A 55,156-nucleotide genomic window follows, 5' to 3' on the forward strand; every position below is an offset into this window, starting at 1 on the left:
GTCACCGTGAATGTCCGGTCAAATACATCAAGCGAGAATTGCTTGATCCCCGCCTGATTGATCATCGCGCCCTCTGATATGCCCAGATCGCGGGTCAGGTCGGCGCGGAATGCGGCCACGCTGTCAGGCGGCAACCGCAACCCGAATTGCAACGCATTCACGTCGGGATAGAGCGTGGCAAAGACGTCCTCGGACAAAATGGCCTGACCGATGGGATTGCCATAGTCGCCATAGATGCCCGCAACGGTGAATGTCGTATCCATGATGGGCACGGTGTCGCGCAGCGCTAACCCGGTGCGCCGCGCCAGTTGTTCATTTATCAAGATGCCACCGCCGTCCGCGACACGCTGCCAAGGCGCGTCGGTCGCAGTTAGAAACGTCCAGTTGTCGGTATATGTCGGTCCAATCCGTGCGCCGAAAACTTCTGTCGGCAGATCCCGCACCTGGGTGTCAGCGGACTGGATCGGCAGGATCGCGTCCACGCGGTCGGCTGCATAGGCCGTCAGAGCATCGGCCTGTGCTGCATCCTCTGCCGTGACGTACAGCTCTGACGCGAGCCGCTGGTCAAGAAATCCGACAAACGTCAGGCGAAAGCTGCTGACCATCGTGGACACGCCCACATTCGCCGCCATCGCCAGCAGCAAGGCCGCCAGTGCCAGCGACAGGCCGGGCAATTGCTGCCGCGTATCGGCCCAGAACCACTGTGCGCGGATGCCGCGTGACAGCCATGCCGCCAGTGCCAGCACCCGATCCAGGATCAGCGGAAGCGCCAGCGCAGCCCCGATCAGCAATGTTCCCAGCAGGGCAAAGCCGGTCACCATCCCGTCGGCGACCAAGGCAAGCCCCGCGGCGCAAATCAGCAGAATTGCGGCCAGCACGCCCTGGACCTGTGCCGTGCGTCCTGCGGCCATCGACAAGGCGCGGCGCGACCCTCCGGCCAGCAAGGGCATCTTTGCCAACCGCCAAAAGGCCGATGCCGCCGCCAGGGCCGTGCCGCCCAGTGCAATCGCCAATCCTGACAGCCACCAGACGGGGCGCAGTTGCAATGTGCCGGACACTGTCTGGCCGTAAAGACCTTGCAAGGTTGCAGCCACATCCGGCAGCAACAGAGACGCGATGACATAACCAAGCGCCACACCGATGGCACCAGCGACCAACGCCATGACCGCCAGCTCTGCCGCCATCAGGATCATCAGGCTGCGCAGCGGTACGCCCAGCGCGCGCAACGTCCGCACCACAGGCCGGCGCTGTTCGAACGCCAAACCGATGGCACCGTTCACGATGAAAATGCCGACCGCGAAACTCAACAGGCCAAAGGCTGTCAGGTTCAGGTGGAAGCTGTCTGTCAGCCGGCCAAGGTCATTGGTGCCCTGTGCGACCTGCCGTGTCAGATCAGGGGACACCTCTGCCAGTGACGGACGGCCCAGCGGTTGTTCCGGTACCACGATCAGCCGGGTGATCACGCCATCGCGGCCCAACAATTCTTGGGCAAGGCCGATATCGGTTAGCACGGTGCCGGGCGCCACGTCGGGCGCTGACACGGGTTGCGCCCCGATGTCCGGCAATCGGTCCAACATCTCTGCGCGACCAAACACCTGACCGCCGCCGGACAGAAACGTGTTGATCTCGACCCCGTCCGATACCGTGATGGGGCCCAACCCGCCCGGTGCGGTCAGCGGGTCGAGGCCGACGACCCGGACGCCGTTCAGCCGCCCTTCGACCACCGGTGACACCTGCCAGCCCGCACGGCGCAGTGCCACATAAGTCGCCTGCGGGATCGTGCCGCCGTCGCGCGCGGTCAGTTGATCAAATTGCCCCTCGCCCAGTGTTGCGGCCGCCGCGTCATAGCTTGCGGATGCCTCTGCGTTGATCGCCTGAACCCCCGACCAAAGTGCCGTTGCCAGCGCCAGTCCGGCCAGCAAGGTGAACAACTGCAATGGGTTGCGCCACCAGTGTGACAGCAGCGCATGAAGTGTTGCACGGGTCACGCGATGCGACCCTTGCGCAGGTGAATTTGCCGCTGCATCTGGCCTGCCAGTGCTTGCGAATGGGTGACCATCAGCAAACCCGCGCCTGTGTCGCGCACCAGGTCCAGCATCAACGCCAGCACCGTGGCGGCTGTTTCCTCGTCCAAGTTGCCGGTGGGTTCGTCCGCCAGCACGAGTTTCGGACGCGGGGCTAGCGTGCGGGCAAGTGCCACCCGCTGCTGTTGTCCGCCGGACAATTGTTCCGGGTATTTGTCCAGTTGCGCATCCAGTCCCATACGGTTGGCCAATTGTGCGCACCAAGCGGCATCATGCCTGTCTGCCAGCCGCGCCTGAAAACTGATGTTGTCGGCAACCTTGAGCGACGGGATCAGGTTGAACTGCTGGAACACCACGCCCACCGTACCACGGCGCAGGGCGGCACGGTCTGCATCGTTCAGCGCGGTCAGATCCACGCCGTCCAGCAGGATCTGGCCGCGGTAGGCACTGTCCAGCCCGCCGATCAGGTGCAACAGCGTGCTCTTGCCGGACCCGCTCTCTCCGGTCAGGGCCAGTGTTTCGCCCGCATTCAGCGACAGGCTCACACCGTCCAGCACCGTGATCTGGCCGTCGGCGCTGGCATAACCCTTGTGCAGATCGGTGACGGTCAACAGCATAGTGCACTCCTTTCGCAACAACATAAGGTGTCGTCGCGTTTTTCCACTCCTGCGGTTGCTTTGCCGCAGGGTTACGTTCCCCGGGGGCTGGTGCCGGGGCGCACCGCTTGTCATCCTGTCGCAAATCAAGGGGAGAGGGTTCTACATGTCAGAGATTGTCATTCTGGGGGGTGCCCGCACGGCCATCGGCACCTTTGGCGGTGCCTTGGCGGGTACGCCGCCCATCACACTGGGGGCGATTGCCTCCAGGGCGGCACTGGACAGGTCCGGTGTCACGGGCGACCAGATCGGTCACGTGGCGTTCGGCCATGTCATCAATACCGAACCGCGGGACATGTACCTGTCGCGGGTGGCCGCGATGGATGCGGGGGTGCCGGATACAACGCCAGCGATGAACGTGAACCGTCTGTGCGGATCCGGCGTGCAAGCCATCGTGTCCGTAGTTCAGTCGCTGGCGCTGGGGGATGCCGATTTCGGCCTTGCGGGTGGTGCTGAAAACATGTCGCGCAGCCCGTTCATCCTGTCGGATCAGCGCTGGGGTGCGAAAATGGGCGATGTCGTGACCCGTGACATGATGCTGGGGGCGCTGAATTGTCCCTTTGGCACGGGCCACATGGGGATCACGGCGGAAAACGTCAGCGCCGAACATGCTGTCAGCCGTGCGGATCAGGACGCCTTTGCACTGCTCAGCCAGCAACGCGCAGCGGCTGCGATGGCGGCGGGCTATTTCGACGATCAGATCGTTCCGGTCCCGGTCAAGGTCAAGCGCGAGATGGTGGATTTCGCCACGGACGAACACCCCAAGGCGACCACGGCAGAGGGACTGGCCAACCTGCGCCCGGCCTTTGCCAAGGACGGCAGCGTGACGGCTGGCAACGCCTCGGGCCTCAATGACGGGGCTGCGGCTATCGTTCTGGCGCGTGCGGATGCCGCGCAGGCGGCGGGCCTGACACCACGCTTCCGCGTGCTGGGCTACGCCCACGCCGGCGTCCGGCCAGAGGTCATGGGGATCGGCCCCGTGCCTGCGGTGCGCAAGCTGCTGGAAAAGACCGGCCTGACCGCTGCCGATTTCGACGTGATCGAAAGCAACGAGGCCTTTGCCGCACAGGCGCTTGCCGTCAGCAAGGAATTGGGTCTGGACCCCGCCCGTGTGAACCCCAATGGCGGTGCAATCGCTCTGGGCCATCCGGTGGGCGCTACGGGTGCCATCATCACGGTCAAGGCGATGTACGAGCTAGACCGCATCCAGGGTAAACGTGCGCTGATCACCATGTGTATCGGTGGCGGTCAGGGCATCGCACTGGCGATAGAGCGGATCTGACGTATCATCTTGCCGCAAATACTCACGCCGTAGGCATTGGTCGCCCCGCGCGGGGCGACCAAATCAATAGAACAAGGCCGCGTTGTTCAGCAGCACGATGCGGATGATCTCGATCCCGATCAGTGCCACGATGGGCGACAGGTCGATCCCGCCCAGGTTCGGCAGAACACTGCGCAGCGGGCCATAGATCGGTTCCAGAATACGTTGCAGCGTGTACCAGATCTGCCCGACCAGTGGCTGGCGCACGTTCAGCACGTCGAAACTGATCAGCCAGCTCATGATGAAATGGGCAAAGATGAAAAAGCGCGCCACGCCAAGCAGCAGCAGGATGATTTCAAAGATCGAGGTCATGGGCGTCACTTTCGTCTGATGATGCCCCGCAGGTAAGCGCAAGCCGGGGGCGCATCAAGTGTTTCGTGCCGCAGCGGCACGCATTGACCCGCGTGTCACCTGCTGGCACGGCCCTGCGCATGTATCCGTTTGTCCGTCTTGCCAAGGAATTCATTCTGCATCGCAACGCGGGCGATCTGCCTGTGCTGGGCGCGCATGTCAGTCATCATCGCTGCTGGCCGCAGGATCTGGATGTTTTCGTGGAAATGAACAACGGGCGTATCCTGACGATCCTCGATCTGGGCCGCACGATCCTGGCGCAGCGGGTCGGGTTGCTGCGGGCATTACGGCAGAACAAGTGGGGCCTGACGATGGCGGGGGCCAGTGTGCGCTATCGCCGCCGGATCAGAGCGTTCGAGCGTTTCCGCGTCGTCAGCCGCTGCGTAGGCTGGGACGCACGGTTTTTCTATCTCGATCAATCGATCTGGGTCGGAGACATCTGCGCGGCGCAGGCGCTGTACCGGTCCGCCGTGACGGACCGGAATGGCATTGTCGATCCTGCGCGCGTCTTTGCCGCCGCCGGTTTCGACGCAACCCCGCCCGCGCTGCCCGCCTGGACCCAAAGCTGGATCGAAGCAGATGCCACCCGGCCCTGGCCACCGGAACTGCCCGCAGGGACGTAAACGGGACTTGCCAGCGCGGGGCCTGCCGGGGTTAGGTTGTGCCTGGGCGACACGGGGCAGGTCATGGCAGTATCACGCAAACGCATCTGGGGCTGGATGGCCTTTGATTGGGCATCACAGCCGATGTACACGCTGGGGCTGACATTCGTTTTCGGCCCCTATTTTGCCAGCGTTGCCACCACCTATTTCATGGACAGCGGCCTGGATCGCGCCGCTGCCGGGGCCGAGGCACAGGGTCTGTGGTCGATGGGACAGGCTGTGGCTGGATTGCTGATCGCGGTCACCGCACCATTTCTGGGGGCATTCGCCGACAATTCCGGGCGCAAGATGCCGTGGATCGCAGGATTTTCGATCCTGTTCGTCATTGCCACGGCGATGCTGTGGAACCTGACGCCGGATGGCGCCTGGATCTACATGGCGCTGATCGTGTTCTATGCCGCTTTCTTTTGCGCTGAATCCGCGCTGAATTTCGTCAATGCGATCCTGCCCAGCCTTGGCAACCGCCAAGAGGTCGGGCGCATCTCCGGGTCGGGTGCTGCCTTTGGCTATTGGGGTGGCGTTGCGTCCTTGTTCATCATGTTGCTGCTGTTCGTCGAGGACCCCGACAGCGGCGTCACGCTGATCGGTCTGGCCCCCGCGCTAGGCCTTGATCCCGCCCAGATGGAAGGCACCCGCGCGGTCGGCCCATTCATTGCGGTGTGGTTCGCGCTCTTTATGGCGCCGTTTTTCCTGTATGTCCGGGACGACCCGTCGCTGGGCGGTCGGTCCACCCGCATCAGTGCGGTCTGGGCCGAGCTCAAGGACACGCTGCGCGGCGTTGTGCGCCGCAAGAGCCTGCTGAATTTCCTGCTGGGGTCGATGTTCTACCGCGACGGGTTGAACGCGCTCTATGCTTTTGGTGGTGTCTATGCGGCGATCGTGCTGGGATGGACGACCATCAACATCGGTATATTCGGGATCGTGGCAGCCATTGCGGCTGCAATCTTTACCTGGGTTGGTGGTCTGGCGGACGCGCGGTTCGGGCCGAAACCCGTGATCCGCGTCTGTGTCTGGTGCCTGATCGCCGTGAGTGTGGTGATCGTGGGCATGTCCCGCGAGTCGCTGTTCGGCGTGCCGCTGCCTGTGGGGTCCAGCCTGCCCGATACGATCTTTTTCGCGGCGGGGGTCATCATCGGCGGCGCAGGGGGGGCGACCTATGCCGCGTCACGGTCCATGATGGTGCGGCACACCGACCCCGACCGCCCGACCGAAGCCTTTGGGTTGTTCGCATTGACCGGCAAGGCGACAGCATTCCTTGCGCCGGCCAGTATCGCGGTGTTCACATATCTGACAGGTAACGTGCAGCTTGGGTTTTTGCCGGTCATCTTTTTGTTCCTGCTTGGCCTGTTTCTGCTAAGGTGGGTCAACAAAGACGGGGACCGAGCAGCATGATCCGCACCATCGCAGCACTGACACTATTGACGGCCCTAGCGGCCTGTCAGCCGGAAAAACCGACGGTTTCGCCCGTCGTTTCGACACAGAACACGAATGATACACGGATCGCGAAACGCGTCTTTGGCGCGATACCGGAACCATCTGCGCAGGCCCCGGCACCGCTGGGATTCTATTCGCGCGGTTGTCAGGCAGGGGGGCAGGCCCTGGCCGAAACCGGGCCGACCTGGCAGGCCATGCGCCTGTCGCGCAATCGCAATTGGGGTCAGCCCGAACTGATTGATTTCGTGCAGGACCTGTCGCGTGTTGCCGCAGCGCAACCAGGGTGGAACGGGCTGTATGTGGGCGACATCAGCCAGCCGCGTGGCGGGCCGATGCTGACCGGTCATGCCAGCCATCAGGTCGGTCTGGATGCCGACATATGGCTGAAACCTGCCACCTCGCTTTCACTGACGCGGACCGAACGCGAAAATATCTCGTCCGACCGGATGGACCGGCGCAGCGGCGCCTTCGTCAACAATAGCTGGACACCCCAGCATGAGGCGATCGTCAAGGCGGCTGCATCCGACCCGCGCGTGGCCCGGATCTTTATCTTTCCGGGGGCCAAGGTCGAGATGTGCAAGAACGCCACCGGCGACCGCAGCTGGCTGAACAAGGTGCGCCCCTGGTACGGGCACAATTACCATTTCCACGTGCGCCTGAACTGCCCGCGCGGTGCCGCGTACTGCGAGGATCAGCCCGCACCGCCCGCCGGTGACGGCTGTGCCGATGCGCAGGAATGGGTGAACAACATCATCAACCCGCCGCCGCCCCAGCCGCGCGACCCGAATGCCCCCGCGCCCCAGCCCAAGCGTGAACTGACGATGGCCCGCCTGCCCGCGCAATGCGCCGCTGTCGCCGCCAACTGATATGCGCGCCTTGATCGTTGCCGCCCTTGCCCTGCTGGTGGGGTGCCAGTCCGTTGGGGATGCGCAGGCCGAACCGACCGTGACCTACCTGGGCCGCTATGTCTGGACCGATAGCGACCCGGCGTTTGGCGGGCTGTCGGGGCTGGAACTGAACGCGGACGGCACGCGGATCTGGGCGCAAGGGGACCGTGGTGTTCTGTGGACCGGTGTGGTGACGCGCGACGGGGATCAGGTGACCGGCATCACGACGGACCCGCCACGCGTGTTGCGCATTTCGACCGGAGAGCCTGTTTCCGGTGCGACGGCCGATCCCGAGGGACTGGCCCTGTCTGCGGATGGCACGCTGTTCGTTTCATTCGAAGGGCTGGCCCGTGTCGCGGCCTACCCTGATCTGGACGGTCCTGCGGTACGTGTGCCGCGCCCTGACATGTTCAGGGGGCTACAAAACAATTCCGCGCTCGAAGCGCTTGCGATTGGCCCGGATGGTGCACTTTATACTTTGCCCGAGCGGTCGGGTGGCACGCATCGCCCTTTTCCGGTTTATCGCTATGCCGGCGGGGTCTGGACCACGGTATTCGACATCGCGCGCACCGATGCATTCTTGCCGGTCGGCGCGGATATCGGGCCTGATGGTCTGCTGTATCTGCTGGAACGGGATTTCACCGGATTCGGGTTTCGGTCGCGCGTGCGCAGGTTGCCGCTGGACGGCAGCGCATCGGAACTGCTGTTGCAGACGCGCACCGGGACGCATGACAACCTCGAAGGGATCAGCGTCTGGCGCGATGACGCAGGCGATATCCGCCTGACGATGGTGTCCGACGACAATTTCCGCTGGTTCCAGACGACCGAGATCTTGGAATACCGCGTCAGCGATTGACGCAAGTCGTCCGTGCGGCTAACCGGGCGCGTCCCCGCGACTTGCGGGGCCAAGTGCCGCACCCTTGCCAAAACGGAAAACCGCTATGACCCTTATTCTACCTGGCGTGATCGCCATGGCCGCCATCGTCGTGGCCTCGAACATCCTCGTGCAATTCCTGATCCTCGACGGGCTGCTGACCTGGGGTGCGTTCACCTATCCGCTGGCGTTCCTTGTGACTGACCTGATGAACCGCATCTACGGTGTGTCCGCCGCGCGCCGCGTCGTTTTCGTGGGCCTGATCGTGGGTATCATCTGTTCGCTGATCGGCAGCCAGATCCAGCTGGAATTCGGTCCCGCCGTGCCGATCCGGGTCGCCATTGCATCCGCCACCGCATTTGGCGTGGCGCAACTGCTGGATATCACCGTGTTCAACAAGCTGCGCCTGGGCGTGTGGTGGGTGGCCCCGCTGGGATCGACGCTGGTGTCGTCGGTCGTGGACACGGCCATCTTCTTTTCCATCGCGTTTGCAGCAGTGTTCAACCCGCTGTCAGCAGGGGCCGCGGACCAGATCATCTGGGCACAGGACGCTGTGCCGTTTCTGAACGCAGGGCCGCTGGTGCCGCTGTGGGTGTCGCTCGCCGTGGCCGATTGGGGGGTCAAGATCTCGGTCGCGCTTGTCGCGCTGATCCCGTTCCGCCTGATTGTTCGCCGAGTCACAGCCACGTCATAAATGCAGTATCTGGTGTGATTAGGGTTTGACAGCCGCGATATCTGCGGCAACCCTCAACACAGGCGAAACATTTGAAAGGAGGTGATCCAGTGCATCATGAAGTTCTGGAGAAGTGTGTCGGGACAGCTTGGGGGGTTCTGATCTAGGGCAGCCCTTAGGTCTGTAGCACCACAGGTGGGTGACCCTACGGGTCCCTAACCGACCCACCTCCGATATTCAGGAAAGGGCTGTCCCATCGCCGGGGCAGCCCTTTTTTACGATGAACGCTGTGCGTTCATCGGGTGGGGGCAAGCGAATGGCGCAGGCAATCGCGGCCCCACTCGGTACTCAACCGGGTGCTGGTGGCAAATGCGTCTTGGTCTGCTACATCATTGCTATGGCCGACGATCTGCGCATCACCGACAGCATCACCCTGCAAGGCTGGGAAATGACCGAGGCATTCACCCGTGCCTCCGGTCCCGGCGGGCAGAACGTGAACAAGGTCAGCACGGCGGTCGAACTGCGGTTCGAGGCGGCGCGCTCACCATCCTTACCCGATCCGGTCAAGGCGCGGCTCAAGCGGCTGGCGGGGCGGCGGTGGACATCCGACGGGGCGCTGGTGCTGTTCGTTCAGGACACAAGGTCCCAGGCCCGCAACCGCGAGCTGGCGCGCGAAAGGCTGGCCGAACTGGTCGAACAGGCCACGCAAAAACCCAAACGCCGCGTGCCGACGAAACCGACCTACGGATCGGTGAAACGGCGACTGAAGGCCAAGAAGGTCAGGGGTGAGGTGAAGTCCCTGCGCGGCAATGTCACGCCCGACTGACGGAACGCGGATGCCCCTGAAGCTGTTGGACAACAACCTCAGACAGGAGACGACCGTGACACAGAAATGGATCTACGCCCTCATCCCCCTCGGCTTTGTCGCCATCATCGCATCCCTGCTGCTGGGCGGCGAAGTCGTGCAGGAAACGACCGACAGCCCCGTGGGTGAGATTGTCGAGGGACAGGGGGAGTGAGCAAATCTCCCCTTTGCATGACACACTCATGTCAGAAGGCGGGCTCCGAACCTTGGGACAGAGCCACTTGATCAAGCTGCGGGATCAATAGAACTAAACCACAACCTCCACCCGCTCCTGCGACCCCACCCCGAACACTCTCTTATATCGGGCGATCTCCTCCGCCGGCCCCATCGCCTTGTTGGGGTTGTCGCTCAGTTTGACGGTGGGGCGGCCATCCGCGGCGATGGCTTTGCACACCAGGCTGAAGGGGGCGAGGGCGTCGCCCTCGGTCAGGCCGATGAAGTCGTTGGTCAGCATCGTGCCCCAGCCAAAACTGACGCGGACGCGACCGGCGAATTGGTGGTGCAGGTCCAGGATCTTGTCCACTGTCAGCCCGTCGGAAAAGATGATCAGTTTTTCGCGCGGGTCTTCTCCGCGTGCGCGCCACCAGTCGATGGCGGCCTCTGCCCCAGTGGCGGGGTCGCCGCTGTCGATGCGGATGCCGGTCCAGCCCGCCAGCCAGTCGGGCGCATTGGCAAGGAAACCGGGCGTGCCAAAGGTGTCCGGCAAAATGACCCGCAGGTTGCCGTCGTGTTCTGCCTGCCAGTCGGCCAGCACGTCGTAGGGTGACCGCGCGAGTGCTGCATCGTCCTGCGCCAGCGCGGCATAGACCATCGGCAGCTCGTGCGCGTTGGTGCCGATCGCTTCCATGTCGCGGCTCTTGGCGATCAGGCAGTTCGACGTGCCGGTAAAGGCGTCGCCCAGCCCCTCGCTCATCGCTTGCACGCACCAGTCCTGCCACAGGAAACTGTGCCGCCGCCGTGTGCCGAAATCCGCGATCCGCAGATCGGGCACATCGCGCAGGCGTTCGACCTTTTCCCAGGCCTTGGTCATGGCGCGGGCATAGAGCACCTGAAGTTCGAACCGGCCCATGTCGCCCAGCACCGCGCGGCCGCGCAGTTCCATCAGGGTGGCAAGTGCGGGGATTTCCCACAACATGACTTCTGGCCAGGACCCTTCGAACGTCAGTTCATACTGGCCGTCGCGTTTTTCCAGATGATAGGGTGGCAGGCGCAGGTTTTCGAACCAGTCCATGAATTCGGGCGTGAACATCGCGCGTTTGCCGTAGAACGTGTTGCCGCGCATCCATGTGGATTCACCGCGCGACAGCGACAGGGACCGGATGTTGTCCAACTGCTCTCGCAATTCGCCCTCGTCCACCAGATCGGCGAGGCGGATGGACTTGGTCCGGTTGATCAGGCTGAAGGTGACCTGCGTGTCGCGGTTGTTGCGAAAGATCGACTGACACATCAGCAGTTTGTAGAAATCGGTGTCGATCAGGGACCGGACGATCGGGTCGATCTTCCATTTGTGGTTCCAGACACGGGTGGCGATATCGACCATTGGGGTACTCCGGCGTTTGGTTTCTTAGACCAACTGCCGTGCAGGCTTGCAAGGGCGCGGCGCGGCATAAGCCCGGGCTTATATCCGGACGCATAAGCCGTTGGCAGATAGTGCGGCAAACAAGGGTGGTTCAGATCGGCGTCAGGCCCGGCGCTGTGCCGCGGCATCACCCAAGGAATGCACCCATGAAAAAGATCGCAACACTGACCGCCCTGATCGCCCTGTCCGCTACGGCGGCGCTGGCAGAGCCGTCCTGCACCCCCGCCGCCGACGGTGCCGCAGCCCCCGTCTGGGAGGCCGTCAAGGCATTCGAGGAAGAAGGCGGCGTCGTAAAGGCGTTCAAGATCAACGGCGGCGACTGCTACGAAATCTACGGCTCGCTGGACGGCACCAACATGGAAGTTTTCTTTGACCCGACCACGGGCGAAGAGCTGGAACGTATCGACGCATAACCGCTGAACCACGAAAGGAGGCGCACCATGGCCGCTATGTCTGAACAGCACGGGACCGTCCGGGTCTGGGATATCGGGGTGCGCCTCTTTCATTGGTCACTGCTGACCTGCGTGGCGGGCGCGTGGCTGTTCGTCGATCCCCGCTCACTCCACCGCTGGCTTGGCTACTGCGTGATCGGATTGATTGCGTTTCGCCTGATCTGGGGGCTGGTGGGATCGCGCCACGCGCGGTTTACCGATTTCATCAAGGGACCCCGCACGGTGCTGGCCTATCTGCGCGCGATGGTTGCAGGAACCGAACGCCGTCATCTGGGTCACAACCCCGCGGGTGCCGCAATGATTGTGGCGCTGTTGCTGACGTTGGCGGGCATCTGCACCACGGGGATCATGATGGGGATGGATGCCTATTTCGGTGTCTCGTGGGTCGAGCATTGGCACGAAGGACTTGTGAACGGCTTGCTCATTCTGGTCGCCATGCATCTGGTGGGTGTGGTAACTGCAAGTTGGCGCCACCGTGAAAACCTTGTGGCGTCCATGGTCCATGGCCACAAGGACGCGCATGAAACAGGTGCTGAACCCTAATTCACGATCCCGACGCGTCCTTTTCCTGGGGGCCGCCGTTTTGCAGCTGGTCTGTCTGGGCCTTTTTACGATCGACATCCTCTCAGAGATGTCTTCGCCCGACTTTCACACCCTCGTTGAAACATTGAGCGTTCTGGGACTGTGTCTGAGCATCGCAGTCAGGTTTCGTGAGTATCTGCACCTGATCAACCGCAATCGCAGGATTGAGCGGGAGCTGGGTGCCGCCACTGGCGCATTTTCACAAATGATGCAGGAAAATTTCGCGCAGTGGGGCCTGTCTCCGGCAGAGCGCGATGTCGCGCTGATGTCGGTCAAGGGCCTGTCCGTCTCTGAAATCGCCGCATTGCGTGAAACGGCCAATGGCACGGTCAAAGCGCAATGCGCTGCAATCTATCGCAAGGCCGGAGTATCCAACCGCGCAGAGTTGATTTCGGTGATGATCGAGGATCTCATCGCTGGCGTGCCGCTTCCTGGCCAGACCCACCAATCGTCATCAACATAAGGTATCAGGACGGAAACCGTCCTGATTTGGCCATTTCCTCGTCGTGCAATTCACGCGCGCGTTCGGGGGACACGCCCAGGATCGCCTCGATTTCGTGCAACAGGGCGTCTTCGGCGGCCGCCTCGTTTCCATCGGAAAAGACGACGGACCACAGCGCGCGCACGGCGTTCTCCAGGTGATCATCGCTGATGTGCTGGTGCAGAACCTCGGCCAGTTCGGCTGTGTTGGGCATCGCGGATTCGAGCTTTTCGCAACGGGCGCGCATCTTGGCCGCCTCGACCGGGTTCAGGTCATAAAGCGCGGCCAGCACGTGGTCGATCTCCTCGACCTCTTCGAACAGATAGGCCCGGTCGATCTTGGCCGCGCGCACCAACAGTGCCCCCAGCGCGTGCTGTTCATCCGCCTTTGGCAGCGGCGTGACCGTGGTACCGGGATGAAACAATGACAAAAGACGTTCTAGCATGGGACCCCCGGAAATGTGCAGACTGATTCTAGCCTAGTCAGCCGATGCTGCAAAGCGGTCGCGCCTAGCGTTTTCGGCGCATCAAGAACTGAAAGGTCGCGGGCGCAATAGCGATAACCAGCGTGATGCGAACGATGTGCATGACAGAGACAAAAGCAATGTCCTGTCCCAGTGCCAGCGTCAGCAGCGACATTTCCGTCAGTCCGCCCGGCGAATAAGCGAGGAATGCCTGGGACAGCGGGATACCCTGCGACAGCGCGATCACTTCGGCAAAGCCCAGTGCCACAACGAGCATGGCCACCGATGCGACCGTCGCGATCCACAGATCACGCCCGATCTGGCGCGGACTGGACCCCACGAACCGCGCGCCGATGATCGTGCCGATCACGATCTGGGCCACGATGACCAGAACGGTCGGTGGGGCGATTTCGACCCAGCCGACCAGATGCACGATACCTGACAGGATCATCGGTCCGAATACGGTCGCAGCGGGCAGGCGCAGCAGGCGGCCGCCGTAGACGCCCAGCACGGCGCAACCCAAAAGGATCAGGCCGTTGGTCAGGGTGATTGCGCTGAGCGGGACGATGCCGCGCCCGTCGGTGCCGGACCGCACACCCAGCACGTAGCCGAAATACATCACTACTAGCGTCACCACGATCAGGATGCGGGCGGCGTGCGCCAGCGCGATCTTGCGGGTGTCGCCGCCGGCGGCCTCGCCCAGGATCAGCATTTCGTTCAGTCCGCCCGGCATGGCCGCATAAAAGGCGGTGACGGGATCGTAGCCGCCCAGCCTGCGGTAGACGACGATGGAAACACCGGCGGCGAGCGCCAGAAAGAATGGCAACAGCAGGATCGTCAGTGTCCAGCTGCCAAGACGGTCGAACAGGTCAGGGGTGATCGCACTGCCCAGCAAGACGCCGATCACGGGAATGACGATGGTGCGCAGTTGACCGGGTCCGCGCACGGGTAGCCCCATAATGGCCGCAAGCGTGGTGCCGATCATTGGTCCCAGCATCCACGGCAACGGCATGTTGACCATCCAGCCGATGAACCCGGAAATTACCCCGATCAGCAGCGCAAGGCCGATGTCCTGATGCTGCCGGATCCGCACCTAGAGGCTGCCGATATGTCGTTCGCCCCGCGCGCGGGCGAGGGCAATCTGGCGTTGGCGTTCGCGAAACCGTTCCTTGTCCTCGGGGGTGGTTTCGTCGACGCAGTGGTGGCAGGCGACGCCTTCCTCGAATGACGGCAGTTGCGTGTCCGCCGGTTCCAGCGGGCGGCGGCAGGCGTGGCACAGCACATGCGGGCCCTCGGCCAATCCGTGGCCGACGCTGACCCGCCCGTCAAAGACGAAACAGGACCCGTTCCAGGTGCTTTGATCCTGCGGCACCTCTTCGAGATATTTCAGGATGCCGCCCTGCAGGTGATAAACGTCCTCGACGCCTTGCTGGCGCAGGTAGTTCGTCGATTTTTCGCAGCGGATGCCGCCTGTGCAGAACATCGCGATTCGCTTGTTGTGGAAACGGTGCTTGTTCGCTTCCCACCATGCAGGGAATTCGCCAAAGCTGCGGGTCTGCGGATCAATGGCCCCGTCAAAGGTGCCGATCGCGACCTCGTAGTCGTTGCGGGTGTCGATCACGGCCACATCATCGGATTGAATCAAGGCGTTCCAGTCAGCCGGGGTAACATATGTGCCTGTCCCCTCGGCAGGGTTCACATCCGGTTGGCCCATGGTGACGATCTCACACTTGAGCCTGACCTTCATCCGGTTGAAGGGCTGTTCCGTGGCGTGGCTTTCCTTGCGCGCAAGGTCCGCGCAGCCGGGCAGGGTGCGGATATGGGCCAGAACAGCGTCGATCCCGGCGCGCGTTCCTGCGATCGTGCCGTTGATCCCCTCGCCTGCCAGCAGCAGCGTGCCGCTGATGCCATGCGCCTGACAAGTGTCCAGCAACGGCCCACGCAAGGCGGCGGGATCGGCAAAGCGCGTGAAATGATAGAGTGCGGCGACAGTAAACATGTTTCTTCGCATACGCCCGCGCGAAACGGGCGGCAACCCTCAGGCGCGTGCAGCGGCGTGTGCCAATCCATCGGATACGGCCGTAAATGCGGAACCCCGGTCCAGCCTGGCGCGCGGAAAGTCCTGCGCCAACGCCTGCGTCAGCACACCCATCAGCGAAGAGCCGCCCACGAAAACAAGTGCCGCGATCTGGTCAGGGTCGGTGTCGCCCAATGCGTCGCGCGCTGCCTGACGCACCTCGGCCACCGGATCGGACAGGGTATTGGCCAGTGCTGCACCATGCAGCGGCACCGCCAGGCCTTTTTCCAGCGGGGCGAGGTCGATGCGGGCCGCGTCGTGCGTGTTTGCCGCGATCTTGCCGTCCTCGACCGCAAAGGCGATGTCGTGGCCCAGCTCCATCTCGATCACCTCTGACAGGCGGGCAAAGGCGGTCTGGTCCACGCCCTGTTTGGCAAGATCCGCCACCAGACGCCGCGTTTCCGGCGCGTAGAGAAACGCGATTTTTTCCCAGGTGGCGAGGTCGTTGTAAATTGCATTGGGTGCGGTCGAGGTGCCGTTGCCAAACACGTCGCGCACGTCACCACCACGGCCCAGCAGCGGCATGACATGGGCCAGCGACAGCAAACGGTCGAAATCGGTGCCACCGATGCGCACGCCGTGACTGTTCAGGATCTCTATGCCGTCCGCGTTCTGCCGAAACAGCGTGAAATCCGATGTGCCGCCGCCGATGTCGACGACCAGACCCAGCTCGCCGGGTGGTAGCGGATCGGCAGTCAGGGCGGCGGCCTCTGGCTCAGGCAGAAAATCAACAGCGTCGAACCCGGCCATGTGGTAGGCTTCGGTCAGATCGGCAAGCGCGCGGGCATGGCGTTCGGGATCATGGTGAAACCGGACAGGCCGCCCCGACAGCGCGGTGTCAAAGGTCAGATAGGTCGATTCCTCGGCCGCGGCCTTTACGTGGCGCAGGAAATCCGCGACCACACCCAGCAGCGTCATGCGCTGATAGCCGATTTGCCGGGTTTCGCGCATCAACGGCGTGCCAAGAACGGATTTCAGCGCCCGCATGAACCGGCCTTCGCGCCCGCCGATCAAGGCCGCATTGGCCGCAGAACCGGTCAGCATCTGGTGGCGCGCCATGTCAAAGAAAACGGTCGTCGGCAGCGTGGTCTTGCCTGCCTCGACGGGGACGCGGAACACGGCGTCACCTGCCATCAGGGCTGCGGCAGTGTTTGATGTGCCGAAATCGATTCCAAGGGTGGGCATCGCAGTCTCCTGTTGCGGGACGCGCCGGATAGGCGAAACCCTGGTGCCTGACAAGTCGGCACCGGACAGCGATTGACCGAACCAGACGGCAGGCCTAACCCTAGGGGCAGCAAGGAGAGGATGACCGATGACCAGCGCCCTGATCGTGATTGATGTGCAAAATGATTTCTGTCCGGGCGGTGCGCTGGCGGTTTCTGGCGGGGATGACGTCGTCACCGGTATCAATGCACTGATGGACGATTTCAGCACCGTGATCCTGACGCAGGACTGGCATCCGGCGGGGCATTCGTCGTTCGCGTCCAGTCATCCCGGTCAGGCCCCGATGGACCTGATCACCATGCCCTATGGTCCGCAGGTCCTGTGGCCCGATCACTGCGTCCAAGGCACGGCCGGGGCCGCTTTTCATCCCGATCTGCGCACGGACGGGGATCTGATCATCCGCAAGGGTTACAACCCGGCCATCGACAGCTATTCCGCATTCTTCGAGAACGACCAGACCACACCGACGGGGCTGGAGGGTTACCTGAAATCGCGCGGGATCACCCGGCTGACGATGGTGGGCCTGGCACTGGATTTCTGTGTGAATTACTCGGCTGTGGACGCCGCCCGGCTGGGGTTCGATGTCACCGTGCGTGAGGATCTGACCCGCGCAATCGACATGAACGGGTCACGCGATGCAGCCCTGACCGCGATGCAGGACGCCGGAGCCAGGATCGCCGTATGACGCTGCACCCATATTACGATGTGGTGATTGTCGGGGGTGCGATCTATGGGTCGGCCGTGGCCTGGTTTCTGGCGTCAGATCCCGATTTCGACGGCCGCATCCTGGTGGTGGAACGGGACCCGACCTATGCGCGGGCTGCGACATCGTTGACCAATTCTTGCATTCGGCTGCAGTTTTCCGATCCGCTGAACGTGCGGATCAGTCAGTTTGGCGCGGCCTATATTCGTGATTTTCGGACGCGGATGGGGCTGGGCGATACGGTGCCGCATCTGGCGCTGCACAGCTTTGGATACATGTATCTTGCGGATACACCGGGTTTCGCGGCAACGCTGCGCGAGGTGCAACAGATGCAGGCGGCCAACGGGGCCGCGACACGCCACATGACGGCCGACCAGATCGCTGCGGCCTATCCGTTCTATGCCTTGGACGACATCATCGCGGGCAACCATAACACCGTCGACGAGGGATATTTCGACGGCGGCACATTATTCGACTGGTGGAAACGGGGTGCCCGGCAAAAGGGCGTGACCTATGTCGCGGATACAGTCGTCGGTCTGGACCGCACCGCGGACAAGATCACCCACGCGCAATTGCAGGCCCATGGTCGGATTGGGTGCGATTGGCTGGTGAATTGCGCCGGCACCCGCGGATCAACGGTCGCGGCCATGGCGGGGCTGGCGTTGCCGGTAGAGCCGCGCAAGCGCTACAGCTATGTTTTCAAGGCAGAAACCCCGTTGGATCGTGCGCTGCCGCTGACAATCGATCCATCGGGTGTTCATGTGCGCCAAGACGGTGCCTATTATCTGGCGGGCAGTCCGCCTGACGATGATCCACCGGTCGATCCTGATGACTTCGGGTTTGACCACAGCCTGTGGCAGGACAAGGTCTGGCCTGCGATCGCAACCCGCATCCCGGCGTTCGAGCGGGTGAGGATCATGAACGAATGGGTCGGCCACTACGACTATAACACGCTGGATCAGAATGCGGTCGTCGGGCCGCATCCGCAGGTGGGCAATTTTGTTTTTGCCAACGGGTTTTCCGGCCACGGGTTGCAGCAATCGCCTGCCATCGGGAACGGGCTTGCGGAATGGATCACGCAGGGGTCATACCGGACGCTGGATCTGTCGCCGCTGGGCTACGCCCGTGTCGCCACAAATACACCGATCATCGAAAAAGCCGTGATTTAGGGAAATACCATGTTGAAAAAGATCGTCCTGACCGGGGCTGCCGGAAATCTGGGCGGCGTGCTGCGCGCCCCGCTTGCGCAGATGTGCGAGGTGCTGATCAGCACCGACATCGCACCCGCGCTGGACGGCTGCCAACCGAACGAGACCTACATGCCCGCCGATCTGGGGCGGTTGGATCAGGTCGAACCCCTGCTGGAAGGTGCGGACATGGTCGTGCATTTCGGCGCGATCGGGGATGAGGCACCTTGGGACGAGATCCTCAATTCAAATATTGTCGGCGCTTTTACCGTCTGGGAAGCGGCCTACCGTCAGGGCGTCCGCCGTGTGGTCTATGCCTCTTCGATTCATGCCGTCGGCATGCACGCCAAGACCGAAAATCTGGACGGCACCGAACGCCACAGGCCAGATACCTATTACGGTCTGGCCAAATGCTTTGCCGAAGATCTGGCCAGCCTCTACTGGGACAAGCGCGGGATCGAGTCCGTCTGCATGCGCATCCTGTCCTGTCAGCCGGAACCCGCAAACGCGCGCGCGCTGGGCAGCTGGTTGTCCTATCCCGACCTCATTCGCATGGTGCAGGCCGCGATCACCTCGCCCACGACCGGCTTCAGCGTCGTCTGGGGCGTGTCGAACAATGACCGTGCACCGGTCAGCAACGCCCGCGCGTCGTTCCTGGGGTATCGTCCCCAGGACAACGCAGAGAGCTATGCCCCGGACATCCTGCCGAACGCCGCGCCGATGGACCCGCAAAACCCCGAGGATATGTGCCACGGTGGTCCCTTTGCCGTGGTGCCATTGGGTGAAAGCGGTGTCGCGATGATCAAGGCGCGCAGCGTCAAACCGTAGGTGCCAGCGCATCTGTGTGATGCATCCGCATCGCCATTTCGATTATCCGATTGTTGACGGTCATTGGTCATAATCACGGCGCAATGGTGTATTTAGAATGGTATTGTTGATGCACGATTCCTTGACCGCAGGTGCCCTGTCATGTTGACCCGACGTTCCTTTGTCGCCGCCGCCGCCGCGCTGCCCTTGGCTGCTCCTGCGCTTGCGAACACCGCCACGTCCTACCCACGATTGCCGCGCAAATTTCGGCCGCAGATCGTTGATGTGAACCCTGATTTGCCCGCCGGCGAAATCCATGTTGTGCAAAAGGAATTCTTTTTGTTCTGGACGTTGGGGGATGGTCGCGCGCGTCGTTACGGCATCGCGACCGGGGCCGAGGGGCGTAATTATCGCGGCGTGCTGACCATCGCCCACAAGGCTGAATGGCCCAGCTGGCGGCCGACCCCCGACATGATCCGCAAGGAACCCGAGGTTTACGGCCCCTATGTCGCGGGTCTGCCGGGTGGGCATCCGCGCAATGCGATGGGCGCACGGGCGCTGTATCTGCACGATCATCGCGGTGACACATTCTATCGCATTCACGGCACGCCGTTGCATGACAGCATCGGCCAGGCGTTTTCATCCGGTTGCGTGCGTCTGCGCAACGACCATGTTGCCGAATTGTATGACTTGGTGCCGGTCGGCACCCGCGTTTATCTGTTCTAGAGGTCGGAACGGTTCAACTGTCGGTCCAGCCTGTCGCCCAGATCGGATGGCAGGTCGTCATAGCGGGCATGAACCAGATAGTGATTCCATAGCCAGCCCAGAACCTGCCGCCGCAATGCCGCGTCAGGCATCCAGTCTGTTGTCCGCTTGATTGCATGGTCAAGGTCCTGTGCATTGCGCGCGCGCAAGACAAGCCCGTCGATATCATAGCAGGCATCGGCCAGAATGATGACGGGGCGGTCCATCAGCACGGCTTCCAGTCCGACTGTCGAATTCAGCGTGATAACGGCCTGTGCCCCCAGAATTAGGTCCCGGGTCACGTTGGTATTGGCAAAGATCACCCGCGGATGTGGGGTGATGTCACCCTGCACGGACAGTGGAAAACTGGGATGTTCCTTGATGACGAAAACCCGGTCCGGTTGCCGTTCGGCGGCATCGCGGATGACGTTGTAGAACTGGTGCATGTCGCGCACCCATGGTGAATGCAGCGTGACCTGCATGTCCGACGGGACCTGAAACGCGACAAAGATATAGGACTCCGGCAACGTGATCGGGTCGGGCCCTTTGGCCTTGGTCGCCCGCTGGTTCAACAGGTCAGGCAATCCAGGTGCTGCAAAATCGGTGTCGCTGTTCAGGTAGAAGGCAGGATCGCGCGGCACGCTGTTGGCGGCATTCAGCCCGCGCGGGTCGATTTGCAGCGTGCCGGGGAAAAACCCGGCCTCGATGAACAGACGTTCGCGGTTCAGGCGGTCCGCCACGCTGGCCAGCACGGATTCGGGAAACAGCGATCCGTTATAGATCAGCGCCGCCCTGTCGGGATCGTCCGATAATTGCGCCGCAAGCCGGTATTCAAGCAGTCGGGCCTCGACCGCCTTGAGCCAGCCGTACGCCCCCCCGATGACCCGGTTCCCGAATACCGCGGGCAACCGGATTTGTTTGCGCGTCAGATTGCCCGCAACAAGATCATGGGCGGGATCGCGTATGGCGCAGCACAACGCGACCAGCACGCCGCGCCAGCCCTGCGTGCCGTGCAGGGCCCGCAGCGTCGCCCCGGTCCCGGTCTGCACGGTGTCCGACAGGGCCCCGAGGGCCCTGTCGAAATGTTGCACGACGCCGGTATCCAGTTTCAGCCAGCGCCGTGACATGGGTCAGTCAGCCTTGAGCGCGGTCTTGCGCAGGTAGGGCAATACGGTGGTGAATTCGCCGAATTTTGCCTTTGCGTCCGCATCCGACACGGTGGCCGGGATGATCACGTCGTCGCCCACGTTCCAGTTGGCAGGCGTCGCTACACCGTTCTTGGCGGCGGTCTGCAGACCGTCCAGTGCGCGCAACACCTCGGCAAAGTTGCGGCCGACATTCATCGGATAGACCATCGACAGCTTCAGCTTCTTGTCGGGGCCGACAATGAAAACGGCGCGCACGGTGGCGGTGTCGTTCGGCGTGCGTCCGTCAGGCAGATAGGCCTCGGCCGGGAGCATGTCGAAGGCCTTGGACAAGGCCAGATCGGTGTCGGCGACGATCGGAAAGCCAGGATTAGCACCGCTGGCTGTCTCAATGTCCTTTTTCCACTTCTTGTGGTCCTCCACACCGTCGACACTTATGCCCAGCACGTTGGTGTCGCGTTTCGCCCATTCGTCGGCCAGTTGTGCGACCGCACCGAATTCGGTGGTGCAGACAGGCGTGAAATCCTTGGGGTGGGAAAACAGGATGGTCCATTTGTCGCCGACGAAATCGTGCAGGCTGATCGGTCCGTGATCGGTTTCGACGGTCAGGTCGGGGATCGTGTCGTTGATGCGCAGTGCCATGTCGTGATGTCCTTGTGCGATGATTGGTTGCCCATCACATAGACATTCACGTCGGGGTTTCCAACGCTTGCGGGGCGCGACCGGCAGTGACACTCTCGCCTCAAATCCCACAGGAGCCTGTCATGCTGGACAAACGCGAATTCTATATCGACGGACGTTGGATGGGGCCTGCTGCCCCCCGTGATTGCGAGGTTATTGACCCCGCGACCGAAGAACCATGCGCCGTCATTTCATTGGGCGATCAACGCGACACCGATGCCGCCGTGATTGCGGCAACCGCCGCCTTTCCGGGCTGGGCCGCGCTGGAACCGGCAAAGCGGGCGGAATATTGCGCAGCGATCCTGGATCAATACCGCGCCCGCAAGGACGAGATGGCCGAGGCGATCCGCGCCGAGATGGGTGCACCCATCAAGCTGGCCCGCGAAAGCCAGGCCCCCTGCCTGTCCTGGCACCTGAAAAATTTTCTGGATGCGATGGATCAGATCGACTGGTCCCGCCCATTGGGGGATCATGCGCCCAACGACCGGATCGTGCTGGAACCCATCGGCGTGGTCGGGCTGATCACGCCATGGAACTGGCCGATGAACCAGGTCACGCTCAAGGTGATTCCGGCGCTGTTGGCCGGCTGCACCGTCGTGCTGAAACCCAGCGAAGAAGCCCCGCTGTCGTCAATGCTGTTCGCAGAGTTCGTTCATGATGCCGGTGTGCCTGCGGGCGTGTTCAATCTGGTGAACGGTGACGGCGCGGGTGTCGGTGCGCAGCTGTCATCGCATCCGGACGTGTCGATGATCAGTTTTACCGGGTCGACCCGTGCGGGCATCGCGATTTCCAAGGCGGCGGCAGACACGCTCAAGCGGGTGACGCTGGAGCTGGGCGGCAAGGGCGCCAACGTGATCTTTGCCGATGCAGGGCCCAAGGCGGTCAAGCAAGGCGTGCTGCATTGCATGCAGAATTCCGGTCAGTCCTGCAACGCGCCGACACGGATGCTGGTCGAGGAATCGATCTATGACCAGACGGTGGCAGAGGCCGCCGAGATCGCTCAGGGCATCAAGGTCGGCCCCACCGCCGAGGATGGTCGACACATCGGACCCGTCGTGAACAAATCGCAGTGGGACAAGATCCAGGGCATGATCGAACGCGGGATTGCCGAGGGTGCACGCCTCGTGGCCGGTGGTCCCGGTCTGCCGGAAGGTGTCAACCGCGGCTACTATGTTCGACCGACCGTTTTCGCTGACGTGCGCAATGACATGGATATCGCGCAGCAGGAAATCTTTGGCCCGGTGCTGTCGATCATTCCATTCAAGGATGAGGCCGATGCGGTGCGCATCGCAAATGACACACCCTACGGATTGACCAACTACGTGCAGTCCGAAGACGGGGCCAAGCGTAACCGTATGGCGCTGGCGTTGAAATCGGGCATGGTCGAGATGAACGGCACCTCGCGTGCGGCGGGCAGCCCATTTGGCGGGATGAAAATGTCGGGACGTGCACGTGAGGGTGGTGTCTGGGGCATCGAGGAGTTTCTCGAGGTCAAGGCGATCAGCGGCTGGTCGACGGACTGACCGCAGGCAGAGTTTTCGCGAAAACTCTGACAGGGCCGATTTTTCGCGAAAAATCGGGAGATCAGAACGGTGGCTTGGCGGAAACCTTGACCGGCAAGCCACCGTCCGGATGACGGAAAGCCAGTGATTCGCTGTGCAGCATCAGGCGCGGGTGATCCAGCGCAGCGCCTGTTGCGTAAAACGGATCGCCCAGAATCGGATGGCCGATGGCCAACATATGCACCCGCAGTTGGTGGGACCGGCCAGTCTTTGGCATCAGGCGCATGCGGGTTTCGTCACTCCCGCGTTTCAGCCGGCGCCAGTCAGTCACGGCGGCGCGGCCGTTTTCATGGTCGACCATCTGGCGCGGCCGGTTCGGCCAATCCACGCACAGCGGCAGATCGACAGTGCCCTTGGCCTCGGCCACCTGTCCGTGCACCCGGGCGACATAGGTCTTGCGCGTCTGCCTGTTCTCGAATTGCAGGCCGAGGTGGCGCTGGGCATGGGGCGTCAGGGCAAAAACCATCACCCCGGAGGTATCCCGGTCCAGTCTGTGCACCAGCAGCGCATCGGGAAAGACGGACTGCACGCGGGCGATGAGGCAGTCGGCCAGATGCGGGCCCTTGCCCGGGACCGACAGCAACCCGGCGGGTTTGTCGACCAGCAAGACCTGATGGTCATGGTGAAGCACCACCAACGGGCCCTGTGGCGGGGCGTAGGTGTCGGTCATCCTTGCGCGACCCTCTCACCAAAGATCGCGGACCCGACGCGGATATGCGTGGCCCCCAGCGCGATCGCGCTTTCAAAGTCGCCGCTCATACCCATGGACAGGCCGGTCAGCCCGTTGCGCGCCGCAAGTTTGGCGAGCAATGCGAAATGCAGTGACGGTTCCTCATCGACGGGGGGGATGCACATCAGTCCGCGCAAGGGTAGGTCCAGTGCGCGGCATTCCGTGACAAAATCATCCGTCTCGGCAGGCAGCACGCCGGATTTCTGGTCCTCTTCTCCGGTGTTCACCTGAATGAACAGATCGGGACACCGTCCTTCTTCCTGGGCGATTCGAGCGATGGTCTGCGCCAGTTTCAGACGGTCGACTGTATGGATCGCATCAAAGAGCTGCATCGCGTTGCGGGTCTTGTTGCTTTGCAGGGGGCCGATCAGGTGCAGGTCGATATCTGTGTAATGCTTTGCAAATTCGGGCCATTTCCCGCTCGCCTCCTGCACCTTGTTTTCACCGAAACAGCGGTGTCCCTGATCCAGCACATGCGCCACCCGGTCGAGAGGCTGGACCTTTGAGACAGCGATCAGCGTGATGTCGGCGCGCGGGCGCCCTGCTTTTTCAGCGGCTTTGGTGATGCGGTCCTCGATCGTGGATAGGGTCACTATATGTCCTCTGTGCTGGGCAAAGATGCGGCCTCGTTGGTCAAATAGGACAGAACGGTGGCAGTGTCATGATGGGAAGCTGTCGGCATTGTGTGTCCCTCGTGCATCATTTGTCCGTGACCCCCGTGCTGCGGGGCCAATTTCCTTGAGTGCGGGCCCCAACAGGCGCAAATACGCAGCAATGCCGGACAACTGGCATATTCGGGAATGCAAACACGAGGGAATTATCCATGAAAAGCATCCTTCTTACCTCGACCGCGCTGGTTGCCTTTGCTGGCGCAGCGATGGCAGAGAGCCACGGCGCAATGGCGCCGATGGCAGACGGTACGACCGCACCCAGCGATATGGCTATGGAGCCGCTCGCCGGGATGGGCCCGCAGGGCGTCGTCGTTGGTGCTGACGGTGAGTTCGGCTACAACGAAGAAGTCGAAAACGGCTTCTACTTTGACGGTGGCCTGTCGATCACGACTTCCGCTGGCATGAACATGGGCCTGACCGCTGGTCTGACCCTGGACATCGACCTGGGCTTTGGTGACGCAGAAGGCGACAACCTGACCGCTCCCGGTGGCGGCGGTACGTTCGATGGCATCTCCGTCGACGCATCCGATTTTGTCGTGTTCGTCGAAGGCCAGGGCGCTGCTCTGTACGTTGGTGACACCGAAACCGGTGCCGCAACGCGCTGGGCCGGCACGACCAACATGGAAAACGACGCTTTCCTGGAAGTCGACGATGTTGACGATGGCGCTGACGAAGGCGACTTCATCGACGGCGTGATGCGCGGCGACCTGGAAATGGGTCCGATCGCAGCGTCGCTCTCGTTCCTGCTGGTTGACGGCGTGAACGACCTGGTCGACACCGACGTCGAACTGGACAGCCTGGATGGCCTGTCGCTGGGCGTCGAAGGCACCTTTGGTGGCTTCGTGGTCGGTATGGCCTACCAGGAAGAGATCAGCCGCGGTCTGGTCGACTTCTCCTCCGTTGACACCAACAACGACGGTATCATCGGCGCAGCAGAAGCTGGCAACGACGATCCGGGCACCGTTGACGAGATCATCGGTCTGTACGCTGGTACGTCCTTTGCAGGCGCAGACGTCAAAGTCGCATACGCCAGCAACGAAACCAGCAACGAAGACTCGCTGGGTCTGCAGGTCGACTATCCGTTCGGTCCGGTTTCGGTTTCGGCATTCTACTCTGCTGAATCCGCAGTCGACGACAACTACGGTATCGGCGTCTCCTACGAGAACGGCCCGCTGGCCGGTGCTCTGTACTTCCACGACGGTAACGACGAAGAAATCGGTCTGGAAGCATCCTACGTCCTGGGCAACGGCCTGACGATGTACGCTGGTTACATCGACAACCGTGATGGTGGCGACGACTACGAAGCCTATGCCGCAGCAACCTACGACCTGGGTGGCGGTGCCTCTCTGATCGCAGCCTACGGTGACACCGGTGACGACTACACCGGCGCGAACGACGAGATCGGTAACTCCTTCGAAGTGAACGAAGGTGTGACGGTCGCAGTGTCCTTCACGTTCTAAGCGACACACTCTCATTCGAGAGTCGGGGGCGGTCCGCAAGGGCCGCCCCTTTTCGTTTCGGGGGGCTTATCGCGGGGCCGGGCTTGTGACAGGCTTGTGGCTTCGATACATAATTAGGCAATGCCAATTGCGCGACGGGGCCTAGACGTGACTCATGCGATCCGAGCTGGCCGAGAGGCCATAATCAGTCTGATGTTCGTGGCGCTGACGGGTTGCGGGTTTCTCGGCTTTGGCGGGGGCGCATCGGCACCGGCAGCCGCCCCGTCCGGGCCAAACCCGTATCTGTATAATGCAAGCCTGCAGGTTCTGTCGTTTCTGCCGTTGGAATCGGCCAATCAGTCGACCGGACAAATTGTCTATGGGTTTGGGCGTGCGCCGGGTGCCGCGCAGTCCTACCGCGTGGTTGCAACCGTCACCAGCAATGCGCTGGATGCGCGGTCTTTGGTCGTGGATGTCAGGTCTGCCAGCGGGGCTGCATCGCGCGAGGTCCGGCGCGGCATAGAGGATGCAATCTACACGCGCGCACGGGCGCTGCGGATCGCCGATCTCGCACCCTGAAAAATTCTGAACGTATTCTCTGGGCCGGGTCCTGTCCCGGCTCTTTGTCATTAGAAAGTCTGATACCGATGTCGTCCTACGCTCCGTCCGAAATCGAACCGAAATGGCAGGCCGCATGGGCCGATGCAGGGACCTTTGCGTCCGAACGTGACGAGTCCAAGCCGAAATACTATGTGTTGGAAATGTTCCCGTATCCATCGGGGCGTCTGCACATCGGTCACGTACGCAACTACACGATGGGCGACGTGGTGGCCCGCTACAAGATGTCGACAGGCCACAACGTGTTGCATCCGATGGGGTGGGATGCCTTTGGGATGCCTGCGGAAAATGCGGCGATGGCGACCGGCGGGCATCCGTCGGATTACACCTACAACAACATCGCGGAAATGAAGACCCAGATGAAACCGCTGGGATGGTCGCTGGACTGGAACCGGGAATTCGCGACCTGCGATCCTGCCTATTACGGCCAGCAGCAGGCGCTGTTTCTGGATTTTCTGGAAAAAGGCCTCGTCTACCGCAAGAACGCGGTGGTGAACTGGGACCCGGTCGACATGACCGTGCTGGCCAACGAACAGGTCGAGGACGGCAAGGGCTGGCGGTCCGGCGCAGAGGTCGAGCGCCGCGAGCTGACGCAATGGTTTTTCAAGATTTCCGACCATTCAGAAGAGCTGCTGGAAGCGCTGGACGGACTCGACAACTGGCCGGCCAAGGTCAAGCTGATGCAGGCCAACTGGATCGGCAAATCGCGCGGTCTGCAATTCTCGTTCAGCCTGATCGACGGACCTTCCGGCCATGACCGGGTCGAGGTCTATACGACGCGACCCGACACTTTGCTCGGTGCGTCATTCGTCGGAATTTCGCCTGATCATCCGCTGGCCAAGCAGCTGGAGGCCGACAATCCTGATGTCGCAGCCTTCTGTGCTGATGTCCGCAAGGGCGGCACGACCGAAGAGGCGCTGGAAAAGGCTGAAAAGCGCGGTTTCGACACCGGTCTGCGCGTCCGCCATCCGTTCGACACCGCCGCCGAACTGCCCGTCTATATCGCGAATTTCATTCTCATGGACTACGGCACCGGCGCGATTTTCGGTTGCCCGGCACACGATCAGCGCGATTTCGATTTCGCCACGAAATATGATCTGCCGATCATCCCGACCTTCTTGCCGTCCGAGGATGCGAGCACTGAATTTACCGCCGCCTATGTCCCGATGAAGTCGGAAAAGGTTTATTACTGCAAGGGGTTCGCCGGTGATGATTGGCAGACCGGCGATGCGGCTGTCGATGCCGCCATCGCATTCTGCGAGGAAAATGGCGTCGGCCACGGTGTGACGAAATTCCGCCTGCGCGACTGGGGGCTCAGCCGGCAGCGGTACTGGGGTTGCCCGATCCCTGTGGTCCATTGCGACGCCTGCGGCGTCGTGCCCGAGAAAAAGGAAAACCTGCCGATCGAGCTGCCGTATGACGTCAGCTTTGATGTGCCGGGCAATCCTTTGGACCGGCATCCGACATGGCGCGATTGTGCCTGCCCGTCTTGTGGTGCTGCGGCACGCCGCGAAACCGACACGATGGACACCTTTGTCGATTCGTCGTGGTATTTCGCGCGGTTCACAGCGCCAGGGGCCACGACCCCGACCAGTGCCGAAGATGCCGCCTATTGGATGAACGTTGACCAGTACATCGGCGGCATCGAACACGCGATTTTGCACCTGCTGTATTCGCGGTTCTTTGCCCGCGCGATGCATATGACGGGTCATTTGCCGGAAACGGCCAAGGAACCGTTTGACGCGCTGTTTACCCAAGGCATGGTGACCCACGCGATCTATACGACCAAGAACCCGCAGGACGGTCGCCCCGTTTACCACTATCCCGAAGAGGTCGAGCTGCGTGACGGCAAGGCATTCCTGAAGGAGGCAGGTACCGAGGTGACGGTGATTCCGTCGGCCAAGATGTCCAAGTCCAAGAACAACGTCGTCGATCCCACGCGCATCGTTGCGGAATTCGGCGCTGATACTGCGCGCTGGTTCGTCTTGTCCGACAGCCCACCGGAACGTGACGTTGAATGGACCGCAGCCGGCGCAGAGGCAGCGCACAAGCATCTGGGCCGCGTCTGGCGGATTGCGTCGGACATCGCTGAAGACACCTCATCCGCATCTGACGCTGATGAGGCCCTGCTCAAGGAGATGCACCGCGCGATCCGCGATGTGACCGGTGGCATCGACAGTTTTGGGTTCAACGCAGCCATTGCAAAGCTCTATGCCTTTACCAATGCGCTGTCGAAATCCAAGGCAGGAAGCGCGGCAAAGCGGACAGCCGCGATGACGCTCGCGCAGCTGATGGCCCCGATGACACCCCACCTGGCAGAGGAAATCTGGGCCTTGCTCGGGGGGCAGGGGTTGGTGATCGACGCGCCCTGGCCGCAGGTCGACGAGGCGATGCTGGTCGACGCCACAGTCACCTTGCCGATCCAGGTCAATGGCAAACGCAAGGCCGAGATCGTTGTCGGGGCAGACGCCTCCAAGGACGAAATCGAGGCACTGGCGCTGTCACAGGACGCGGTGCAGCGAATGCTGGACGGTGGTGTGCCCAAGAAGATCATCGTCGTGCCGGGTCGGATCGTGAACATTGTCATCTGAGGGCATCACCCGACGTGCGGCCCTGTTGGCCGTGCTGGCGCTGGGGGCCTGCGGGTTCACACCCGTTCTGGCACCGGGCGGCACGGGTGACGCCTTGCGCGGTCAGGTTGTGATCGAGGCACCACGCACCATCGCCGGCTTTGCGGTGCGGTCGCGCCTGGTGGATCGTCTGGGTGACGGTGCCGGGCCATATCGCCTGTCCGTCAGTCTGGACCGCGCCCAAGAGGCAGCGGCGCTGTCGACGGGTGGCGATATCCTGCGGTACAATGTGGTCGGTGCTGCGGGCTGGGCGCTGACGGATGCGGAAGGGACGCGGCTGGGCGATGGTCAGGTCGATGCCTTTACCAGCTATGCGGCCACGGGATCGACCGTTGCCACCCAAACGGCAGCGACCGACGCGAATGGTCGATTGATGATCTTGCTGGCGGACCGGATCGTCGCGGACATCTATCTGCTGGACCTTGCGCGATGAAGCTTGCGGGCAGGGATGCGGCCGGGTTCCTGCGCAAGCCTGACCCGACCCGCGCGGGTATCCTGATTTTTGGTGCGGACCCTGTTCGTGTGGCCACGGCGCGTGCGCAGGTGATCGCAGCACTGGTCGGGCCGCAAGGCGAAGCCGAGATGCGGCTGACGCGCATTCCTGCGGGCGATCTGCGCAAGGATGGCGCAGCGCTGGACGATGCGGTCAAGGCGCAGGGGTTTTTCCCCGGACCGCGCGTTGTGCATCTGGACGAGGCGACGGATGGGCTGTCACAGCAGGTCGCTGCCGCACTCGAGGATTGGCGCGAGGGCGATGCACAGATCGTTGCGACTGCAGGCCAGCTGACGGCCAAGTCAGCCCTGCGCAAGGCGTTCGAAGGGCACCGTAACGCGGTCGCCATCGGACTGTATGACGATCCACCGGGGCGGGACGAAATCGAGGCTCAGCTATCAGCTGCAGGTCTGCAACCGCCGTCGCGGGACGTGATGGAGGCGATCACAGGCTTGGCCCATGGTCTGACACCCGGCGATTTTCGCCAGACGATCGAAAAACTGGGCCTGTACAAGCGCGGAGATTCGCTGCCTGTCACGGTCGAAGAGGTGCATCTGTGCGCGCCGCAGGCGGCGGATGTGGATGTGGACGACATTCTGGATGTGGTCAGTGCCGGCGATACGGCGCAGATCGGCACCGTGCTGCGTGATCTCTATGCGCAGGGTGTCGCGCCGACGACGCTGTGCATCGGCGCGATGCGTCATTTTCGACGGCTGCACACGGTCGCGTCCGATCCGGGCGGTGCAGGGCAGGGGATCGCGCGGTTGCGTCCGCCGGTGTTCGGCCCGCGCCGGGACAAGATCATGCGTCAGGCCAGCCACTGGGGCCGCATACGGCTGGAACAGGCGCTGACGACGCTGACGGATACCGATCTGATGATCCGGTCATCCAGTCAGGCCCCGCAGGCAGCCCTGATGGAGCGCACGCTGATCCGTCTGGCGATGATGGCGCGCCGCTAGGCCGGTCGGGTCGCCACATACAGCTGTGCGATAGCGATGGTCCAAACGAAAAAGGCTGACCCGAAGGCCAGCCTTTCGAACTTCAAGATCCGGGGATCTATTAGTTGGTGGTGGTGGTCGCTGCAGCTTCGTCGTCGTCGCTGTCTGCGGATGCCAGAACCAGAGCTGCCAGCAGGCCGAGAACGACGTAGCCGGAGTTGATGGAGCCAGCAGGAGCCATCGGGGTGTCAACCATGACAACCGGTGCTTCCATGACTTCGGGTGCCAGGCCGCCAGCGGTAGCTGCGGCACCGGTCACTGCGATAGCAGCAGAGGCGGCGAGAGTAGTGATGATGCGCATGTCGGTACTCCAATTAGATGCACTGTGTGGATGATCTAGGGTTGTCTAACTACGTTTCACGCTCGAAACAAGATACTTCTTAATTTCGGGCGCTTGCAGCGCGTGTTCAGGGACGATCCAGAACAAGGAAACCCAGTTCGGGACTGATGGCCTGTCTGCTGCGGACAATCTGTCCACTGCCGTCCAGCCAGTAAGTGTTTGTAAACGATATGTTTTCGTTCTGACACTGCTCTTCGAAACGCCGCGTAAACACATCCAATTCGACGATCTGGATGGTTTCCGTACCGGCGGAATTGATGCTGCACTGCAACACTTCGGTGGAAATCTGGTCCAGATCGGACAGCGTTTCATGCGTTCTGACCGCATTTCCGCCGCCAGCAGCCAGTGCGCGGCGGGATTCGATCACCGACGCAGCCATCAGATCACGCGGAAAGCCGCGTGTGGCGATGACGATTCCGTTCTCTGTGGTGATGGATGCCTCGTCCTCACTGATCCAGGTGACGCGGTTGAGGTTGATGGCGGCGGGCACCATCAGCGCGCGCGATGTCCCCTCGTAGGCCTCGACAACCATCACGTCGCCCGGCAGCTGATCCACCATTGCGCGGGTGACCACAAAGGGTGCGGGCTCTGCCGCGGGCTCTTGCCCGGGGAGAGGCAAGTAGTTCAGCGCCTGTCTCACTGCACCGGCACCCTGATCCCCCTCGTTCAGTGGACCACATGCGGTCATCCCAAGGATGCAGGCACCCAGGGCTATTCCCTGCCAGACTGTCGTCATCGCCAGAACCTCCCGCTGGTATCTTCAAGGTCGTTGAACTGACCGTCCCGCAGGCTGTTGTACAGACGGCCTGGCACCCGCAGGCGCGCGCCGCCGTCACGTGTCAGCGAACGCAATCCCGTGGAAACGGTCCGGCGGGTCGGTGATCCGATAAAGTAATCGGCTGGAATTGTCAGGCGGATCCCCTTGTCAAACGAGCCTTCGCCGAACTGGCTGAAGGGCATATCGGTCAGGGTAAGGAACCCGCCGACGCGCCAGCCGTTGTCGAACTCGCGGTCCAGCGAGAATGTCGCGCCATAGTCGCCAGCCAGGTAGCGGCCCACGTCCAGTTGCGCATGATAGCCTTCGCCGATGTCATAGTAGCCGGACAGATGGCCTGTCACCACGTCGTAGTCGCCGACCTCGACCCGGTCGCCGTTGCGTCGCGTTTCATACAGGGCAAATCCGAACCCCATGTCCTGGTCGCGCAGCTTGGAATAGTTCAGCTCTGCACCGAGGGCCCAACGGCGATCAACCGGCGCATAGAGAACTTCGCCGGACACGCCACCGTACATCTTTTCCAGGTAGCCTGCCGTCAGGCGGCCATAGACCTCTGGCGCGAGGCGGTCGGCATAGGACACATACAGCCGGTCCAGCTGCAATCCGCCGTCCAGTCCGAAATAGGTCTGATCGGTCCGCACGTTCACGTAGTCGTTGGAATCGCGGAAATCGACCAGCGGATCACGCGCACCCAAGGCTGAAATGGAGGTCCGACCGACGAAAGACAGTTTGCGGGTGGCCTGATATTCGGCGTCAAAGGCGAGGCCGAAATCCGGGCTGATCGGTTCCCCCGGCGTGAACAGGACAAAATCGAGGTAAGGCCCGATGCCCCACTCGAATTTCGGGCTGGGCACGGGGGCGAGGTCCAGCGGCGCATCGGGGCCTGCGGGTGCAATCGCGATTTCGTCGAAAATTGCTGCGGTGCTGCCGACGGTGTTTTCCAGATCCTCGAAATCTGTGCGCGGCAGCGATACGGCCGACATGGGCAGGCCGTTGCGCTGGGGTTCCAGCACAAAGGTCTCGATCGCGTCGGGCATGACTTGCGTCATCATCCGGGCGACACGGCCAATGGCCTGCGTTTCGGAACGGTAGCGGTTGTTTTCAAACCGGACCCGCGCGGTGCGATCCGTCATGTCCAGACCGATCAGGTCAATACCCTCGATCTCGAGAAGGCCTGCCAGCGCCTCTCGGATGGCGGGTTGTGCGCCGCGATTCCACGATTGCGCTGCGCGCTGCGCCTCGGTGCGTGTCTTGATCGGGGCAGGTGCCCTGTCCAACCCGCTGAATGTCGGGCGTTCGTTGGGGTTGATCGTGAACGTTGCACGCAGCCCCAGTTCGTTGCCGTACATATAGCTGGCCCCCAGTTCGACACCGGGTTTGGGACGATAGGACACGCCGAAATTCAGCGGCGAAGACACCTGCACGGCGGGACGGGCCTGCCCGGGTTCATAGGCGATGGATGAATATTCCGCCTTGAAGGTCAGGTTCGGGGTGGCGGTATATTCGATCCCACCGAAAGGTGCGATATCGCCGCGAAACCATTGTTCGACCGACAGCTGGCCACCCGTGTTCACGCCCGCATCCTCGTCAAAGACATCGGGTTCGTCGCGGGTTTCAAAGCTGCCGCCCAGCGGGTTGCTGACCCCGTTGCGTTCGCCCATGCGACCCCAGCCCAGACCGGCAGTCACCTTGAGGTTGGAACCGATGGATTTGGTGCCAACAATGTATTCGGAACTGTAACGTCCGGTGCCAAGGAAATCGCGCAGACCCACAGCGACGGCAGGCAGATAGCGACCCTCGTTCGTCAGGCGATACTGGATGTCGAAACTGCGGTCATAGGTGGTTGCGATGCCGCGGGTGCCATCCGCGCGCAGGCTGCCGTAGATATCGAACACACCATACCGAAAGCTACCTGAAATCCGGTCATTCAGCTGAAAGGTCAGGGTCGTGCGATATCCGGCGGTATCGGAATAGCTGCTGGTGATCGCCAGTTCGCCGCTGTCCGCGCTTTCGGCGGTGGGCATTTCCAACAGGCCGGTCGTACCAAAGCTTGTGTAGGTCGGACCCTCGGCGGACAAGGGTGCGGCCAGTACTGTCAACAGCGCAGCGTAGCTGGTTGTTCTGGCATATTTCAGCGTCATCTGCGTCACCTTCGTCCCTGCTTTATGGGCTTCTAACAGGAGGGGCCGCAGTTGGAAATCTTGAAAATCCGTCGCGGGCGAATCGTGCCAAGCCGTCATGCGCCCGCGACAGGACTTGCCGCAGGCATCGTGGCAAGCGCCTGCTGCGCCGCTGCACGCCCGGTCGCGAGGCAGGCGGTGATCAGGTAGCCGCCAGTCGGCGCATCCCAATCCAGCATTTCCCCCGCACAATAGGTGCCGGACCTGTCACGCAGTTCAAATCCGTCCAGCGCGTTCCAGCGCAGCCCGCCCGCGGTCGAAATGGCCTGATCCATCGGCATTGGACCCTGCACGGGCAGTGGTAGCGACTTGAGCGCCTGCGCCAGCGCATCAGGGCTGTTGTCGGTGATGCGTGCACATTCGTTGAACAGCGCCTGTTTGACGGCGGGCAGTTTGATCCCCTTGCGCAGCAGTGTTGCGCGGGATGGCTTTCCCTTGACGCGATTCAGTCTGGCCGCGATGTCATCCGCACCCAGATCGGGCAGCAGATCGACGTGCAGCGCCGCACCCTGCATCAGCGCATGGCTGACCTCATAGACTCCGCCGCCCTCGATGCCATCGCGTGTCAGGACCCATTCACCCCGCGACATCAGGTCCCCGGCCCGCAGGACCGTCGCCTTGATCGGCTGTCCGATGACAGTGGCCATGTGATGCGACCAATCCACGCGAAACCCGCCGTTCGACGCGCGAAATGGGGCTACCTGCGCAAATTGCCCGGCCCAGGCCCCATCGGACCCAAGGCGTTGCCAGCTTGCGCCGCCCAGCGCGAGGATCGTGATATCGGCTGCCACCTGCCGCGGTCCTTCGGGCGTGTCGAACAGGCAGTTGTCATCGACAAAGCCGGTCCAGCGCCAGCGCATGCGGCGCTGCACACCCTGCGCATCCAGCCGCGCGAGCCAGGCGCGCAACAGCGGCGAAGCCTTCATCGCGACCGGAAACACCCGGCCAGTCGATCCGGTAAAAACCTGTTGGCCCAGATCATCGGCCCACTGGACCGCCTCATCCGGGCCAAAGACTGCTAGTGCCGCCCGCAAGGCAGGCGAGGTTTCGGCGTAGCGGTCCGCGAATTTCGCGGCATCCTCGGCTTTGGTCAGGTTCAGGCCAGATTTGCCAGCCATCAGGAACTTGCGACCGACCGACGGCATCCGATCGACGATCGTGACCGACAGCCCGGCACCGGACAGCACGTCGGCGGCCATCAGGCCGGCAGGTCCAGCGCCGATCACAAGGGCGGTCTGTGGCATGGCTTGGCGATCCTCTGTGTTGGATTACCTTGTGCGATGATGACGCGTGACCCGCAAGACACCCTTCCGACCTGTGCGCTGTGCCTGCGGCCAGTGCCGCCCGGCGTGCCGCAAAGCCAGCACCATCTGATCCCCAAGCTGAAGGGCGGCAAGGGTGGGCCGACCGTTCTGGTCCATCACATCTGCCACAAGGAAATTCACGCGACCCTGTCAGAGGCCGAACTGGCCCGCGTCTATAACACGCCAGAGATGCTGCGCAGTCATCCCCGGCTGGAAAAATTCGCAAAATGGGTCGCCAAACGCCCGCCGGAATTCATGTCCAAGGTGCCAAAGCGCAAACGCGGGCGCTAGGTTTGGTGGGCTGTCATCGTTAGAAAAGTGATTTCAGGTCGCGCACATGGCCTGCATCGGCCTGCAACGCTGCCGTTGCCATGGCACGGGCGGCAGCGACGGGGTCATCCGCGATTTCCTCGATCAGACCGTATGTCAGGGCCTGTTCGGCCGTCCATTTCCGTGCGCCCAGCAGCAACGATTTCGCCCGTGCCGGACCGCACAAGGCCGCCAGGCGACCGGGATCGGACGGTTGCGGGCGCACACCCATTTTCATCACCGGATAGAAAAAGCTGGCCCCCGGCACCGCGATGCGCATGTCGCAGGCCAGCGCCATTCCCATTGCACCCCCAGCCAGCGTGCCGTTCAGTGCGGCGATGGTCAGGCCGGGAAGATCGGCAATGGCGGTGGACAATTCTTCCCACAGGGGCGACGTGGCCAGCCTGCCGACATCCGCCAGATCGGCACCTGCACTGAACACGCGCCCGTTTCCGCTCAGGATCAGTGCCTTGGAATCCTGGGCGGCCTGCACGGCGCGGCACAGCTCTGCCAGCATGGCGGCAGTCAGTGCATTCGCCTTGTCCGGGCGATCCAGCGTGAGGATTGTCAGATCGCCCTCGATCGCGGTGCGGATCACGCGACGCCGACCATTTGGCGGATCTTTTCGTCGCGCAGTGACACGTCCTGTCCCAGATGGCTGTCGGCCTCTGACGTGCACATCCAGACCAGCGCCTGTGCTGCCCATTCAGGCGGGATGTGGTCGGACCATTCCAGCTGGCTGACAGGGCCGATGCCTGACGCCTTGATGTCCTTTTGCATGTCCGTGGCCACGGTGCCGGGCGACAGACCCATGACCCGCAGCCCCTTGCCGCGGGATTCGCGGTCGGCCACCTGCGTCAGCATATAGGCCCCCGCCTTGGAGGCGCAGTAGGCGGACCACCCTTCGAGGGGGTTATGCGCTGCACCCGAGGATACGGTGATGATCGTGCCCGACCCTTGCGCGATCATCGGGCCCATCGCAGCGCGTATCCCGTGCATCGCTCCCTTGAGGTTGATGTCGATGGCCTTGGACCATGCCTCTGGGTCTGTGGATGACAGCGCACCCATCGGGTCGATCACGCCCGCATTGTTCACGATGATGTCAATCGCGCCATAGGTCTCGATTGCGGCACCCACGGCCTGCTCGACCTCCCAGTAGCGGGAAACATCGCAGGGCACGGCCAGGGCCTTTTCACCGATCTCACCTGCGATTTCGACAATGTTTTCACGGCTGCGCGCGACCAGAACGACGTTTGCACCAGCAGCGGCAAAGGCGCGCGCCGCTGCTGCGCCGATACCGCGGCTGGCCCCGGTGATAAGCGCAGTCTTGCCTGTCATGTCAAAGTTTTTCATCGTCAGTCCCTTTTGATCGTGCGACGCAACAACTAGCATCGTTTTAACGTTTTCAAAACCATCGCGGCAGAGAGTCCGGGATGCGACCAAAGGAATGACAAGATGACCCGTACCCAAAATCTTGCGCCCGTACTGGCCAGTGCTCTCTGCCTTGCGGGCCTTCCCGCCTTTGCCGATGTCACGCCCCGTCAGGTCTGGGACAACTGGCAGGCGATCATCGACAGGTCCGGCAGCGGGGCGGTGACCGTCGGCAATCTGGAAGAGGGGGCGGACACGTTGATTGCGACGGACGTGGTCTACACTTTTTCCGGTTCCGACACGACAAGCGCCGTCATGGTCGATCGGATCACATTGCAGGACAACGGCGATGGCACGGTTTCGGTCAGCTTGCCTGACGACATTCCAGTGGACGTGCGCACCGATGAGGGCGAGCGCATTGAACTCTACGTCACGCCATCGGGTGCGCAGACACTGGTCAGCGGTACGCCGGACGCGATGAACTATGCCGTGTCGGCAGACCAGTATGTCGTCGGTCTGACCCAGATGGTCGACGCTGATGGCGCGCCGGTCGATCTGGATTTTCGCGTGGCGCTGAACGGTTTGACCGGCAACACCGTGCAGAACATCGGGACCGATCTGAACATCACCTATGATTTTGCCGCGCAAAATGTTGATCTGCTTGTGGACGGTGCCGACGACACGGGCGAAGCCTTTACCGTGTCGGGCAAGATCGATGCGATGGCACTTGATGCCGACCTGACCTTGCCTGCGGGTTCCGGCCTGTCCGATATCAGCGCGGATGATCTGTCGGACGTGCTGGTAACTGGTGGCTATGGATACGATTCCGCTGCCTATATCTTTGCCAGTTCCGGCGCGGAAATGTCGGCTGACGGTACCGCGACGACCGGTGCCGTCCGCGTGGATTTCGGCATTGATGCCGACAGTCTGCGCTATGCCGTCCGGGCTGACGATATGGTTACGGCACTGCGCGGCACGGAACTGCCGACCCCGGTCGAAGTCGCGGCTGCATCTTATGAGGTGGGTCTGACCATGCCGGTCAGTCCGTCGGATGAACCCCAGCCATTCGCGCTGAATTTCGGTTTGAACGGTGTGACGTTGAACGATGAAACCTGGGGTCTGTTTGACCCAATGGGTGCTGTTCCGCGTGATCCGGCCGATCTGGTCATCGACCTGTCCGGCACGATGCTGTCTGCGGACAGCGACGATACAGGTGCAGATGACGTGATGGAAAACCCGCTTGCGGGGCGCACCCTTGCCAGCCTGGATGTGAATGAAATCCGTCTGGGTGCAGCAGGTGCGCTGGTCCATGCAGTCGGCGCGTTCACCTACGACCTGAGCGGGGAACAGACACTGTCCGATGTGACAACCCCCGAAGGATCGGCTACGATTACGCTGACCGGAATAAACCAGTTGATCGACACGCTGATCGCCATGGGTGTCGTCCCGCAGGATCAGGCAATGATGGGCCGCATGATGCTGGGCATGTTCACGACCCCGGCCGGTGACGATACGTTGGAGACCGTTTTCACCTTCACGAACGACGGTCAGATTACGGCAAACGGTCAGCGCATCCGTTGAGCCATTGTGTCGCGCCTTGCGGTATTGAGGGTTGGGAACTAGGTCGAGCGCGACAAGACAAGGACCATTTGACATGACCGAACTCTCTGACCTGACCCAGGCGATGCTGGATGCGGCCCGCAAGGCGGGTGCGGACGCCAGCGATGCGCTGGCTGTGGACGGCACCTCGATCGAGATCGCGGTGCGGGCCGGTGCGCTGGAAAAGGCAGAGCGTTCGGAAGGTGTCGATATCGGTTTGCGCGTGTTCGTGGGGCAGCGACAGGCAAGTGTCGCATCCTCTGATACACGGCCAGAGGCGATTGCGGAAATGGCCGCGCGTGCCGTAACCATGGCGCGCGAGGCACCGATCGATCCCCATTGCGGGCTGGCCGCGCCCGATCAGTTGGCAACGGACACCGATATGTCCCGGCTGGACCTGTGTGATCCGGCCCCGGAACCAGACCCTGCGATGCTGCAGGACATGGCGCTGCGCGCCGAGGCGGCGGCACTGCGTGTCGATGGGGTGTCGCAGGTGTCGGAAACCAGTGCAGGCTACGGCCGGCGTCGCATGCACTTGAGCCAGAGCAACGGATTCGCAGCCGGCTATGCCCGGTCGGATATCGGGTTGTCCTGCGTTCCGATCAGCGGCACCGGCACAGGCATGGAACGCGATTACGATTACGATTCGCGCATTTACATGACGGACATGCGCGATCCTGAGGATATTGGACGCAACGCCGCCCTGCGCACTGTCGCGCGGATCGGTGCGCGTCGTCCCAAGACCGGGCAATATCCGGTGCTGTTCGACGAACGGATCGCCAGCTCTTTGATCGGGCATCTCGTGCAGGCCATCAACGGCAGCGCCATCGCACGCGGCGCATCGTTCTTGCGCGATGCGCTGGGCGAACAGGTGCTGCCCAAGGGCATGACCCTGACCGAGGACCCGCACCGTGCACGCACGTCGGCCTCGAAACTGTTCGATGCCGAAGGTTTGCCTACGCAATCGCGATTGCTGGTCGATGACGGCAGGCTGACCGGCTGGACGCTTGACCTGGCCACTGGGCGCAAACTGGGGCTGCCGTCGACTGCGAACGCAGCGCGCGGCACGTCATCTGCGCCGCGTCCTGCGGTCACGAACCTGTCGCTGACGCAAGGCACGGCCAGTCGTGACGACCTGATCGCACAAATGGGCACGGGTCTGGTGGTCACCAGCATGATCGGGTCGACGATCAATCCCAACACCGGCGATTATTCGCGGGGCGCATCCGGGTTCTGGGTCGAAAACGGCGAAATCGCCTATCCCGTGAACGAACTGACGATTGCAGGCAATCTGCGCGACATGTGGTTGACCATGATCGCGGCAAACGACGCGCGCACCCATCTGAGCCGGGTGGTGCCGTCGCTCTTGGTCGAGGGCATGACGCTTGCCGGCGATTGATCTGCCATTGTTGATCGACGCGGCGCGGGCTGCGGGTGACATTTCGCTGTCGTTTCACGGACGGTCACCGACGGTCTGGGAAAAGGATGGCGACCAGGGACCTGTGACTGAAGCCGACCTTGCGGTAAATCGCATGCTGTCGGAGCGTTTGCGCGCTGCGCGCCCGGAGTACGGTTGGCTGTCAGAGGAAACCCCCGACGACACGGACCGCCTAGCCGCGCAGCGCGTGTTTGTGATTGACCCGATCGACGGCACACGGGCCTTTATCCGCGGTGACAAGGATTGGGCCCATGCCATCGCCGTGGTCGAGGACGGCGTCCCGATCGCCGGTGTCGTCTATCTGCCTGCCCGCAGTCTGATGTTCGCCGCCGCGCTGGGACACGGGGCGACATGCAACGGTCGTCCGATCCGGGTCAGCGGTCAGTCGAACGTCGCGCGTGCCCAGGTGCTGACCACGAAACCAAACCTTGCGCCGCATCATTGGTCGGGCGGCGTGCCGCCGTTCACGCGGGGTTTCAGGTCGTCGCTGGCCTACCGGATGGCACTGGCCGCAGAGGGCAAGTTTGACGCCATGCTGACGCTGCGCCCGTCATGGGAGTGGGACATTGCCGCGGGTGCCGTCATCGTGTCCGAGGCGGGCGGCGATGTCACCGACCGGCGCGGTCGTCCGCTGCGTTTCAACACGCCCAAACGTCAGCTGGATGGTGTGATTGCCGGTGGCGCGGTCGTGCCTGCACTGCTAGCCGCATTGGCCTGACCAAGCAGGCGGTTGTGCAGGCCGCCAGCGCCGCCTAGTTTGACGCAAACCCTGCAAGAGGACGACACCATGACCCAACGCCTGCATCTTGTCTTTGGCGGAGAGCTGATTGACCCGACCAAGAACGCCTTTGTTGATGTCGACAAGATCGACATCGTCGGCATGTTCCCGAATTATGACAGCGCCTACAACGCCTGGAAGGCCGCGGCACAGCGCACGGTCGACGATGCGCACACCAGATATTTCATCGCACATATTCACCGCCTGCGGGACGAGGAGCAGGCTGCATCCTCGACCGAGGAACTGGGTCACTAGGCATGACGCCCTGCGTCTGGTGCCGCTGCGGATCGCCGGCGATTGCGACCATGGCCGACACGCTGCGCAGCCGGTTGGCCGATGATGGCGATACGGTCCGCTTCGTTCTGACGGGGGATGGGTCGACCCCGCATCCCCAAGGAAAGCGCGAGGCGCGCGCGCATATCGACAGGACCCGGCCTGTTGCCTTGATCTGGATGGGCGGAACCGTCGATCTGGGCACGTTGCAGGCCGCAGCGGATGCGCAGTTGCCGGTGATCATGGTCAATATGAACGGGGCATCCATCGCCCCTTTGACGGGATTCTGGACGCGTGGACGCACGCGGGCTGTTCTGGGGCGGACACAGTTCGTACTGGCTGTCGACAAGGCCGCTGAACGGGCCTTTGTCGCGGCAGGTGTCGACCGGAAAAAGGTCAAAACGGACATCCGACTGGAAGAGCCGGTATCCGTTCTGCCTTATACCGAAACGGACCGCCGATCGATTGCGGACGCATTGAACAACCGCCCTGTATGGTGTGCCACGCGGGTCACGATGAATATGGTTGCGGGCCTGATAGCCGCCCATCGCCACGCCACGCGGCGTTCGCACCGCCTGTTGCTGGTGGCTGAGGCCGCCGATCCCGGCGCGGGTGCTGCACTTGCCCAGGCCTTTGGCGACCAGCGATTGCTGACAGAGCAGTCGTCTGTCGCGCAAATTCCACAAGAGGCCGCGCAGGTGCATATCGCTGACAGTGACGGCGATCTGGGACTGTGGCTGCGACTTGCCTCGGTCACCTTTGCCGGGGGGACGTTCGACCGGTCCGATGCGCAGGACCCCTTTGCAATCGCAACGCTGGGGTCTGGCCTGATCCATGGACCGATGACCGAACCATTCGCCGCGCGATATGCGAGGCTGGATGCCGCGCAGGCCACCCGCAAGATCGATCAATGGACCGAACTTGGCCCGGCTGTCGAGGATCTGCTGGCGGCAGACCGGGTTGCGCGCCTCGTCGCGGCCGGGTGGGACGTGACATCTCAGGGGGCCGAGGCTGCGGATCTGATCGTCGGCCTGATCCGGGACGCGGTCGATGGGGTGGCCGCCTGATGCGCCCGCCCGCTTTCTGGTCGAATCCGCCGGATCATCCTGGCTGGCAGTCGCGGATGCTGGCACCTCTTGCAGGTCTTTATGCGCTGGGAACGGCGCGACGTGTCGCGCAAAGGGGCTATCGTGCGCCGGTCCCGGTGATCTGCATCGGCAACATCAATGTCGGCGGCACCGGCAAGACGCCGACGGCCATGGCGCTGGCAAGTCGACTGCATGCCGCCGGACATGTCCCGCATATCGTGTCCCGCGGCTATGGTGGGTCGTTGGATGGCCCGGTCCAGGTCGTTGAACGCACACATGATGCGGCGCAGGTCGGTGATGAACCGCTGCTTTTGTCTGCCTTTGCGCCCACGTGGATCGCCAAGGACAGGGCTGCCGGGGTGCGCGCCGCCGTCGACGCGGGCGCAGGCGTCATTCTGCTGGATGACGGATTCCAGAACCCGGCAGTGGTCAAGGACCTGTCCATCGTCGTCGTGGATGCCGCGCGCGGATTTGGCAACGGTCGGGTGATGCCGTCAGGGCCATTGCGGGAACCGGTGGACGCAGGCCTGGCCCGTGCGGATCTGCTGCTGGCCATCGGTGATGCGGCGGCGCAAACCCGTTTTGCCGCGCAATGGCCTGTGCCGCAGTTGCGCGGCGAACTGGTGCCGCTGGTGACGGGGATGCCCTGGACCAGCCTGCGGCTGCTGGCCTTTGCAGGGATCGGCCATCCTGAGAAATTCTTTGCCACGCTGCGCGCCATGGGGGCCGATGTGGTCCGCGCCGAACCGCTGGACGATCACCAGCCCTTGACCGAGGCGCTGATGACCCGTCTTGCGTCAGAGGCAAGGCTGCGCACGGCGCAACTGGTGACCACCGAAAAGGACGCGGTGCGATTGCCCCCTGCGTTCCGGTCGCAGGTCCTGACGTTGCCGGTGCGGTTGCAGGTGGATGACTGGGGTCCGTTGGATCGGTCGTTGGCGGCGCTGGGCCTTTAGTCCAGCAGCGATTGATCCTGACCCAGCGTTGGGGACGCGCTGTCCGATACCGCCGTTGCGTCGGAAAACAGGACGGGCATGCGCACGCCCGGAACGCCATCACGGTCGATCCGGAGTCCCCGCGCGACCACCTGCGGGTCCGCGAACACCTCTGCCATGTCGTTGATCGGTCCGGCAGGCACGCCGTGGGATTCGCACCGCGCCAAAAGATCCGCCTTGGAGACCATCCGTGTTGCCGCCGTCAGTGCCGCGTTCAGCGCGTCGAGATGTGCCAAACGGTCGGCATTGCTGGCAAAGCGCGGGTCCTTGGACAATGCCGGCAGGTCAAGCAGCGCGCACAAGCGTGCGAACTGGCTGTCGTTGCCGGTCGCGATGACGATATGCCCGTCGGCGCAGTCGTAGACCTGATAGGGGGCAAGATTGGGGTGGTGATTGCCCGTGCGTTCCGGTGGCGTGCCGGTGGTCAGGTAATTCATCGCCTGATTGGCCATGGTGGACACCGCAACGTCCAGCAGGGCCACGTCCAGATGCTGCCCACGCCCGGTACTGTGCCGCTGGTGGACAGCCGCGAGGATCGCCGTGCTGGCATACATGCCGGAAAACAGGTCCACGACGGCGACTCCCACCCGATTCGGCTGGCCGTCGGGTGGGCCTGTCACGCTCATCAGTCCGGACATGCCTTGAATGATGTAATCGTAGCCCGCGCGGGAGGCATAGGGGCCGGTTTGTCCGAAACCCGTGATGGAACAGTAGATCAGCGCAGGGAAATCATCGCGCAGGCTGGCGTAGTCCAGCCCGTATTTCGCCAGTCCGCCGACCCGGAAATTTTCAATGACGATATCTGCGTCGGCCAGCAGGCGGCGCACCTGTGCCTGACCCTCCGGCGTGCGGAAATCCACGACGACCGATGCCTTGCCACGGTTCGTGCCGTGGAAATAGGCAGCAGACCGGTCGCCGGCGCGATCAACAAAGGGCGGTCCCCAACGGCGCGTATCGTCGCCGTCGGGGGATTCGACCTTGATGACTGTGGCACCCAGATCGGCCAGCGTCTGGCCGCACCACGGTCCGGCGAGGATGCGGGCCAGCTCGATGACCTTCAGCCCGGCCAGGGGTTGCATCAGCCTTCCAGCTTGGCGTCGAGGATCGCCTTCATGTCGTCATACGACATGTTGCTGTAGGCCTCGCCGTCGATGATGAACGACGGTGTGGACCGGACGTTGTCGGCCGCGGCGTTCTGTTCGTACCATGCCACGAGGTTCTGCGCGTTCTCTGCGTCCTGCATGCAGGCGTCGAGCATTTCGTCGGTCAGGCCTGCGGTTTTTGCAACGGTGCGCAGATCCGCCGCAATCGTGGCGGGATCGCCCGACGCGGTCCACGTGCGCTGTTTGTCGTAGAATTCTGCGGTCACGCCAAAGAACCGCATTTCACCGCCGCACCGCGCCATCATGGATGCCCAAAGGCCGGGACGGTCGAAATAGACTTCGCGGTAGATGAACCGCACCTTGCCGGTGTCGATGTAATCGGCCTTGAGCTGGGGCCAGACCGTCGCGTGAAAGTTCGCACAATGCGGGCAGGTAAAGGATGCGTATTCGATCATTTCGATCGGGGCATCGGCATCGCCCATCACCATGTCCTGGATTGCGCTGGGATCGGCGTCCTGGGCATTGGCCATGCCGACCAGAAGATTGCCACCCTCGCCGCCAGTGGTAAATGCGATTGCGCCGATAGCGGCCAGTGAGGCCCCACCCAGAAGGAGTGTTCTACGGTTCATGTCTCGGTCCTTTGGTCAGGTTTTCTGTTTCGTCAGGAAATTCGCGGTCAATGCCTCCAGGGCTGCCCGCAGGTTGTCGTCTCCCACTCCCGCCGCCGCTGCCTTGGCCTCTGCCTGCACGGCTGGGTCGGGTTCGGGGGCGACCTTGGGCGCTTGATCGAATTGCGCGCGCCCGTCTGCAAACCCCGTGGGTGCGGTCTGCGTGATGTGGATGCGGGAAATCGCGCGATAGCCGTAGCAGGCATTCACGCGTTCCAGCAGTTGCGGTTTTTGCATTTCCAGCATCGGGGCGTTCGACCCCGTGGTCAGCACCGTCAGCGTGGCCCCCAGCGCGCCGCGTCCGTAGGATATTTTGACGGGCCGCGCGATCCCCGCGATCTGTTCGCCCACGATTTCCGTCCAGTGGGTCAGCAACCGCGATTCGGCAAAGCCACGGCCTTCGGTCGCGGTGCGGATGCGTGTCTGCATCAGCGTCGCTGCACGGGAGAAGCCGCGTGTGGTTGAATGGCGCCTGGGCTGTTTCATAGTCATGACTTAATCTAAGGGTGGTCCCGCGCCAAGTCAGTGCGCGCAGCCCCGGCAACAGGTGAAGAATGCGTGAACAAGCGTTACAGCTTTTGCAATGGTATGATCGCCATGCGCGGTCCATGCCGTGGCGTGTCCCGCCCGAGGACCGAAAAAATGGCGTGATGCCAGACCCCTATGGTGTCTGGCTGTCAGAGGTGATGTTGCAGCAGACCACCGTGGCCGCCGTGCGCGACTATTGGCGGAAATTCACCGACATCTGGCCAACGGTTGCTGATCTGGCCGCGGCCGAAGATGCCGAGGTCATGGCTGCATGGGCGGGGCTTGGATATTATGCCCGCGCCCGCAATCTGCTGAAATGCGCGCGGGTGGTCGTGACAGATCATGGAGGGCAGTTTCCACGCGATCATGCGACGCTGCTGACGCTGCCGGGGATCGGTCCCTATACTGCCGCCGCCGTCGCCGCGATTGCATTCGACCAGCCCGAAACGGTGCTGGACGGCAACGTGGAAAGGGTGATGTCGCGCATTCATGACGTGCATACGCCATTGCCGGCCGCCAAGCCGGAACTGATGGCATTGGCGCAGGCGCTGACCCCCGTTGAGCGGCCAGGTGACTATGCGCAGGCCGTGATGGACCTGGGGGCCACGATCTGCACACCCAAATCACCGGCCTGCGGCATCTGCCCCTGGCGTGATCCATGCCGGGCGCGGATGGCCGGCACGGCGGCAGAGCTGCCGCAAAAGACCCCGAAAAAAAAGGTCCCGACCCGCCGCGGGATTGCCTATGTTACCCGCCGCGCCGATGGGGCATGGCTACTGGAAACGCGACCCGAAAAGGGTCTGCTGGGCGGTATGCTGGGCTGGCCCGGATCCGATTGGGGCGATGCCCCGGTCGCAGATCCGCCGCTGGACGCGGACTGGTACAGGTTGGACGCCACAGCGCGTCATACCTTTACCCATTTCCATCTGGAATTGACGATCATGACGGCGCGCGTGCCAGCGGATGCCGTGGCGGACAGGGGCGACTTTATCCCGCATGGTACCTTTCGACCGGCGGCGTTACCCACCGTCATGCGCAAGGTCTATGACCTTGCGTCCGGCCAATTGATTATTGACTGAAAGCCTTCATACTTTGGCCACAGGGACGAGGGATCAACCGGACCATGACCGATATTTCACAGCCTCACCGGATTGCGCGGTTCAGCGCGGCACTGCCGTTCTGGCTGTCGCTGCTGTTGATCCCCATCGCCTGGGTGTCGGCGGTCGTTGGCGGCTGGGCTGTCCTGCTGTTGCCGCTGACGACGTGGTATCTGTTCAGCGTCATCGATATCTTTGCGGGTCTGAACGAGGCGAATGAGGATCCGCTCACGGGTGAAGATCAACTGTGGTGGTATCGTCTGATCACGATCATCTGGGCCCCGATACAGGGCGTATCGCTGTTCGCGATGATCTATTACGTGACACGGACGGACCATCTGGGCGGGTGGGAAATGTTCGGCCTGTTCTTTGGGATGGGCGTGATCACGGGAACCATCGGGATCAACTACAGCCATGAGCTGATGCACCAAAAACCCAAGATCGAACGCTGGATGGCCGATATGCTGTTGGCGATGGCGCTGTATTCGCATTTTCGCAGTGAACATCTGCTGGTGCATCATCGCTATGTCGGCACGCCGCGCGATCCGGTCACGGCCCGCTACAACGAGGGGTTTCACCGGTTCTTTCCGCGTGTGCTGGTGGGTTGCGCCACATCGGCATTCAAGGCAGAGGCAGCGATGCTAGCCCGCAAGGGCAAGCCTGCGCGGGATTTCGGCAACCCGTTCTGGCGCTATGGCGCGCTGCAACTTGGGTTTCTGGCGATTGCGTTTGTGGTCGGCGGTTGGGTCGGGCTGGGTCTGTTCGTACTACAGGCCTTTGTTGCGATCTGGCATCTGGAGCTGGTCAACTACATCGAACACTATGGGCTGACGCGTGAACATCTGGGTGACGGGAAATATGAACACACCAAGCCGCGCCACAGCTGGAACGCTGCGTTCAAGGCGTCGAACTGGCTGCTGATCAACCTGCAACGTCATTCCGATCATCACTACAAACCCGACCGCCGGTTTCCACTGTTGCAGAACTATGGTCCGGACGAGGCACCGCAACTGCCCTATGGCTATCCCGTCATGGGTATCGTGGCGATGACACCGCCCTTGTGGCGGCGCATGATGAACCCAAGGGTCCGGGCATGGCGCCGCCAGAATTATCCGCACATCACGGATTGGACACCGTACAAGACCGCGTCCAATCCCTGGCCGCGCTAGGCGGGATCTGCGCCGACGCGCACCAGCTGTTTGCCGAAATTGCCGCCCGACAGCATGTCGAGGAACGCTTGCGGTGCATTTTCCAGACCCTCTGCCACGTCTTCGCGGAATTTCACTGTGCCGTCTGCGACCATCGGTGCGACCTGCCCCACAAAATCGGGAAATTTGTGGTAGTGGTCAAAGATGATGAACCCTTCGACCAGCAGGCGACGGGTCAGGATGTTGCGCCACACGGCGGGCAGGGGCTGAGCCTCCGCGACACCGTTGCCGGAATACCAGGCAATCATCCCGCACAATGCGATGCGGCCATGCGTGTTCATGCGCGTCAGCACCGCCTCGAGGGTCTTGCCGCCGACGCTTTCGAAATAGACGTCGACACCATCCGGGGCCGCATCCTTGATCGCGGCTGACAGGCTCTTGGCGTCATGGGCATAGTGGTCGAGGCAGACATCATAGCCCAGTTCCTCGACAGCAAAGGCGCATTTTTCGGGACCGCCGGCCACACCGATGACACGCATGTTGCGTGCCTTGGCCAGCTGACCAACCACTCCGCCCACGGCACCTGTCGCGGCTGAAACGACGATGGTTTCGCCATCCTTGGCGCGACCGATGTCGTTCAGACCGACCCAGGCTGTGATACCGGGCATGCCCAGCACACCCAGGGCGGTCGAGATCGGCGCCTGTTCGGGATCGACGACACGCACGCCCTCGCCATCGCTGATGGCATGGCTGGTCCAGCCGAAAGCACCCACAACAATCTGACCGGGTTTGAAATCGGCGTTGCGGCTTTCCATGACCTCTGCGACAGCGCCGCCTTCCATCACCTCGCCGATTTCGACCGGTTTGGCGTAGGATTTGGCGTCGTCCATGCGGCCGCGCATGTAGGGATCCAGCGACAGCCAGATGACCCGGACCAGGATCTGCCCATCCTGCACCGCGGGCAGGGTTGCCGTCTGAAGTTTGAAATTATCCGTGCTCGGCTTGCCCTGTGGCCGGCTAGCGAGCGTGATCTGTGTGGCATCTGTCATGTTGTGCTCCTTCTTTGATGGGTGACGTAGCATGGATGGCACAAAAAAAACCCCGACCTCGCGTTAGCGAGAGCCGGGGCAAGTTAGTGCCTGCGCGGCCGCATCATTGTGCGGCCATCGTCGCGAGGCACCGGCGGTAACTGTGAAATCCTTAGGTGTTGGCAGCCATTTCAGCGCGGATCTGCTGGCGCAGCAGGTCGATCGGGACCTTTTTTCCGTCGCGGCGGAATTGCCAATAGGTCCAGCCGTTGCAGCTGGGCGCGCCTTCGAGATGGGCGCCGACCTGATGAATGGACCCTTTGATATCGCCCCCGATCAGGGTGCCATCGGCCCTTACGCGGGCCTTGTGACGCCCGTTCATCGACCAAAGCTCTTCGCCCGGACGCAGCATGCCGCGTTCGACCAGAACACCGAATGCGACGCGCGGTTCGGCCCGTTTGGACTGCGTGACCTCAAGCGCCTCGCGGTCGAATTTGCGGACCTTGGACAGGCGTTTTTCCGCAACCTTTCGGTAGCTCTCTTCGCGTTCGATCCCGATGTAATCGCGCCCCAGCATCTTGGCGACGGCACCCGTGGTCCCGGTGCCAAAGAACGGGTCTAGCACGACGTCGCCGGGGTTCGTGGTGCCCAGCAGAATGCGGTGCAGCAGGCTTTCCGGTTTTTGCGTCGGATGTGCCTTGTTGCCGTCCTCATCCTTCAGCCGTTCGTGACCGGTGCAGATTGGCAGCATCCAGTCGCTGCGCATCTGCACGCCTTCGTTCAGGGCCTTCAGCGCCTCGTAGTTGAAGGTGTATTTTGCGCCTTCGGATTTGGACGCCCAGATCAGTGTTTCATGCGCATTGGTCAGGCGTTTGCCGCGAAAATTCGGCATCGGGTTGGCCTTGCGCCAGACCACATCGTTCAGGATCCAGAACCCCTGGTTCTGCAATTCGGCACCCATGCGGAACACGTTATGATAGCTGCCGATGACCCAGATCGCGCCATTCGGTTTCAGCAACCGCTGCGCCGCCTTGAGCCAGTCGCGGGTAAACCGGTCGTAGCGGGCGAAGCTGTCGAACTGGTCCCAGTCATTGTCGACGGCATCGACCTTGGAATTGTCGGGCCGATGCAATTCGCCCCGCAATTGCAGGTTATAGGGCGGATCAGCAAAGATCAGATCGATGCTGTTCGCTGGAAGGGCGTTCATCCGTTGGATGCAATCACCGTCCAAAATTTGATTAAGCGGTAGCGTTAAGGCCTTTTGGCCCTTTGTTTTTATTGTCATGCTCTGCCTCTGTCCCGGCCAGATTTTTTCCGGCTCGTGAATTGGGTACAGGATGGCCCAGCGGGCAAATCAACCGCAACGGATAAAGTTGTCCACAGCTACGGGTTTTTTCCTTGCCACAAGATATTGCGGACAGGGGCGAAACTACGGCGATGATGTAGTGTGACACCGTTGCATTTGAGTCCCTCTTTGTGTTCGGGTGTCGGATATCCGGCGTTTCGATCCCAGCCATAGCCCGGATGCTGTTGCGCCAATCCCACCATCAATCTGTCGCGCCACACTTTCGCCATAATTGAGGCCGCAGCGATCGACAAAGACCGACTGTCACCCTTGATGATGGTCATCGCGGGACAGGGCATATCGCGGGGCAGAAGGTTGCCGTCGACCAGGGCAAAATCAGGCGCGCGGGGCAGGGCCGCGATGGCGCGGACCATTGCGATATGGCTGGCCCGGAGAATGTTATGCTTATCGATTTCCGCGACTGTTGCTTCTGCTATGCCCACCAAGGCGACCTTGGGGATTTGGTCGAACAGGATCTCGCGTTTGCGCGCGGTCAGGCGTTTGCTGTCGTTCAGGCCGTCCGGGATATTGTCCGGGTCCAGAATCACAGCCGCGGCGACCACTGGGCCCGCGATCGGGCCACGCCCGACCTCGTCGACGCCCGCGATATGGTGAAACCCGTCCGTGCGCGCGGACAACTCGAATGTGTAATCAGGTGAATGTGTCATGCCCTAAACTGCATGCGCGGGCCTTTGGGGTGCAAGCCCTAGCGGTAGCCCGCCGCACGCAGGCATCCATCGTGATAGAGTGTCCTGACCCGATTGCCGTGCATCACTCGTTCGGCACAGATATTTGGTAAAGGTGACGTGTCAGGTAGCTGGTCACGCAGGCAGTCGCCGTCGTAATGAGAGTTGCCCACGCGGCAGGACCGGGGCAGACGTGTGCCGGTCCAGTCGGCACCAATCCGCGCCCCTCCAGGGGCTGTCACCGGAGGCGCGATCCCGTCTGTCAGCCCACCCCGGTCGCGGGTTGTCTGCGGCAGGATGGCGGCGCTGGTGTCGTCTGTATCCGATGACATCAGTTGCGCCAGGACAAGCGCGGCTGTCAGACCGACGGCGATGCGTGCCAGCGTCGTGTCCTTGTCTGTTTCCGCCTGTGCCGCGGGGGTCGCGGCCAAGGTGGATGCCACAATCATGGCGATCAGTGTTTTGTGCATGTCGATGTCTCCGGCTCGGGCGGGCGTGCCCGCATTGGAGGACAACCGTCTGCTAGGTCACAGTGTCAGGCAATAACAGGCACTGGCGGACAGGATGCTGCGCCGATAACATCGCGGGATATTGCATAACATCAAGTCGAGAGGTTCAGTGCTGACATGAAACACATTCTTTCTCTGACCCTCGTTTTGATCGCCACCACGACTGCGGCGCAGGCTGCCTGTTTTGCCGACTACAAGGCGAAACAGGATAACCCGCTGCGCCTGCACTACGGTGTTGCCGAGATCGACGAACCCTGCACGGTGGATTCGGCGAAGGACCAGATCGGTCCGAAGCTGCAAGCCGATGGCTGGGTTCTGTTGAACATCGTCGGCACCTTTGGCGATGCGGGACTGGACAGCAGAAAGGACAGCGCAGGTGAATATTTCCTCCGCTACTGAAGGGCGCGAAATCGGCAATCGGATCGTGTTGGGCGGGATCATCGCCATCGTCGTGATCCTGGCGGGTGCCGCCGTTTTACTGTTCGTCAATCTGCCGGACGCCAACGCGTTCAATGCGCGGGTCGAACAGCTGTTCGTGGAAAATGACACGCTGACCGGCAACGCCGAAATCAAGCTGTTGGAAATCATCGCGCAATCGGGGACGGCCTTTAGTGATACGCTGTCGTCCTATCGGTTCGTGATTTTCGTGCTGCTGGTCTTTTCGACGGCACTGCTGGTGGCGGCCATCGCTTTTCTTGTCATGCTGATCGGACTGACCCGTCGCATGGGCCAGATCGAGCGAAAGGGGATCGAGGTGAATTCCCTGTTGATCAGCCGCGATCAAAAAGCGGTCTATCTGAACAATTTCGAATTCAAGCTGACTGAGGCGGCCATTGAGACGCTTTCCGTCCTGGCAGAGGCGCGTATGGATGACGAGGTTCTGTCCGGTGCCGAGATCGAAGGCGTCATCTCGGGGCGCGATCCATCCGACTGCGAAGAGGCGGCGGGTGCTACCCGCATCAAGCGGCTGCGCGACACGCTGGGTAACCAGATGGTAAGCGAACTCTTGGTGAAAAATATCGCGCGCAAGGGGTATATGCTGGCCATCGACAAGGATGTGATCCGGATGGTCTGACGGGGGACCACGCCGGAAGCACTGCAACTGTGGGCCAAGCGCCGGTTGCATCCGTCAGTTTCTGCCGTGCCGTGATTGCCTAAACTAAAGGTCTTGCAACCCGCGCAATTCCGCACCGAAGTTCAGGGTCCGCACCACCCCTGACAGACCCATGCGAGAAAGTCGTTTTTCCAAGGTGCAGGCAGACGGTGTGAACACGCCAGATGAGCGATATCACCTGTCAGGGCTGATCGATCCGTGCTTTCAGAAAGTCGATCACCCCAGGCGCCATCGGCGCAAAGAGGTCGCCACCTTGGCTCGCACAATCAAATCGTGGGATCAAACACCTTGGCCCCTTACACCAAGCCTCCTGAAGTCCATAGGCCGAATGGCCATTCATAAAGTCATCCATTAAACTGCTGCGCAGCGCAAATTCGAAAGCATCAGTGAACATGCTGACAAATAGTGATCTTGTTGAACTTACAAACTTTCGCCGCGCGCTTCATCGCCGTCCTGAAATCTCCGGCGAAGAAGCCGAAACCGCAAATACCATTGTGGCAGCGCTGACGCCGATGTCGCCCTCACGGATTGTGACTGGATTGGGCGGGCATGGTGTGGCTGCTGTCTTTGATAGCGGTCAAGACGGCCCGACGGTCCTGTTTCGCGCTGAACTAGATGCCCTCCCGATCGAAGAGCGCAACAGTTCCATCGAGTGGCTTTCCGAAATTTCGAGCAAGAGCCATGTCTGCGGACATGACGGCCACATGACGATGCTGCTCGCCTTGGGGCGGATGATCTCGCGCAAGCCAGTCGCAAAAGGACGTGTCATTTTGATGTTTCAGCCTGCGGAAGAAGATGGAAGCGGCGCGAAAGCGGTGGTCGCAGATCCAGCCTTTGAAGACCTCGAGCCAGACTGGGCCTTTGCGATCCACAATCAACCGGGAAGCCCATTTGGGTATGTTGCGACTCGCGTTGGGCTGATGAATTGCGCGTCTTTGGGTCTGAAAATCACGCTGAGCGGAAAAACCGCCCACGCCGCCGACCCGCAGGACGGTGTCTCTCCGGTATTGGCTGTCGCGAAACTCATCCCTGCACTTGATGCGCTTGGTCATGGCGATGGTGGGCCGCGCAACAACAATTTTCGATTGGTGACAATCACTCATGCCAAAATCGGTGAGCCAACTTTTGGAATTTCCCCGGGTAAAGCCGAAGTGTTTGCTACTTTGCGCACTGCAACTGATGCAAGCTTGGAAAGTCTTGAGGTTGCGGCGCGAGACCTTGCCGGGTCACTCGCAAAAGAATTCGGGCTGCGTGTGAGTTTTGAAATACACGACCATTTTGCAGCTTCGATAAACGACGCAGAAGCCTATGCCGTCGCTGTAGAGGCGATGGATGCAATCGGTGTCCCACATGGCGAAGAGAGTGTGCCAATGCGTGCATCAGAGGACTTCGGGGTCTTCGGATGGAACGCAAAAGCCGCGATGTTGTGCCTTGGACCGGGCGAAGGTTATGCCGCCTTGCACAACCCGGACTACGATTTTCCTGATGACTTGATCCCAATTGGAAGTTCGATCTTTGAGCGCATCGCGCGAGATTTATTGGGAAGCACTTAAAGCGCGCCGCTGACGGCACAGAGCGGACATGGCCAGCCTTATCGGTTGCTCTGGTGCCAGTTTCTTTTGGACGACATTCATCTGTCCTGAGGCAACGTCTAATCCACTGAATACACATCAATCGTCACCGATCCGGACGACGGCGCCAGCGAACATACGAAAATTCGATCGCGCAGCCAGGCGTGTACGCCGTCCGGTGCATCAAAAACCGGCGCGGCGCGCATGTAGACCTCAGAGGCATCAACTGGTTCTCCGGCGCGCAGCCTCCGAAGCGTGTCGGTAGAGGAAACACGCAAGCCCTTGTTGACCACATAGATCAACGCTCCATTGTCGGCCCTGATGGTATAGTGCGCCTCTATCCTCGAATTTCCGTCAGGTCCGATCACAGGCCAGTCCGAACCTCCGGGCAGAATGGTTCCTGTCAGCCTCGGTCCGTGTACGCGCCCCCCGTTTATCGGAATATGAAGCCTTTCTCCATGCGGCGATGAGCCAGCGGATTGCGGTTTCGCAATCTCCGCCTCAATCGTGAAGGCGAAGGTCAAAGCAGGTACGGGAGGACGGGTCACCCGATCTTGCCGTCGTTCATGTCACGCAACCATGCAGACATCTCCTCCAGCTTTGTCACGCTATCGCTGCAGAATTCCATCGCCCGCAGATAGCCATGAATCAAACCCTCCCCTTGGTCGAGGACGACGTCAACGCCCGCTGCTTTCAACGTTTCTGCATAAGCGCGCCCGCTGTCGCGCAAGGGGTCATATTGAGCGACGGCGATAAAGGCTGGCGGGAGGCCTGTATGGTCGGCTCCGTAGAGCGGCGCTGCCCGTGGGTCTTTCAGGTCTGCCGCATTCGGACAGTACATCGCATTCACCGCGTCCATGTCTTTGACGAAGATCAACGGTCCATCGGCGTTTTCG

General features: G+C 61.9%; 60 protein-coding genes (2 of these 60 cut by a window edge). 33 read left to right on the forward strand and 27 right to left on the reverse strand.

Annotated features, from left to right (window positions below; translation table 11 throughout):
* Window positions 1-1,988: the 5' portion of an FtsX-like permease family protein gene (locus BMX27_RS01715; RefSeq protein ID WP_090158182.1), read on the reverse strand. It extends 403 nt beyond the left edge of the window; the window shows 1,988 of its 2,391 coding nt (coding positions 1-1,988); it begins with the start codon at window positions 1,986-1,988; the stop codon falls past the left edge of the window.
* Window positions 1,985-2,641, reverse strand: a complete 657-nt coding sequence (locus tag BMX27_RS01720; protein ID WP_090158183.1) for an ABC transporter ATP-binding protein — start codon at window positions 2,639-2,641, stop codon at window positions 1,985-1,987. Before BMX27_RS01720 ends, BMX27_RS01715 begins: the two co-directional genes overlap by 4 nt.
* A gap of 145 nt (window positions 2,642-2,786) precedes the next feature.
* Here BMX27_RS01720 and BMX27_RS01725 point away from each other — a divergent pair, with 145 nt between their 5' ends.
* Window positions 2,787-3,962: an acetyl-CoA C-acyltransferase family protein gene (locus BMX27_RS01725; RefSeq protein WP_090158184.1), complete on the forward strand. Its 1,176-nt coding sequence runs from the start codon at window positions 2,787-2,789 to the stop codon at window positions 3,960-3,962.
* A 63-nt stretch (window positions 3,963-4,025) separates the two neighbouring features.
* Here the strand turns inward: BMX27_RS01725 and BMX27_RS01730 are convergent, their stop codons facing one another.
* Window positions 4,026-4,313, reverse strand: a complete 288-nt coding sequence (locus tag BMX27_RS01730; RefSeq protein WP_056030126.1) for a YggT family protein — start codon at window positions 4,311-4,313, stop codon at window positions 4,026-4,028.
* A gap of 119 nt (window positions 4,314-4,432) precedes the next feature.
* Between BMX27_RS01730 and BMX27_RS01735 the strand changes: the two genes are divergently transcribed.
* The 7 genes from BMX27_RS01735 to BMX27_RS01765 all read left to right on the forward strand — a co-directional run bounded on the left by BMX27_RS01735 (window position 4,433) and on the right by BMX27_RS01765 (window position 9,901).
* Window positions 4,433-4,975: an acyl-CoA thioesterase gene (locus BMX27_RS01735; RefSeq protein WP_090158185.1), complete on the forward strand. Its 543-nt coding sequence runs from the start codon at window positions 4,433-4,435 to the stop codon at window positions 4,973-4,975.
* Between the two features lie 63 nt (window positions 4,976-5,038).
* Entirely contained in the window at window positions 5,039-6,406 is a 1,368-nt protein-coding gene (locus BMX27_RS01740) for an MFS transporter (protein WP_090158186.1), read from the forward strand.
* A complete protein-coding gene (gene mepA / locus BMX27_RS01745) occupies window positions 6,403-7,314 on the forward strand; it encodes a penicillin-insensitive murein endopeptidase (protein ID WP_090158187.1) in 912 nt (303 codons plus the stop codon). Before BMX27_RS01740 ends, mepA begins: the two co-directional genes overlap by 4 nt.
* 1 nt (window position 7,315) lies before the next feature.
* Entirely contained in the window at window positions 7,316-8,191 is an 876-nt protein-coding gene (locus BMX27_RS01750) for an esterase-like activity of phytase family protein (RefSeq protein ID WP_090158188.1), read from the forward strand.
* Window positions 8,192-8,276: 85 nt separating this feature from the next.
* A complete protein-coding gene (locus BMX27_RS01755) occupies window positions 8,277-8,903 on the forward strand; it encodes a queuosine precursor transporter (protein ID WP_090158189.1) in 627 nt (208 codons plus the stop codon).
* Between the two features lie 376 nt (window positions 8,904-9,279).
* Window positions 9,280-9,708 carry an alternative ribosome rescue aminoacyl-tRNA hydrolase ArfB gene (gene arfB, locus BMX27_RS01760; RefSeq protein WP_090158190.1) on the forward strand — a complete coding sequence of 143 codons (429 nt, stop codon included), beginning with the start codon at window positions 9,280-9,282 and terminating at the stop codon, window positions 9,706-9,708.
* A 55-nt stretch (window positions 9,709-9,763) separates the two neighbouring features.
* A complete protein-coding gene (locus BMX27_RS01765; RefSeq protein ID WP_256212358.1) occupies window positions 9,764-9,901 on the forward strand; it encodes a hypothetical protein in 138 nt (45 codons plus the stop codon).
* 93 nt (window positions 9,902-9,994) lie between these two features.
* Here the strand turns inward: BMX27_RS01765 and pncB are convergent, their stop codons facing one another.
* On the reverse strand, window positions 9,995-11,287 hold the full coding sequence (gene pncB / locus BMX27_RS01770; RefSeq protein ID WP_090158192.1) for a nicotinate phosphoribosyltransferase: 1,293 nt from the start codon (window positions 11,285-11,287) through the stop codon (window positions 9,995-9,997).
* Between the two features lie 185 nt (window positions 11,288-11,472).
* Between pncB and BMX27_RS01775 the strand changes: the two genes are divergently transcribed.
* The 3 genes from BMX27_RS01775 to BMX27_RS01785 are packed head-to-tail and all read left to right on the forward strand — an operon-like array spanning window position 11,473 to window position 12,823.
* On the forward strand, window positions 11,473-11,739 hold the full coding sequence (locus BMX27_RS01775) for a PepSY domain-containing protein (protein WP_090158193.1): 267 nt from the start codon (window positions 11,473-11,475) through the stop codon (window positions 11,737-11,739).
* A 27-nt stretch (window positions 11,740-11,766) separates the two neighbouring features.
* The gene (locus BMX27_RS01780; RefSeq protein WP_218144640.1) at window positions 11,767-12,321 is read left to right on the forward strand and encodes a cytochrome b/b6 domain-containing protein; all 555 of its coding nucleotides are present in this window, start codon (window positions 11,767-11,769) and stop codon (window positions 12,319-12,321) included.
* Window positions 12,299-12,823 (forward strand): response regulator transcription factor, encoded by a 525-nt coding sequence (locus BMX27_RS01785; RefSeq protein ID WP_177172621.1) that lies wholly within the window; start codon window positions 12,299-12,301, stop codon window positions 12,821-12,823. Before BMX27_RS01780 ends, BMX27_RS01785 begins: the two co-directional genes overlap by 23 nt.
* Before the next feature lie 4 nt (window positions 12,824-12,827).
* On the opposite strand, the gene BMX27_RS01790 is transcribed toward BMX27_RS01785, so the two are convergent.
* The 4 genes from BMX27_RS01790 to BMX27_RS01805 form a co-directional block, all read right to left on the reverse strand.
* A complete protein-coding gene (locus tag BMX27_RS01790) occupies window positions 12,828-13,286 on the reverse strand; it encodes a tellurite resistance TerB family protein (protein ID WP_090158195.1) in 459 nt (152 codons plus the stop codon).
* Between the two features lie 64 nt (window positions 13,287-13,350).
* Window positions 13,351-14,397 (reverse strand): AbrB family transcriptional regulator, encoded by a 1,047-nt coding sequence (locus tag BMX27_RS01795; RefSeq protein WP_256212359.1) that lies wholly within the window; start codon window positions 14,395-14,397, stop codon window positions 13,351-13,353.
* A complete protein-coding gene (locus BMX27_RS01800) occupies window positions 14,398-15,303 on the reverse strand; it encodes an oxygen-dependent tRNA uridine(34) hydroxylase TrhO (protein WP_090158196.1) in 906 nt (301 codons plus the stop codon).
* 39 nt (window positions 15,304-15,342) lie between these two features.
* Window positions 15,343-16,566, reverse strand: coding sequence for an Hsp70 family protein (locus tag BMX27_RS01805; protein ID WP_090158197.1), 1,224 nt, complete (start codon window positions 16,564-16,566; stop codon window positions 15,343-15,345).
* A 127-nt stretch (window positions 16,567-16,693) separates the two neighbouring features.
* Between BMX27_RS01805 and pncA the strand changes: the two genes are divergently transcribed.
* From pncA to BMX27_RS01825, 4 genes are all read left to right on the forward strand, one after another.
* The gene (gene pncA / locus BMX27_RS01810) at window positions 16,694-17,290 is read left to right on the forward strand and encodes a bifunctional nicotinamidase/pyrazinamidase (RefSeq protein WP_090158198.1); all 597 of its coding nucleotides are present in this window, start codon (window positions 16,694-16,696) and stop codon (window positions 17,288-17,290) included.
* The gene (locus BMX27_RS01815) at window positions 17,287-18,477 is read left to right on the forward strand and encodes an NAD(P)/FAD-dependent oxidoreductase (RefSeq protein ID WP_090158199.1); all 1,191 of its coding nucleotides are present in this window, start codon (window positions 17,287-17,289) and stop codon (window positions 18,475-18,477) included. The genes pncA and BMX27_RS01815 overlap by 4 nt, the downstream gene beginning before the upstream one ends.
* A 12-nt stretch (window positions 18,478-18,489) precedes the next feature.
* Window positions 18,490-19,323 carry an NAD-dependent epimerase/dehydratase family protein gene (locus BMX27_RS01820; RefSeq protein WP_090158712.1) on the forward strand — a complete coding sequence of 278 codons (834 nt, stop codon included), beginning with the start codon at window positions 18,490-18,492 and terminating at the stop codon, window positions 19,321-19,323.
* Between the two features lie 141 nt (window positions 19,324-19,464).
* A complete protein-coding gene (locus tag BMX27_RS01825) occupies window positions 19,465-20,028 on the forward strand; it encodes a L,D-transpeptidase (RefSeq protein WP_090158200.1) in 564 nt (187 codons plus the stop codon).
* Here BMX27_RS01825 and BMX27_RS01830 read toward each other — a convergent pair.
* Together BMX27_RS01830 and BMX27_RS01835 are read right to left on the reverse strand one after the other, a co-directional pair.
* On the reverse strand, window positions 20,025-21,173 hold the full coding sequence (locus BMX27_RS01830) for a capsular polysaccharide export protein, LipB/KpsS family (protein ID WP_090158201.1): 1,149 nt from the start codon (window positions 21,171-21,173) through the stop codon (window positions 20,025-20,027). The genes BMX27_RS01825 and BMX27_RS01830 overlap by 4 nt on opposite strands.
* A gap of 3 nt (window positions 21,174-21,176) precedes the next feature.
* On the reverse strand, window positions 21,177-21,833 hold the full coding sequence (locus BMX27_RS01835; protein ID WP_056030184.1) for a peroxiredoxin: 657 nt from the start codon (window positions 21,831-21,833) through the stop codon (window positions 21,177-21,179).
* Window positions 21,834-21,955: 122 nt separating this feature from the next.
* Here BMX27_RS01835 and BMX27_RS01840 point away from each other — a divergent pair, with 122 nt between their 5' ends.
* Window positions 21,956-23,395 (forward strand): aldehyde dehydrogenase family protein, encoded by a 1,440-nt coding sequence (locus BMX27_RS01840; protein ID WP_090158202.1) that lies wholly within the window; start codon window positions 21,956-21,958, stop codon window positions 23,393-23,395.
* A gap of 61 nt (window positions 23,396-23,456) precedes the next feature.
* Here the strand turns inward: BMX27_RS01840 and BMX27_RS01845 are convergent, their stop codons facing one another.
* On the reverse strand, window positions 23,457-24,104 hold the full coding sequence (locus BMX27_RS01845; RefSeq protein ID WP_090158203.1) for a pseudouridine synthase: 648 nt from the start codon (window positions 24,102-24,104) through the stop codon (window positions 23,457-23,459).
* Window positions 24,101-24,757 carry a YggS family pyridoxal phosphate-dependent enzyme gene (locus tag BMX27_RS01850; protein ID WP_090158204.1) on the reverse strand — a complete coding sequence of 219 codons (657 nt, stop codon included), beginning with the start codon at window positions 24,755-24,757 and terminating at the stop codon, window positions 24,101-24,103. The genes BMX27_RS01845 and BMX27_RS01850 overlap by 4 nt, the downstream gene beginning before the upstream one ends.
* A 230-nt stretch (window positions 24,758-24,987) precedes the next feature.
* On the opposite strand from BMX27_RS01850, the gene BMX27_RS01855 reads away from it, so the two are divergent.
* The 5 genes from BMX27_RS01855 to holA all read left to right on the forward strand — a co-directional run bounded on the left by BMX27_RS01855 (window position 24,988) and on the right by holA (window position 30,974).
* Window positions 24,988-26,295 (forward strand): porin, encoded by a 1,308-nt coding sequence (locus BMX27_RS01855; protein WP_090158205.1) that lies wholly within the window; start codon window positions 24,988-24,990, stop codon window positions 26,293-26,295.
* 147 nt (window positions 26,296-26,442) lie between these two features.
* Window positions 26,443-26,853: a DUF3576 domain-containing protein gene (locus BMX27_RS01860; RefSeq protein WP_177172622.1), complete on the forward strand. Its 411-nt coding sequence runs from the start codon at window positions 26,443-26,445 to the stop codon at window positions 26,851-26,853.
* A gap of 68 nt (window positions 26,854-26,921) precedes the next feature.
* Complete coding sequence (gene leuS, locus BMX27_RS01865; RefSeq protein ID WP_090158207.1) at window positions 26,922-29,483, forward strand: leucine--tRNA ligase; 2,562 nt, start codon at window positions 26,922-26,924, stop codon at window positions 29,481-29,483.
* Complete coding sequence (locus tag BMX27_RS01870; RefSeq protein ID WP_090158208.1) at window positions 29,473-29,955, forward strand: hypothetical protein; 483 nt, start codon at window positions 29,473-29,475, stop codon at window positions 29,953-29,955. Before leuS ends, BMX27_RS01870 begins: the two co-directional genes overlap by 11 nt.
* Entirely contained in the window at window positions 29,952-30,974 is a 1,023-nt protein-coding gene (holA, locus tag BMX27_RS01875) for a DNA polymerase III subunit delta (protein ID WP_090158209.1), read from the forward strand. Before BMX27_RS01870 ends, holA begins: the two co-directional genes overlap by 4 nt.
* 100 nt (window positions 30,975-31,074) lie before the next feature.
* Here the strand turns inward: holA and BMX27_RS01880 are convergent, their stop codons facing one another.
* The 4 genes from BMX27_RS01880 to BMX27_RS01895 form a co-directional block, all read right to left on the reverse strand.
* A complete protein-coding gene (locus tag BMX27_RS01880) occupies window positions 31,075-31,314 on the reverse strand; it encodes a hypothetical protein (protein ID WP_056030209.1) in 240 nt (79 codons plus the stop codon).
* 106 nt (window positions 31,315-31,420) lie between these two features.
* Window positions 31,421-32,089: a YjbF family lipoprotein gene (locus BMX27_RS01885; protein WP_090158210.1), complete on the reverse strand. Its 669-nt coding sequence runs from the start codon at window positions 32,087-32,089 to the stop codon at window positions 31,421-31,423.
* Window positions 32,086-34,269 carry a YjbH domain-containing protein gene (locus tag BMX27_RS01890; protein ID WP_177172623.1) on the reverse strand — a complete coding sequence of 728 codons (2,184 nt, stop codon included), beginning with the start codon at window positions 34,267-34,269 and terminating at the stop codon, window positions 32,086-32,088. The genes BMX27_RS01885 and BMX27_RS01890 overlap by 4 nt, the downstream gene beginning before the upstream one ends.
* A 95-nt stretch (window positions 34,270-34,364) precedes the next feature.
* On the reverse strand, window positions 34,365-35,552 hold the full coding sequence (locus tag BMX27_RS01895) for a BaiN/RdsA family NAD(P)/FAD-dependent oxidoreductase (RefSeq protein WP_090158212.1): 1,188 nt from the start codon (window positions 35,550-35,552) through the stop codon (window positions 34,365-34,367).
* Between the two features lie 39 nt (window positions 35,553-35,591).
* Between BMX27_RS01895 and BMX27_RS01900 the strand changes: the two genes are divergently transcribed.
* Window positions 35,592-35,903: an HNH endonuclease gene (locus BMX27_RS01900; protein ID WP_090158713.1), complete on the forward strand. Its 312-nt coding sequence runs from the start codon at window positions 35,592-35,594 to the stop codon at window positions 35,901-35,903.
* Window positions 35,904-35,922: 19 nt separating this feature from the next.
* On the opposite strand, the gene BMX27_RS01905 is transcribed toward BMX27_RS01900, so the two are convergent.
* Together BMX27_RS01905 and BMX27_RS01910 are read right to left on the reverse strand one after the other, a co-directional pair.
* Window positions 35,923-36,519 (reverse strand): enoyl-CoA hydratase/isomerase family protein, encoded by a 597-nt coding sequence (locus BMX27_RS01905; RefSeq protein ID WP_256212360.1) that lies wholly within the window; start codon window positions 36,517-36,519, stop codon window positions 35,923-35,925.
* Entirely contained in the window at window positions 36,516-37,274 is a 759-nt protein-coding gene (locus tag BMX27_RS01910) for an SDR family oxidoreductase (protein ID WP_090158214.1), read from the reverse strand. The genes BMX27_RS01905 and BMX27_RS01910 overlap by 4 nt, the downstream gene beginning before the upstream one ends.
* A 102-nt stretch (window positions 37,275-37,376) precedes the next feature.
* On the opposite strand from BMX27_RS01910, the gene BMX27_RS01915 reads away from it, so the two are divergent.
* The 6 genes from BMX27_RS01915 to lpxK all read left to right on the forward strand — a co-directional run bounded on the left by BMX27_RS01915 (window position 37,377) and on the right by lpxK (window position 43,424).
* Window positions 37,377-38,873, forward strand: coding sequence for a DUF2125 domain-containing protein (locus tag BMX27_RS01915; protein WP_090158215.1), 1,497 nt, complete (start codon window positions 37,377-37,379; stop codon window positions 38,871-38,873).
* A 73-nt stretch (window positions 38,874-38,946) separates the two neighbouring features.
* A complete protein-coding gene (locus BMX27_RS01920; RefSeq protein ID WP_090158216.1) occupies window positions 38,947-40,290 on the forward strand; it encodes a TldD/PmbA family protein in 1,344 nt (447 codons plus the stop codon).
* Window positions 40,277-41,047, forward strand: a complete 771-nt coding sequence (locus tag BMX27_RS01925; RefSeq protein WP_090158217.1) for a 3'(2'),5'-bisphosphate nucleotidase CysQ — start codon at window positions 40,277-40,279, stop codon at window positions 41,045-41,047. Before BMX27_RS01920 ends, BMX27_RS01925 begins: the two co-directional genes overlap by 14 nt.
* Before the next feature lie 69 nt (window positions 41,048-41,116).
* The gene (locus BMX27_RS01930) at window positions 41,117-41,362 is read left to right on the forward strand and encodes a DUF4170 domain-containing protein (RefSeq protein ID WP_056030722.1); all 246 of its coding nucleotides are present in this window, start codon (window positions 41,117-41,119) and stop codon (window positions 41,360-41,362) included.
* Between the two features lie 2 nt (window positions 41,363-41,364).
* Window positions 41,365-42,447, forward strand: coding sequence for a hypothetical protein (locus tag BMX27_RS01935; RefSeq protein ID WP_090158218.1), 1,083 nt, complete (start codon window positions 41,365-41,367; stop codon window positions 42,445-42,447).
* On the forward strand, window positions 42,447-43,424 hold the full coding sequence (lpxK, locus tag BMX27_RS01940) for a tetraacyldisaccharide 4'-kinase (RefSeq protein ID WP_090158219.1): 978 nt from the start codon (window positions 42,447-42,449) through the stop codon (window positions 43,422-43,424). The genes BMX27_RS01935 and lpxK overlap by 1 nt, the downstream gene beginning before the upstream one ends.
* On the opposite strand, the gene BMX27_RS01945 is transcribed toward lpxK, so the two are convergent.
* Genes BMX27_RS01945 through BMX27_RS01955 form a run of 3 tightly spaced genes read right to left on the reverse strand, consistent with a single transcriptional unit; the run spans window position 43,421 to window position 45,720 of the window.
* Window positions 43,421-44,542: a CaiB/BaiF CoA transferase family protein gene (locus BMX27_RS01945; protein ID WP_090158220.1), complete on the reverse strand. Its 1,122-nt coding sequence runs from the start codon at window positions 44,540-44,542 to the stop codon at window positions 43,421-43,423. The genes lpxK and BMX27_RS01945 overlap by 4 nt on opposite strands.
* Window positions 44,542-45,195 carry a DsbA family protein gene (locus tag BMX27_RS01950; protein WP_090158221.1) on the reverse strand — a complete coding sequence of 218 codons (654 nt, stop codon included), beginning with the start codon at window positions 45,193-45,195 and terminating at the stop codon, window positions 44,542-44,544. Before BMX27_RS01950 ends, BMX27_RS01945 begins: the two co-directional genes overlap by 1 nt.
* 15 nt (window positions 45,196-45,210) lie before the next feature.
* A complete protein-coding gene (locus tag BMX27_RS01955; protein ID WP_090158222.1) occupies window positions 45,211-45,720 on the reverse strand; it encodes a DUF721 domain-containing protein in 510 nt (169 codons plus the stop codon).
* A gap of 68 nt (window positions 45,721-45,788) precedes the next feature.
* On the opposite strand from BMX27_RS01955, the gene mutY reads away from it, so the two are divergent.
* Together mutY and BMX27_RS01965 are read left to right on the forward strand one after the other, a co-directional pair.
* Window positions 45,789-46,841 (forward strand): A/G-specific adenine glycosylase, encoded by a 1,053-nt coding sequence (mutY, locus tag BMX27_RS01960; RefSeq protein WP_090158223.1) that lies wholly within the window; start codon window positions 45,789-45,791, stop codon window positions 46,839-46,841.
* 44 nt (window positions 46,842-46,885) lie between these two features.
* Window positions 46,886-48,028 carry an alkane 1-monooxygenase gene (locus tag BMX27_RS01965; protein ID WP_090158224.1) on the forward strand — a complete coding sequence of 381 codons (1,143 nt, stop codon included), beginning with the start codon at window positions 46,886-46,888 and terminating at the stop codon, window positions 48,026-48,028.
* Here the strand turns inward: BMX27_RS01965 and BMX27_RS01970 are convergent.
* The 4 genes from BMX27_RS01970 to BMX27_RS01985 all read right to left on the reverse strand — a co-directional run bounded on the left by BMX27_RS01970 (window position 48,025) and on the right by BMX27_RS01985 (window position 51,536).
* The gene (locus tag BMX27_RS01970) at window positions 48,025-49,056 is read right to left on the reverse strand and encodes an NADP-dependent oxidoreductase (RefSeq protein ID WP_090158225.1); all 1,032 of its coding nucleotides are present in this window, start codon (window positions 49,054-49,056) and stop codon (window positions 48,025-48,027) included. The two genes, BMX27_RS01965 and BMX27_RS01970, sit on opposite strands and share 4 nt — an antisense overlap.
* 151 nt (window positions 49,057-49,207) lie before the next feature.
* Complete coding sequence (locus BMX27_RS01975; protein ID WP_090158226.1) at window positions 49,208-50,320, reverse strand: site-specific DNA-methyltransferase; 1,113 nt, start codon at window positions 50,318-50,320, stop codon at window positions 49,208-49,210.
* A 98-nt stretch (window positions 50,321-50,418) separates the two neighbouring features.
* A complete protein-coding gene (locus BMX27_RS01980) occupies window positions 50,419-51,048 on the reverse strand; it encodes a ribonuclease HII (RefSeq protein WP_090158227.1) in 630 nt (209 codons plus the stop codon).
* Window positions 51,049-51,086: 38 nt separating this feature from the next.
* Window positions 51,087-51,536 carry a hypothetical protein gene (locus tag BMX27_RS01985; RefSeq protein ID WP_090158228.1) on the reverse strand — a complete coding sequence of 150 codons (450 nt, stop codon included), beginning with the start codon at window positions 51,534-51,536 and terminating at the stop codon, window positions 51,087-51,089.
* Window positions 51,537-51,692: 156 nt separating this feature from the next.
* Between BMX27_RS01985 and BMX27_RS01990 the strand changes: the two genes are divergently transcribed.
* The 3 genes from BMX27_RS01990 (at window position 51,693) to BMX27_RS02005 (ending at window position 54,242) form a co-directional block, all read left to right on the forward strand.
* Window positions 51,693-51,974 (forward strand): hypothetical protein, encoded by a 282-nt coding sequence (locus tag BMX27_RS01990; protein ID WP_090158229.1) that lies wholly within the window; start codon window positions 51,693-51,695, stop codon window positions 51,972-51,974.
* Window positions 51,919-52,650, forward strand: coding sequence for a winged helix-turn-helix domain-containing protein (locus BMX27_RS01995; RefSeq protein WP_256212361.1), 732 nt, complete (start codon window positions 51,919-51,921; stop codon window positions 52,648-52,650). Before BMX27_RS01990 ends, BMX27_RS01995 begins: the two co-directional genes overlap by 56 nt.
* 431 nt (window positions 52,651-53,081) lie before the next feature.
* Window positions 53,082-54,242 carry an amidohydrolase gene (locus tag BMX27_RS02005; protein WP_090158231.1) on the forward strand — a complete coding sequence of 387 codons (1,161 nt, stop codon included), beginning with the start codon at window positions 53,082-53,084 and terminating at the stop codon, window positions 54,240-54,242.
* Between the two features lie 98 nt (window positions 54,243-54,340).
* Here the strand turns inward: BMX27_RS02005 and BMX27_RS02010 are convergent, their stop codons facing one another.
* Together BMX27_RS02010 and BMX27_RS02015 are read right to left on the reverse strand one after the other, a co-directional pair.
* Complete coding sequence (locus BMX27_RS02010) at window positions 54,341-54,808, reverse strand: DUF3237 domain-containing protein (RefSeq protein WP_226747894.1); 468 nt, start codon at window positions 54,806-54,808, stop codon at window positions 54,341-54,343.
* On the reverse strand, window positions 54,805-55,156 hold the 3' end of the coding sequence (locus BMX27_RS02015; protein WP_090158232.1) for an alpha/beta hydrolase. 590 nt of this gene lie beyond the right edge of the window; only the last 352 of its 942 coding nucleotides appear in the window; the start codon falls outside the window, past its right edge; it ends in the stop codon at window positions 54,805-54,807. Before BMX27_RS02015 ends, BMX27_RS02010 begins: the two co-directional genes overlap by 4 nt.

This window comes from Loktanella sp. DSM 29012, assembly GCF_900110705.1.
In the GTDB taxonomy this organism is placed as follows: Bacteria; Pseudomonadota; Alphaproteobacteria; order Rhodobacterales; family Rhodobacteraceae; genus Loktanella; species Loktanella gaetbuli.

Bases quoted from the DNA above. Each gene is read 5' to 3' on its own strand.
- BMX27_RS01720 (WP_090158183.1), bottom strand. From the start codon at position 2,641: ATGCTGTTGACCGTCACCGATCTGCACAAGGGTTATGCCAGCGCCGAC.
- BMX27_RS01725 (WP_090158184.1), top strand. From the start codon at position 2,787: ATGTCAGAGATTGTCATTCTGGGGGGTGCCCGCACGGCCATCGGCACC.
- BMX27_RS01730 (WP_056030126.1), bottom strand. From the start codon at position 4,313: ATGACCTCGATCTTTGAAATCATCCTGCTGCTGCTTGGCGTGGCGCGC.
- BMX27_RS01735 (WP_090158185.1), top strand. From the start codon at position 4,433: ATGTATCCGTTTGTCCGTCTTGCCAAGGAATTCATTCTGCATCGCAAC.
- BMX27_RS01740 (WP_090158186.1), top strand. From the start codon at position 5,039: ATGGCAGTATCACGCAAACGCATCTGGGGCTGGATGGCCTTTGATTGG.
- mepA (WP_090158187.1), top strand. From the start codon at position 6,403: ATGATCCGCACCATCGCAGCACTGACACTATTGACGGCCCTAGCGGCC.
- BMX27_RS01750 (WP_090158188.1), top strand. From the start codon at position 7,316: ATGCGCGCCTTGATCGTTGCCGCCCTTGCCCTGCTGGTGGGGTGCCAG.
- BMX27_RS01755 (WP_090158189.1), top strand. From the start codon at position 8,277: ATGACCCTTATTCTACCTGGCGTGATCGCCATGGCCGCCATCGTCGTG.
- arfB (WP_090158190.1), top strand. From the start codon at position 9,280: ATGGCCGACGATCTGCGCATCACCGACAGCATCACCCTGCAAGGCTGG.
- pncB (WP_090158192.1), bottom strand. From the start codon at position 11,287: ATGGTCGATATCGCCACCCGTGTCTGGAACCACAAATGGAAGATCGAC.
- BMX27_RS01775 (WP_090158193.1), top strand. From the start codon at position 11,473: ATGAAAAAGATCGCAACACTGACCGCCCTGATCGCCCTGTCCGCTACG.
- BMX27_RS01780 (WP_218144640.1), top strand. From the start codon at position 11,767: ATGGCCGCTATGTCTGAACAGCACGGGACCGTCCGGGTCTGGGATATC.
- BMX27_RS01785 (WP_177172621.1), top strand. From the start codon at position 12,299: ATGAAACAGGTGCTGAACCCTAATTCACGATCCCGACGCGTCCTTTTC.
- BMX27_RS01790 (WP_090158195.1), bottom strand. From the start codon at position 13,286: ATGCTAGAACGTCTTTTGTCATTGTTTCATCCCGGTACCACGGTCACG.
- BMX27_RS01800 (WP_090158196.1), bottom strand. From the start codon at position 15,303: ATGTTTACTGTCGCCGCACTCTATCATTTCACGCGCTTTGCCGATCCC.
- BMX27_RS01805 (WP_090158197.1), bottom strand. From the start codon at position 16,566: ATGCCCACCCTTGGAATCGATTTCGGCACATCAAACACTGCCGCAGCC.
- pncA (WP_090158198.1), top strand. From the start codon at position 16,694: ATGACCAGCGCCCTGATCGTGATTGATGTGCAAAATGATTTCTGTCCG.
- BMX27_RS01815 (WP_090158199.1), top strand. From the start codon at position 17,287: ATGACGCTGCACCCATATTACGATGTGGTGATTGTCGGGGGTGCGATC.
- BMX27_RS01825 (WP_090158200.1), top strand. From the start codon at position 19,465: ATGTTGACCCGACGTTCCTTTGTCGCCGCCGCCGCCGCGCTGCCCTTG.
- BMX27_RS01830 (WP_090158201.1), bottom strand. From the start codon at position 21,173: ATGTCACGGCGCTGGCTGAAACTGGATACCGGCGTCGTGCAACATTTC.
- BMX27_RS01835 (WP_056030184.1), bottom strand. From the start codon at position 21,833: ATGGCACTGCGCATCAACGACACGATCCCCGACCTGACCGTCGAAACC.
- BMX27_RS01840 (WP_090158202.1), top strand. From the start codon at position 21,956: ATGCTGGACAAACGCGAATTCTATATCGACGGACGTTGGATGGGGCCT.
- BMX27_RS01845 (WP_090158203.1), bottom strand. From the start codon at position 24,104: ATGACCGACACCTACGCCCCGCCACAGGGCCCGTTGGTGGTGCTTCAC.
- BMX27_RS01855 (WP_090158205.1), top strand. From the start codon at position 24,988: ATGAAAAGCATCCTTCTTACCTCGACCGCGCTGGTTGCCTTTGCTGGC.
- leuS (WP_090158207.1), top strand. From the start codon at position 26,922: ATGTCGTCCTACGCTCCGTCCGAAATCGAACCGAAATGGCAGGCCGCA.
- holA (WP_090158209.1), top strand. From the start codon at position 29,952: ATGAAGCTTGCGGGCAGGGATGCGGCCGGGTTCCTGCGCAAGCCTGAC.
- BMX27_RS01880 (WP_056030209.1), bottom strand. From the start codon at position 31,314: ATGCGCATCATCACTACTCTCGCCGCCTCTGCTGCTATCGCAGTGACC.
- BMX27_RS01885 (WP_090158210.1), bottom strand. From the start codon at position 32,089: ATGACGACAGTCTGGCAGGGAATAGCCCTGGGTGCCTGCATCCTTGGG.
- BMX27_RS01890 (WP_177172623.1), bottom strand. From the start codon at position 34,269: ATGACGCTGAAATATGCCAGAACAACCAGCTACGCTGCGCTGTTGACA.
- BMX27_RS01895 (WP_090158212.1), bottom strand. From the start codon at position 35,552: ATGCCACAGACCGCCCTTGTGATCGGCGCTGGACCTGCCGGCCTGATG.
- BMX27_RS01900 (WP_090158713.1), top strand. From the start codon at position 35,592: ATGACGCGTGACCCGCAAGACACCCTTCCGACCTGTGCGCTGTGCCTG.
- BMX27_RS01910 (WP_090158214.1), bottom strand. From the start codon at position 37,274: ATGAAAAACTTTGACATGACAGGCAAGACTGCGCTTATCACCGGGGCC.
- BMX27_RS01915 (WP_090158215.1), top strand. From the start codon at position 37,377: ATGACCCGTACCCAAAATCTTGCGCCCGTACTGGCCAGTGCTCTCTGC.
- BMX27_RS01920 (WP_090158216.1), top strand. From the start codon at position 38,947: ATGACCGAACTCTCTGACCTGACCCAGGCGATGCTGGATGCGGCCCGC.
- BMX27_RS01930 (WP_056030722.1), top strand. From the start codon at position 41,117: ATGACCCAACGCCTGCATCTTGTCTTTGGCGGAGAGCTGATTGACCCG.
- BMX27_RS01935 (WP_090158218.1), top strand. From the start codon at position 41,365: ATGACGCCCTGCGTCTGGTGCCGCTGCGGATCGCCGGCGATTGCGACC.
- lpxK (WP_090158219.1), top strand. From the start codon at position 42,447: ATGCGCCCGCCCGCTTTCTGGTCGAATCCGCCGGATCATCCTGGCTGG.
- BMX27_RS01945 (WP_090158220.1), bottom strand. From the start codon at position 44,542: ATGCAACCCCTGGCCGGGCTGAAGGTCATCGAGCTGGCCCGCATCCTC.
- BMX27_RS01950 (WP_090158221.1), bottom strand. From the start codon at position 45,195: ATGAACCGTAGAACACTCCTTCTGGGTGGGGCCTCACTGGCCGCTATC.
- BMX27_RS01955 (WP_090158222.1), bottom strand. From the start codon at position 45,720: ATGAAACAGCCCAGGCGCCATTCAACCACACGCGGCTTCTCCCGTGCA.
- mutY (WP_090158223.1), top strand. From the start codon at position 45,789: ATGCGTGAACAAGCGTTACAGCTTTTGCAATGGTATGATCGCCATGCG.
- BMX27_RS01965 (WP_090158224.1), top strand. From the start codon at position 46,886: ATGACCGATATTTCACAGCCTCACCGGATTGCGCGGTTCAGCGCGGCA.
- BMX27_RS01970 (WP_090158225.1), bottom strand. From the start codon at position 49,056: ATGACAGATGCCACACAGATCACGCTCGCTAGCCGGCCACAGGGCAAG.
- BMX27_RS01975 (WP_090158226.1), bottom strand. From the start codon at position 50,320: ATGACAATAAAAACAAAGGGCCAAAAGGCCTTAACGCTACCGCTTAAT.
- BMX27_RS01980 (WP_090158227.1), bottom strand. From the start codon at position 51,048: ATGACACATTCACCTGATTACACATTCGAGTTGTCCGCGCGCACGGAC.
- BMX27_RS01985 (WP_090158228.1), bottom strand. From the start codon at position 51,536: ATGCACAAAACACTGATCGCCATGATTGTGGCATCCACCTTGGCCGCG.
- BMX27_RS01990 (WP_090158229.1), top strand. From the start codon at position 51,693: ATGAAACACATTCTTTCTCTGACCCTCGTTTTGATCGCCACCACGACT.
- BMX27_RS01995 (WP_256212361.1), top strand. From the start codon at position 51,919: ATGCGGGACTGGACAGCAGAAAGGACAGCGCAGGTGAATATTTCCTCC.
- BMX27_RS02005 (WP_090158231.1), top strand. From the start codon at position 53,082: ATGCTGACAAATAGTGATCTTGTTGAACTTACAAACTTTCGCCGCGCG.